The sequence below is a fragment of the Arthrobacter sorbitolis genome (genome assembly GCF_054510995.1).
In genome coordinates this window covers 56,364-113,250 of the sequence record NZ_JBTNDM010000008.1, presented here as the reverse complement: position 1 = coordinate 113,250, position 56,887 = coordinate 56,364, and the positions used below count along the sequence as shown (strand labels likewise).

Below are 56,887 nucleotides of genomic sequence, written 5' to 3'. Positions count from 1 at the left end.
TCCTGACCGGCGTCGTCGCCGGGACGGCGCCGGTGTTCCTCACCAGCTTCGTCTCCAGCCAGGGCCTGTTCCTCGCCAAGGTCTGCACCGCGGCCGTGGTCATCTCCCTTCCCGTCCTCATCGCCGGCTTCGCCGCCCAGGACAAGCTCGTCCAGGGCCTGTCACTCGGCGCCGTGAAGTAGAACCAACCTTCTCCGAAAGGATCCAGCCATGACTGCAACAGTCGAACACACAGCCGTCGAGGTCCCCACGACCATGCGCGCGTCCCTCCTCAAGAAGCAGGGCGACGTCGCCCTCGAAACCCTTGCGGTACCCACTGTCGATGAGGACCAGGTCCTCGTGCAGGTCGCCGCCGTCGGCGTCTGCGGCAGCGACGTCCACTACTACGAGCACGGCCGGATCGGCCCGTACGTCGTCGATCACCCCCTGATCCTCGGCCACGAACTCTCCGGACGCATCGTCGCCGTCGGCGCGAGCGTCGACCCGTCGCGGGTCGGCCAGCGGGTCGCCGTCGAACCCCAGCGCCCCTGCCGGATCTGCGACCAGTGCAAGCACGGCCGCTACAACCTCTGCCCGAGCATCGAGTTCTACGCCACCCCGCCGATCGACGGTGCGTTCACCGAATACGTCGCCATCCAAGCGGACTTCGCCTTCCCCATTCCCGACAGCGTCAGCGACGAAGCCGCGGCCCTCATCGAACCGCTCTCGGTGGGCATCTGGGCCTGCCAGCGCGCCGAGATCGGTCCGGGTAGCCGCGTCCTGATTGCCGGCGCCGGGCCCATCGGGATCATCGCCGCGCAGACCGCCCAGGCTTTCGGCGCCTCAGAGGTCTATATCAGCGATATCTCCCCCGATCGCCTCACGTTCGCACTGGAGCACGGGGCCACCCACGCACTCGACGCCCGCTCCGACAGTTCGGACGGGCTCGACGTCGATGCTTTCATCGACGCCTCTGGTGCGCCGCAGGCAGTCCGCTCCGGCATCCTCGCCGTTCGCCCGGCAGGACGGGTGATCCTCGTCGGCCTTGGCGCGGACGACGTCGAACTTCCCGTCTCCTTCATCCAGAACCGGGAGATCTGGCTCTCCGGCGTCTTCCGGTACGCCAACACGTGGCCGCTGGGGATCCAACTTGTCGCGGACGGAAAAGTGGACCTCGACGTGCTGGTCACCGGACGCTTCGGCCTGTCCGAGGCAGAAGCTGCCCTCCAGGCAGGCAAGCAGCCCGGCCAGCTCAAGGCCATTGTCTACCCCGGCCGCTGATGGAACGGAACCCGGAGGTGCCCCGCATCGTGGTCATCGGCGAATCCCTCGTCGACGTCGTCCACGATGACACCCGACGGGCCACGGACGAACATCCCGGCGGAAGCCCCATGAACGTGGCCGTGGGGACGACCCGACTCGGCATCCCCACCACCCTGATCACCGCGTTCGGTAACGACCGACACGGTCAGGCCATCGAGCGTCACCTCATGGCCAACGGGGTCGATGTAATCAACGCCGGGGGTGCGCGCACCAGCACCGCCAGTGCGCGCATCGGCACCGACGGGGCCGCTACCTACTCCTTCGACATCTCCTGGAACATCACCGAGTCGGTTGACGCTGCACGCTCCATGGCAGCAACGCACTTCCACACGGGCTCAATAGCAACTGGTTTGGCCCCTGGTTGCCACGACGTCCTGGACCTCCTCGAACAGGTCCGGAACACCAGCACCATCAGTTTCGACCCCAACTGCAGGCCCACCGTGACACCGGACCGCGATGAGGCACGTCAGGCGGTGGAACGTTTCGTGGCCCTCAGCGACATTGTGAAGGCCAGCGACGAGGACCTCACCTGGCTGTACCCGGGATCAGATCTGACGGAGGTGATGGATACGTGGTTGGCCCTTGGGGCCGCCCTCGTGGTCGTCACGCGTGGCGGGCAGGGGTCCCTGGCAGCCACCGCGTCAGTGCAGGTGAGTGAAGAAGCCACACCCGTTGATCTAGTCGACACCGTCGGGGCCGGAGACTCCTTCATGGCCGCGCTCCTAGCCGGATTACGGTGGTGCGGTGTGCTCGGGGCTGACGACCGAGCACGGATCGCAACCCTCGATCACGTAACCGTGCAGCAACTCCTGGCCTTCGCGGCGACAGCAGCAGCAATCACTTGCTCACGAGCCGGTGCCAACCCACCATTCCTGTCCGAGGTAGCAGCCGTCGAGGGCGTTCCGTGGACGTTGCTGGCATGACACCGACTGCAAAAGCTCCTTCTGCAGCCAAAGGCACCACAACTCCTGTGATGCGGGTCAGGAACACCGGGGAGCTCCAACGCCTGCTTCCCCAATCCAGTGCCGGCCGCACCTTGCTGGGCATCGTCGGTGCGCCCGGTGCGGGCAAGTCGACCGTCACAGCCGCACTTCAGGCGTTGAGTCCGAAGGCCTTCTCGCAGGTGCCCATGGATGGCTTCCATCTCGCTGATCAGGCGCTCATCCGACTCGGGCTGCTGGAGCGCAAGGGTGCGCCGGAGACGTTCGATGCTCACGGCTACGCGGCCCTCCTGTCCCGCCTCAGGGACAGGCCCGACCATGTCGTCTACGCACCAACCTTCGAGCGCCGGCTGGAGCAACCACTAGCCAATGCTTTGCCCATTGCGCCCTCAACATCCCTGCTGATTACAGAAGGCAATTACCTGCTCCTCGACGCACCCGGCTGGCGGGAGGCACGGCAACAACTCGACCAAGTCTGGTTTCTCGACGTCGATCCGGACGTTCGCCGTCGACGGCTCATTGACCGGCACATCCTGTTCGGTAAAGACCCCGCGGCCGCAGAGGAATGGGTGCGCCGCGTGGACGAGCCGAACGCCGAGCTTGTTGCCGCCTCCCGGCACCAGACGGACCGCATCCTCGACCTGTCCGATTGGCAGTTCACCTGATCCACCCAGCCACACCACTGGCCACAACCGACTACCACGCAAAGGCGCGCCATGACCCAGCTCTCAGCCGCAACACTGTCTTTCCTCCCTCCTCAACTGCCGGTGCCAACCTATGATCGCTCGGGGCTCAAGGTAGGCATCGTGCACTTCGGCGTCGGAGGGTTCCACCGCGCCCACCAGGCCATGTACCTGGATCGACTCATGTCCCAAGGACAGGCCCACGACTGGGCGATCCTCGGCGTCGGTGTCCTCCCCCACGACGTAGCCATGAAACAGGTGATGGACAGCCAGAACGGCCTCTACACGCTCGTCGAGAAAGCCGCTGACGGCACGCAGAACGCTCGCGTGATCGGCTCGATCGTCGACTACCTCTTCGCGCCCGAGGACCCGGAGGTCGTTATCGAAGCCATTGCAGCTCCCGGTGTCCGCATCGTTTCCATGACCATCACCGAGGGCGGCTACTGCATCGACCCCGTCACTGGAGAGGTTGACGCCGATCATCCAGCCCTGCGCGCCGACCTCGCCCCGGGCGCCGTACCAGCATCGGTCTTCGGCCTCGTCACCGAGGCCTTGGCGCGACGCCGCCGGCGCGGACTCCCCGGCCTGACCGTGATGTCGTGTGACAACATCCAGGGCAACGGCGACACGGCCCGTGCTGTCTTTACCGCCTTCGCGAAACGCCGCGACACGGACCTTGCTCAATGGGTTGCGGACAACGTCACCTTCCCGAACTCCATGGTGGATAGGATCACGCCCGCGACGACGGACCAGGACCGAGCCCAGGTTGTAAAAGAGTTCGGCGTCGAGGACGGCTGGCCCGTGGTGTGCGAGGACTTCGAACAGTGGGTCCTCGAGGACCACTTCGCGCAGGGCCGCCCCGCCTGGGAGGACGCCGGCGTGCAGCTCGTGGACGACGTCGAACCCTACGAGCTCATGAAGCTCCGGCTGCTCAACGCCAGCCACCAGGCACTCTGCTACCCCGGCTACCTCGCCGGATACCGGCTCGTCCACGACGTCTGCCAGGACCCCGCCTTCGCCCGCTACCTCCTCGCCTACATGGAGCAGGAGGCCACCCCGACCCTGCGGCCCGTGCCCGGCGTCGACCTCGACGGCTACCGGCGCCAGCTCATCTCGCGTTTCTCCAACGCGGCCGTCCGCGACACCGTCCCCCGCCTGTGTGCTGAGAGTTCCGACCGCATCCCGAAGTGGCTGGTCCCGGTCATCCGGGAGAACCTGGAGGCCGGACGAAGCGTCCGCTACGGGGCGGCGATCATCGCCACCTGGACCCGCTACGCCGAAGGCGTCGACGAGACCGGGACCCCCATCGACGTCGTCGACCGGCTCAAAGAGCAGGTGATGGAAGCAGCGGCACGCACACGGACAGATCCCCTCGCTTTCCTCCAACAACGTGACCTCTTCCTCGATCTGGCCGACCAGCCCGCGTTCGTCGATACCTACCTCGAAGCCCTCGGAACACTCCGCGGTCCCGGGGCTGCGGCGCTGGTATCCGCGATGGCATAACCATGAACCACGAACTGACACCCGCTGATCCCGATGGGACCGCGATGTGGAGTCTCATTCGAGCCTCACGAAAAATCGAGAGAGCCCTCGCTGATGTCCTCGCGGACTACGGACTGACGCCCGCTCAATTCAGTGTGCTCGCCCAACTCGACGGCGCCCTCTCCCTGACTCAAGCAGACCTTGCGCGCACTACCTTTGAGCGGCCCCAGAACATGGCGACGCTCCTAAGGGGACTGGAAGGCCGGCACCTTATTGCACGATCGCCTGCACGGGCCCAAGGTAATCGCCAACCGTTCGAACTGACGGACTGCGGCCAAGTGCTGCTCACTTCCGCGCGCCCGGCCGTCACCTCCGCCAATGATCCTCGCCGGTACGGCCTCTCATCCCTCGACGCAACCTTCCTCAATACGAACCTGCAATCGATCCTGACCAACGGATGATCCTGGACCGCACCAAGCAAGCTGACAGAAATGAGGTTATCGGCGATTCTGGACTCGGTAACACGATCCGTTGATCGCCTCGAATCACCTCTCTTGTAGCTAACTGCTGACGCCCGGCCGAGTGTTGGTTCCATGGCAGGGTCCGCATCGAACCTCGCCCGGTGTCGAAGGTGAGGCGGGCCCGGCTACGGGCCATTTGGTTCATACAGCAACGCTTGGCCGGGTCGCCATCTCCGAGGCTCGATGGAGGGCTTCCATCGTGCTGCGGGAGTCGGCGATGGCTTTGCCTGCGATGTCGAACGCGGTGCCGTGGTCGACAGATGTACGGATGACCTCCAATCCGACGGCGACATTCACACCGGCCTCGATGCCGAGCGCTTTCACGGGTCCGTGGACCTGGTCGTGGTACATCGCGACCACCAGATCGTAGTCGCCGCGCCCGGCGAGGAAGAAAAGGGTATCGGCCGGTAACGGACCTGTGACGTCGATGCCGTCAGCTGCGGCCGCCTGCACGCCGGGGAAAATTTTCTCAGCTTTCTCGCCCTGGCCGAGCAGGCCGTTCTCGCCCGCATGAGGGTTGATGGCGCAGACACCGGTCTTCGGCGCCGGTATGCCTGTCCTCCATCCAAGACAAGTCGTACCCGCAGGCCCTGCTTGTCGAAGCTTGAGGCGGTTTCGGCTGCGCCGGAAAGCTCATCGGCTTGCACCACGATGTGGGCCATGCCGCCTCCCTCAGCTCTAATGGGTGCGCTCTGCTTAGGAGCGTAGATGGACTTCATGGTCGCCTTGTTGCGCGTTTCACGCTATGGCACTTGCTCGAAACGCGCCGTGGAGAGAAAGCGGTGCGTTGGCGTTGGTTAGCATTACCTACAGCGCGACGAAAGATGCGAGACCCCGGACGAGTGTCGTTCGGGACGGAAGTCAGGGGCAGGAGGCGGGCTTTGCGGGCGCGATGACGGTGATGACAGCTGAATCGTCCTTGGCACCATGTCCCTGCGCCTGGCCCTGCAGGAACAGCTGCTCTGCCGCTGCGGCGAGGGGGGTGGGCAGTGACACCGCTCGAGCAGCCGACGTCACAATACCGAGATCCTTCACGAAGATGTCCAATCGGCTCAACACTTCCGCACCCTCGGAGTCCCATGCCTGCAGGATGCGGGGCCCGCGGTTTCCCAGCATGAAGGACGCCGCCGCGCCCGCCTGAAGCGCTACTATCGTCTTTTCGGGGTCAAGGCCCAGCGACTGCGCGAGTGCCAAAGCCTCGGCGGCAGCGGCGATGTGCACCCCGCACAGCAGCTGGTTAACGGTCTTCAGGGCCTGTCCGTCGCCCGGCTTGTCACCCACGACGGTCAGGGTGGAGGCCAACAAGTTCAGAACCGGGGCCGCCGTCGCCTGTGCCGTTGCGGACGCGCCGACGACGATCAGGAGGTCACCTTCGCCCGCCCGCACCGGGCCGCCGGAGAGGGGTGCGTCGACGAGATCCACGCCCTGCCCCGCGAGGCGCTCGGCGACATTCACCACCGCGTCGACACCGACCGTGCTCGTCATGATGACAACAGCTCCGTGCTTCAACGTCGGCGCGATGCCATCGGGGCCGAAGAGCGCGTCATTCAGCTGCTCGGCATTGCGGACGGCCAAGAGCACGGCGTCGGCGCCGTCCACCGCTGACTTTGCAGTGTCGAACGTGCGGATCCCGGCCTCCTCAGCGAGCCGGAGCCTCTCGGCCGCAATGTCGAAGCCATGCACGGTGAGTTGAGATGCGAGGCGCGTTGCCATGGGAAGCCCCATCGCTCCCAGCCCCAGGACGGCGGCAAGATACGGCTGGCTGGTCATCGTGTTTCCTCTGGGTGGGAGTTGGCAGAGTTCGAGGTGGCATGAGGCGGGGCGGACAGCGTGCGGACGACGTCGGTGAGTGATGTGTCCGTTCCGACGTTGCCGGCGAAGACAACATAGGGGATGCCGCGCGCAGGTCCATCCATGGGCTCCCAGAGTGAGACAATACCGGGCAGCATCGGACCCCGAACCATGGCTCGTCGGATCGAGAGTCCGTACACCGCGACATCGGAGGAGGTGATTCCGCCCTTCGCGATGACGAATCGCGGTGGCGAGGATTCGAGGATCCGCCGGACCACTTCGACGACGGCTGCGGAAACCTTGCGCGAGATTGCCAGGCTCTCCTCCCCGCTGGCCGCGGTGACGAGCGTCCGGCTGGTGTGGATCACGATGTTTCCGTGGGCAAGACTGTCGACGGCTCGTGCGACAACCGCCGCGAGGTGGTCCGCGCGCGTTGCTTCGCTGATGATTGCTTCGACCTCAATGACCTCCGTCGAAGCGTGAGGGAAAGCGTCAGTAAGGTCGTGCAGCTGCCGACTGGTTACGCCGACATGTGAGCCCACCACGATGAGTCCTCCGGTACCGCCGGACTCGCGGCCAGCGTAAATCTCCGAGGTCTGCAATGGAGGATGCGGTTCCTGTCCGATCGCTGCCCGGACGAACGGCGGGCCGACTCGAAAAAGCACCGTCGTACCGCGACGGTGCGCCAGGTGGCATCCAAGGGAGATCAGGCGGAGGTCGTCCTCCGTGACAGCATCGGCCACCACGGGCGTGCTGCCGGTGGCCGTCGAAAGCAGGTCCGCGATTTGCTCCGGGCCACCCCGAATGATGTCGAGGGTGAGAGCAAGGACATCACCGGCACCGATACGGCCGTCCGTCTTGGTGCTGACGTACTCGCGGAGATTCGAGGAAGGAAAACCGAACGTGGCATCACGGGCGAATTCCGTGGCGGAGACAGGTGTCAGCTCCCCCGCGGCGAGCATGTAGTGCTCGGAATCGATGGTGACGCGCCCCGCATCAGGAAAAGCGGGGACCAGGACGACGGCGTCGACCGGTCGTGCGGTGAAGTTCAGAATGGTTTCCGCCAGCACATCGGTTTCCAACGGAAAATGGCCGCGAAGCGTGGAATCACTCCTGGACACGAAGATAAGTTCGGTGTCCGACATCCGCGCAGCGGCGAGAGCGTTAGCCGCGATCTCCCGATTGCGGGCGGCAGCCCCGTCCGCAGGCAGGCTACGCGTATTGGTCAGGATGTAGAACGCGGGATGCCCCTGAGCCAAAGCCCAGGTGATGTCCTCGACCGTCCAGGACGTCAGCACTGGCAGGTCGGCGACGGACTGGGTGCCCGTGGGATCGTCGTCGAGGACGACGAAGACAGCATCAGGTAGATGCTTCTGCACATCCGGGGCAGCTACAGCCACGGAGCGCGGAAAGACTTCGAGTGCTTTGCTCAGTAGCATCAGGTGCTCCCCTGTTGTCAGATGTCTGATAAGTAATCATACGTACTTTAGTAGGTACCGCTCAAGGCAGGTCAGGCGGAAGAACCAAGTACCTACGAGCTCAGGGTTCCGCCGTTTACCCACGCGCCTTCATGACAGCGCGGACGGTCTCTATGTGGCATGCCCAATAGTTATGCACTCGTTCGTTGCGCCGGCGGAAGTCAAAGATCAGCAAGGAGCGCTGTAGTGAATGACTGAGATGCATTCGTCCATGTTCGGGTCAGGTCCAGGAGGTTCAGACCGTCCGAGGCGAGTATCGCCGCTTGTTCTTCCAGCACGGCGAAGACCAGGGCGCGGAGCTCGGTGTTGATATTGACCTTGCCTATGCCTTTCGTTGCGGCTCTGCGAAGATCGGCGCGTGGCAGCCCTGATGCGCCGTGGAGAACTAGGGGAACTGCCCCGGCAGCGGCATGAATCGCCTCAAGTACCTTCCACCGGATGTTTGGTTCGCCTGCGTAGTGTCCGTGAACGTTGCCTACTGACACAGCCAGCAGATCTGCTCCGCTGGCCTCAAGGAAGGATGCGATTTTACGAGAATCCGTGATTCCCGCATCGAGGGAGGGTCCTCCGTGTCCATGAGCTTTGTCTTCGTCACCCTGAAGCTGGCCAAGTTCCGCCTCAAGGACGATGCTGCCATCGACTAGGGTTCGGGCTTGCTGAACGAGCAGGGAATTCTCGTCATCGGGTAACGCGGAACCGTCCACGAGAACGCTATCTACGCCTGCTTCGGTGGCGCTCAGGATCAGATCCAAGTCCGACGCGTGATCGAGTTGAACACATACAGGCGTTTGAGCGTCGTTTGCGAGCACCCGGAGCGCGGCGATGAACCGTGTGCCCTGCACACCTGCCGCCGTCTTGGGCGGCACCAGGAGGATCACTGGTTGTCCACTGGCTTCGCTTCCTGCGACGACCCCCTGAGCTGTCATGAAATCGTAGACACTGATGGCGGCTACGAATCGTCCATGTGCGAGAGCCGTCTGGGTTATCTGGCGCAGATTGGCGCGCATGATCCTGCTTTCCTGCACGAGTGCTGAACGGTTCGACGGCAACGAAGGTAGCCGCGAGAACTGCCTTCCCTTCAGTCCACCAACGACCTGACAGAACGGGGTGTACCAGCGGCGAATTGCTGCGCCCGGGCAAACCGGAGCGGTTCGGCGGACAGTTGAGAGTGAAGTAGTTCTCGGCGTTGCGGAAGGGCTGGAGGTGCACTCCAGCCCTTCCGCGATGAGGACTACTTGGTGAGGGCCCTGCCCTCGGAGTCCAGGTAGTCGCGCCAGGACCGACTCGGCTTCCACCCCAGCATCTTCTGGGCTCGCGCGCTGGAGATACCTGAGGCATCCGCTCGGCTCAGGTCGCGCAACTCAATCTGATCGCCATAATGCTTGGAGAGGATCTCGGCGAAGTCGTGGCCGCCCACATTATCGGGGGAAGCGATGTAGAACACCTCGTGACCGGGCAGGTCGGATTCGGTCGCCAGTACGATGGCGTCGGCCAGGTCGTATGCGTCGATGTAGCTCCACAGGTTCGGGCTCAGGACTGAGCTGTCGCGGATCTGCGGGCCGAGGTTGACCTCGTAGTTGCCTTCGAACTGCACCCAGCTGGGGCGGATCGAGATGCACTCGATGTCCGATCGCCTGACGGCTGCGTCCATGAGCTGCTCTCCGAAGTGTTTGGACAGCGCATACGGGTCCTGCGGACGGAGGGGGTGCTCCTCGTCGACCGGCGCGTAGTCGGGAAGGAAGTCACACTCCGGGAAGAAGAATCCCGGGACGGTTTCGCTCGAGATGTACACGAAGCGTTTGACGCCGAAGCGGATGGCCGCTTCGAGGACGTTGAACGTTGCCATGAGGTTCGTCTGAAACACGACGTGAGGCGGGTTGCCGGTTGGCTCAGGGATCGCAGCAACGTGCACTACCGCGTCCGCTCCGCGGACTACCGCGTAGGCCTCGCCCGCGTCGGTGAGATCAGCCATCGTGTATTTCGGTGTACCTTCGGGCTTCCGTTCAAAACCAGGGCGCGTCAGGTCAGTCGTGAGTACTTCGTGCCCGGCGTCGATCATTGCCTGTGTTGCGGCGCGGCCGACTTTTCCGTGGGCGCCCGTGATGAGGACCTTCATGTTGTCTCCTTGGGTTGGTACACGTCGGCCGAGTCATCGGACGACGGGACATGGGGTGGTTGGTGTGCTGGTGGGTATTGCTGTGCCGGCCGCTAGCCGCGCTTTTTTCGCCACATATTGAGGGCGACGGCTGCGACGATGATGACTCCGCTGAATACCTGCTGCCAGTAGGGAGAGATGCCGAGCAGGATCAGTGCGTTCTGGATGAGCAGAAGGAGCGTCGTTCCGAGCGCGGTGCCCAGAATGCTGCCTACCCCTCCGAAGAGGCTTGCCCCACCGATTACTGCAGCGCCGATCGCGACAAGTTCGTATCCACTGCCGGCAGCGGGTTGGCCGACGCTCAACCGGGACGTTTCGAGGATTCCGGAGACGGCGGCCAACGTCGAGGCGATGATGAAGACGGTTACTTTGATGCGGCGGACGCGGATGCCTGACAGCTTCGCAGCTTCCTCGTTCGAACCCACGAAGTAGACGTGACGGCCGAACATGGTGCGGGAAAGGACGATGTGGGCGGCAATTGCGACGACTGCGGCGATGTAGATCGGGATGGGGATACCGAGCAACTGTCCTTGCCCGAGAAACAGGAAGCTTTCCGGGAAGCCGCTGATCGTTGAGCCGCTGGTGATGCCTAAGGCGAGGCCGCGAGCCACTGCAAGCATGCCAAGGGTCACGACAAATGAGGGCAGCCCGCCGAACGCATTGATGATTCCGTTGACGTACCCGACTGCGACCCCGGCGAGGAGCGCAAGGAGCACCGAGACTGCAGGGTTGAGGCCGATGGTCACCATGAATTGGCCGGTGAGTACGCTCACCAGTGCCACCACCGATCCGACGGAAAGGTCGATGCCGCCGATTAGGATGACGAAGGTCATTCCGACGCTGATGATCAGGCCCAATCCGATTTGCCGGCCGACGACCGTCAGGTTGCCCGGCGTGAAAAAGAATGGTGACAGGAATGAAAGAATGATGACGAGCAGAATTACGACGGCTGCAAGGGTGAACTCTCTTGCTCCGATGACCCTCATTGAATGGTGACGCACACGGTCCCCGAATGTTGCGGGGCTTGTCACCCCTGCAGCGCCGCCGCCAGCGGTTTGGGTGTTCACGGTATCTCCCTTGATGGTCATGACGCGTCTTCCTGTACTCCAGTGGCCATTGACATGACCTTCTTCTCATTTGCTTCGGATACGTTCAGTTCGCCAACTCCATGTCCTTCACGCATGACGACGATACGATCAGCGATTCCGAGGACTTCGGTCAGTTCGGAGGAGACGACGAGCACGGCGACGCCTCCCTGGGCGATGGACCGGATGAGCGCGTAGATTTCCGCTTTCGCGCCAACGTCGACACCACGGGTGGGTTCGTCGAGGATGAGGAGGCGGGGATGGCGGGCCAGCCAACGTGCCAGCACGACCTTTTGCTGGTTCCCACCACTTAGGGTGCCTGCCCCGACTTCGACGGCGGATTGTCGCAAGCCCAGTTTTGTCGCGTAGTCCTTAGCCATGCTTCGATCTCGGCTTTTGGACACCATGAACAGGCGGCTGATGCTTGCGAGCGAAGCGGACGACATGTTCTCGCGAACTGGAAGACCGAGGAAAAGGCCTTGTGCTTTACGGTCTTCGGGTACGAAACCGATGCCGGCAGCCATTGCTTCGCCCGGTGTGCGCAGGGCAAGAGGGCTCCCGTTGATGAGGATCTCTCCGCCCGAACGACGCCTGGCACCGAAGATGGTCATGGCCGCGTGGCTGCGACCAGCTCCGATCAGACCGGCGAGTGCGACGATTTCTCCTGGGTACACTGCAAAACTTACGTCGTGGAGCAGGCTCCCCGCGCTCAGGCCCCGCACTTCGAGTGTCGGAACGGTGGTTCGATCCACTGCAGTGGAACGCACTCCATATAGGTCATCGAGCTCCCTGCCGACCATCATGCGCACCACATCACCCGGAGCCGATGCTGCTGCGTCGAGCACGCCGACCACAGAGCCGTCGCGCATCACGGTGATTCGATCCGAGATTTCGAAGATTTCCCGCATGCGATGAGATACGTAGATGACGCTTACACCCTGGGCGCGAAGACGACGGACGAGGTTGAGGAGGGTGTCGACCTCCTCCTCGGTAAGTGAAGAGGTCGGCTCGTCCATCACCACCACTCGCGCTTCGATGAGGAGAGCTTTGGCAATTTCTACCATCTGCCGGTGGGCGATGTTGAGATCGCCGACGATTGTTCGGGGGGAGATGTTGGCGATACCGAGAATGGTTAGGAGCTCGGCGGAACCCCGGTCCATGGCACGGAAGTCGATGGTACCGAGACGGGTTTTCGGTTCACGCCCGACGTAGATGTTTTCGGCGACGCTCAGGTCGTTTGCGAGGTTGAGTTCCTGGTAGATGACGGCGATTCCGTGGCTCTGGGAGTCCCGGGGCGTCGCGATGTTGACGGTTTCGCCGGAGACGCGGATGGTTCCTTCATCTGCACGTACAGCACCTGCGAGTACCTTCAGAAGGGTGCTTTTGCCCGCGCCGTTCTCGCCGACGAGAGCCATCACCTCGCCCGGCTCGACAGATAGGGTCACGTCGCTCAGAGCGGTGACTCCGGGATATCTCTTGGTGATGCCGTGCATCGAGACGAGCGGGTGTTGCGCCATGACGGCTCCTCTTTAGGTGAATCGCCGTGGTGGGGGGGGGCCGTTGAGATGACAAGGCCCACCCGCTTCTATCCCCCGGCGATGCTAGTTATCCGGTCAGTGGTCGGTTTTGAGGAATTCCTCGAGCGTGTCAGGCGTGACGGTTTCGACACCCGTGTCGACAATGAAGCCCTCCTCGAGTTCGGAAGTTCCCTCGTCGAAGCTCTTGAGGATTTCCAGCGCCTGGGCCGTCATGCCGAATGGCTTCTGAGCGATGAGTGCGTCCACGCAGCCGCCCTCCATGCCCTCGACCCCCTGGGGCACCACGTCGAACCCGACGGCCTTGACGTCTCCACACTGGTTCCCCGATTTGAGGGCGCCTGCGATTCCCGGAAGATCCGATCCTCCGATGCCGATAAAGCCGGCAAGGTCGGGGTTCGCCTGCAGGATGGTCTCCGCACTGGTCTGGGCAGTGGCTACTGATTCACCCGACTCCTCGGTGGCGACCACTTCGATGTCCGGATACTGTTCGAGGGACTTTTTGACGCCCTCGAGGCGTTGGTTCAGGTTCACTGCGCTAAGGCTGCCGATGACGACCGCCACCTTCCCCTTTTCACCGATTGCCTTGGCCAAAGCCTCACCCGCCTGCTCGCCGGCGGCCACGTTGTCCGTGCCGATGTAGCCGAGCACATCGCTATCGGGCACGGGCCCGTCCCAGGCAATGACTGGGATACCAGCGGCCGTTGCCTTGGCGATGTTGTCACGCACGCTTGCAGGGTCGTTGGGCGAGATCGCGATTCCCGCTGGATTGGTCGCCAGGATCGAATCGAAGATCGCGACCTGCGCTGCCGCATCATCAGCGTCGGGTCCGAGGAACTGGGCTTCAACGCCGAGTTCTTCAGCCTTGGCCTCCATGCCTTCGCGTGCGTCAACCCAATAGGGGTTGTTCAGCGACTTGGGCAGGAAGACGAACGTACCCTGGTCGCCGGACGCGGCTTCAGCGCCACCCGCAGCATTACCACCAGAATCGCCGCCGTTGCCGCATGCCGTAAGGGTAAGAGCGGCCGTGGCGAAAAACGCAACTGCCATTGGAACTTTGCGCATTACTACTCCTTTGTAATCTGTGCTTATTGACATGCGTTGGATCGTAGGAAGGAAGAACATGAGGTGACGAAGGAGGAGCTAAGTCGTACTACTGCCGTGAGGCAACAGCTGGGAACGGCTGAGGAGGGAGATCTTCTGCACAGACTGCGTGCCGGTCGAGTGCACTGTCGTCAAGCATTACGACGCGCTCGGAGGATCGGACACTAGCGAGGCGCATTGCCCCGCGGGTGTCCTGAGACAGCCGTACTACCGGGGGTCTTCGCTCAAAGCGCTGGACGCTACGAGTGGTGCTCGACGGTTCATACGGAGAGCTCGTGTGCGCGATCGGCAAGATACTCGACACCCATCCGGGGGCTGGCAAGAACTACCAAACCCGTGGTTTCAGTCAGAGATTCAGCCAATCGGGACATCGAAGCCTGGGCGAGCACGATCATGTCCACCCTCTTCGCGAGGTCGACGGCCTGCGCGGTGATCATCGAATCGTGTTTGTCCCGGTCCCCCGCCATCAGGACGTCGAAAGCCCCCTCGCAGAGCCGTTGCTCGATCTGAATCTGACGGTTCAGGCCATCGGCCTTCGCCTGGATGAGATCCGAAGTAGGCCCAAGCGTCGTCGGTACTGTCGCAAGCACACCGATGCGAACTCCCTCCGACGCGGCGCGGAGGGCCATCGCATCATCAATCTTGATGACCGGGACACCAACGGCACGGGCGGCCACATCAAGAGCGGGTCCAAGCGATGAGCAAGCGGAGAAGATCAGGTCGGCGCCGGCAGCTTCAGCTGCCTGAGCAAGGTGCGTCATCCGTTCTTCGCTCTTCGTGGAGATCCCCTGCTCCCGCACGACCGTGGCCAGGACATCGGAATCCACGAAGTGCAGGATCTCCGCGTCAGGAATCAGTTCGGCAATCAGGTTGGTGATGACGGGTTCAACCGACACGAAAACGAAGCTCGTGTGGAGGATGGCGATTTTTTGCGGCACGATGTCTCCTTTGACATAAGATGCTTGACATCTGATGTCTTATTGTTCGCGACGGTTTCTACGCTGTCAAGAGGACATCAGACATCTTTTTTCGGCCCCTCAGAGAGAGAAAAATCGCCATGACTACGCCCACGATCACCCTCTGCGAAGGTGTTGGCACCACTCAAGTCGGCTTCCGGTGGAGATCCTGCCACCTTCGATTTTCCTCAGGGCTGACGACTCCCCCAGCTCCAACCGCCGTGCCGGGCTTTGTACTCTGAGGCGCTCAGAGCCCGGGATCGGGTGCGATCGCGATAGTCCTCACCGAAGCGCCAAGAGGTCTCGGCCTACGGGATTCGCAGACGCGGAATAGTCGCTCGAGCTAGGTGGTTCCGACGCACGTCCCTGGAGTGATGCCCTCGATCTTGGCGTAACGCTTGATCGGATTGTCTGACGTCATACACTTGACGAAGATACTTGCTGAGTGTCAGCAGCCCTCGATGGTTTTGAGCAGCAACTCGATCAGTTAGGACCGTGTGATGGCCCGTCAATCCCTAGTGAGTATGGTTTCCGACAACCTCCTGGACCGGATTATCGCCGGAGAGTTTCCTCCTGATGCGACGCTGCCCGGGGAATTGGAGCTGACCGCAGAGCATGAGGTCAGCCGTCTTACCGTCCGTGAAGCGGTGAAAACCCTCGAGGCTCAAAGCGTCGTTCGGATAGAGCGCGGACGGGGAACCTTCGTCAATCCGGTCAGCCGTTGGGAATCGATGGATATGGTCCTTCGTGCAGCCACGGAAGCGGGCGATAACGCAGACGCATCGATCCAGCTCATCGAGGTGCGCAGGATGCTCGAAACCGGCGCGGCTGAGCTTGCCGCTACCCACATCACTTCGAACGAGCTCGAAACCCTGCACCACCATCTGACGTCCATGCAGGAATCTCACGACACGGCCGATCTGCCCCGCTTCGTTGAAGCTGACCTGGCGTTTCACAACGTCATCCTGCATGCCTCCGGCAATGTCTTCCTCGCAGTGATGTTCGAGCCCCTCTCCCGGGTTATTGCAGCCCGACGAGAAGAGACATCTCGTGTGCCGCAAATTCAAGCCAATGCCATCCGCGAACACGCGGGGATCATCACCGCACTCGCTTCAGGTAGCGCCGAATCGGCCCGCCTTGCCATGGACAGCCACATGGAGCAGACGATGCGCGACCTCAAAACCTATGTGCTGAAGCGAGGCTAGTGGAGAAGGCCCGCTCAGGCACAAGGTGCATCCTGCCCCTGGCTGCTCGTGGGAGCAGCTACCGAGCGGTCGACCTCCTCGTCGCAAGGCCTCCACTGATCATTGCCCGAATCCTCGGCATGCATTCGCTCGATAGCCGTCCTGCAGCGCGAACGCTCTTCGACCTATCCCGCGGCGATCCATGGCTCGGCGACCAGGGCTTCGCTCTCGCAAGTCACGACGGTCGGCATGGATGGTGTCGCACGTCGCAGGCATGCTCGCGGTCAGGAAGCTAATAACCCGGTCAACCAGAAAGGCCCACATGAAGACGGAAACGCTCAAGGGATTGGACAAGCGCCTGTCGGTCGCGGTGCTCGGCACCATGACATTTGGTGACACAGCTGACGAAGCTGAATCAGCAGCAATGCTGGAGGCGGCACTGGACGCAGGATTACCACGGTTGATACCGCTAACGGGTATGCAGGCGGCGCCAGTGAAGAGATCCTCGGCCGGGTGCTGCGCACTCGGTTCGACGATGTCCTTCTTGCGACGAAAGCTGGAATCCCTCATCCCGACGCTGGCCAACACTCGCCACTGTCGTCCCCGGGACTACGAAGCTCCCTGGAAGGCAGCTTGCGCCGGCTCGGCACCGACCGTATCGACCTTTTTTACCTTCATCAACCGGATCGAGCTGTTTCGTTGTCTGAAACGCTGGGAACCGTGGCGGAACTTGTGGCTGAGGGAAAAATCAGGGCACTCGGTGTGTCGAATTACGCCTCGTGGCAGATCAGCGAGCTCAACATCGCTGCGGATCGCGCCGGAGCGCCCCGCCCTATCGTCGCGCAACAGCTCTACAACCTCATTGCGCGCCGCATCGACGAGGAATACACCGAGTTTGCCCACGTGACTGGTCTTCACACCATGGTGTACAACCCTCTGGGTGGCGGGTTGCTCACCGGTCGCCACAGCTTCGACTCCACCCCGGACAACGGCCGATTCAGCAGTTCCCGTCTCGCGGGAATGTACCGTCAACGCTACTGGGACCGGAGATTGTTCGATGCAGTCTCAGAACTGTCGAGCCTCGCGGACTCTGCCGAGATGAGCCTCGTAGAACTATCCTTCCGCTGGCTCCTCTCCCGGCCTGTCACCGGGTCCATCCTCTTGGGTGGCTCCAACCCGGCTCAACTTGCCGGCAACCTCAAGATACTCGAACGTGGACCACTGAGCCCGGACATCCTGGAGGCATGTGACACCGTCGGAACGGCACTCCGCGGACCAATGCCCAGCTACAACCGCTAATGGCGTCGGGGGCGACGATCTGCTCCACAGCCGTGGTTCCAGGGAGGTCCAGTTGGGCTCGTCCCCGACCGTCCGCGCTACCAAGGAGTGAGGACGTGAACTAAACTCAGGAATCCAGGTTGTTTGACAGTGATCCCGAATAATGGCCCCTCGATCTGACGGCGGTCATTCAATGAAACAAATTCATCGAAGGAAACCTAACGTGCCTGTCATCGCTATCATCGGAGCTGGCCCGGGGCTCGGACAGGCAGTCGCGCGAAGGTTCGGGCGCGAAGGCTTCGCCATAGCCCTCATCTCAAGAAATCAGTCGAAGCTTGACGTCATGGCCGCGGAACTCGAGGCGGGCGGGCTGACCGCGCGTGGCTACGCCGCGGACGTGTTGGTCCCGGCAGCGCTTGACGATGCCCTCGCCCGTGCCGCGGCAGAACTGGGGCCTATCACCACGTTGCAGTACAGCCCACTCCCCTCGCGTGAATATCTGAAGCCGGTACTCGACATGAGTCCTGAACTGGCGCTTGAAGCACTACAGTTCTCAGTTTTGGGGCTCATCCATGCGGTGCGCACGGTGCTACCAGCGATGCGCCAGGCAGGAGGCGGCAGCATCATCTTGATCAACGGTGGGACGTCGGTGAAGGCGCGCTCAGACTTTGCAGGCACATCGGTTGCGTTTCCGGCTGAGAGCGCCTACGGCGAAATGCTTCACGACGCACTCGAGGTTGAGGGCGTTCGTGTCGCGCAGCTCGTGATCCCCGGGGGCATTCCCAAGCTTCAGCTTGTCAATGGTATCGACGACGTCGCCGAGCGCATTTGGGGCCTCCACTCCGTGCCGGGCCCGTTTCGGACCATGCTCATTCCACTCGAGGACGGCAGAGAGTAGGGGCGCTGTCGACGTGCCACGCTACTCAGTTGATCTTAAGACCAAGAACCGCATTCAATCGGTCATTGCAACACCTGCGTTATGTGGGGCCGGCTTCTCCGAATGTGAGTCTTGTGCATCCGGGACGCCGAGTGTCTCGCGCTAATCAGTGGCGGCCGTCCTGGCCGCACAAGATGCACCACCTCCGACCGGTTCAGCGCCATGCCTGTTTATCACCGCCTTACCAGCGGCTTACCCATCTGTAGATGGGTGGAGCCCAGGGGGCACAGCTCGGAGCCGTCTACCTATGGCTAAACCGCCGGTCGGACACTTAATCCCGACGGCTGCGGACGTAATCGAGGGTTATCGGCGGTTGAAGAAGTGGTACGGGCAGCGCGATACCCCTCCACCAACAGCGCGTCAGCAGCGTCTGCTGTGACGATGCGCAGTCGAGGACGTGGTCTCGGGAAAGACGGAGCACTCTGCGTGCACGGCCAACCGGGACGCAGGCCGCTTTGCCGGCTTCTTGGAACCTCAGTGGACTGCCGCGCAGCAGCCTCTCGGGGAGAGGGCCTCGAAGGCGCCAGGAGGCGGGTGGCGACTCCGAACGCGGGCGTTCCGGCGGCCCTAGACCAGCCAGGGCATGCGACGCACGATCGGCAGGCGCTTCCAGGGCCTGCCGGCACCCCAGGTGTCTCCGGCGTGGAGCGCCGCGAGGAGGATCAGGGTCAGCGCGTAGACGATGTGGTAGTCCACGAGAGGGTTCGTCGAGGCGGCATTCGCTGCGAAGGGCCATTCCGCGAGATACATCATGACCATGAGGAAGCTGCCGACGACGGCGCTGACGCGCAGCCCGACACCGAGCATCACCGCGGCACCGACGCCGAGCATGCTCAGCTGGAAGAGGACGTCCGAGGCCGGACTGGCGATCGTCGTGAACAGGCCCTTGAGCGGACCGGTGACACCGTCGCTGAGCAGGAACCCCTGACTGGGGGTCCCGCCGGTTACCCAGGCCCGTGTGGCGGGGGTCGCGAACCCCAGCCCGAAGGTCTTGTCCAGGAAGGCCCACAGGAAGATGAACCCTGTAGCCAGTCGCAGGACGGCGAGGACGCGCCGGCTCCCACCGTTCGACGGTGCATCCGATCCTCGACCCCTTACTGTCCCCGCCGACCTGGCGGGGTCGGCGGGGTCGGCGGGGGCAGGAATGCCGTTCGGGGTGGCCGCTGCGGGCGCACGGCGGGAGAAGGGGGTTCTGGTCGTCATGGGGGATTCCCTCGAAGTAGTGATGGGTACCGGACTCGTCACCACCCTCGCGTGGCGCACCCATCACGATCAGAGGCGAAGGTCCCGTCCTTCGGGAACCGCTTACCTCCGCCGGCGCGTCGACCCGGCTGTCATGAAGCCGTGAGCAGTGGATCCACCGCTTCGAAATCGGCAAGCCAGAGGTCGGGTCCGAACACCTCGTAACGGATGTCCTGGGCAGGGATTCCGCGCAGGATCAGTGCGCTGCGCACCGCATGCATGAAGGGCAGCGGGCCGCACAGGTAGTACTCGGCACCTGCCGGCAGATCTATCGTGGCCACGTCCATGAACCCGCTGAACTGCTCACCCGGCACCGTGTCCGGCGTCCGGTCCTGACCTGTTGCGTCCGTGAGTTCCGGTGAGGTCATGAACCACGTGGTCAGTGTCGCGCCGAGCAGTTCGCCGAGGTCGGCGCGTACCTGGCGTTGAAGCGCGAAGGTGTCGGTCGAGGCATCGGCGTGCAGGAGCGTCACCGGGCGTGGGGAGGATGAGCGTGCGAGGTGCGAGATCATGCCGGCCATGGGTGTGATGCCGATGCCGGCGGTGGCGAACACGACCGGCCGGGTACCGGGCGTGAGCAGCACATCGCCGAAGGGCGCTGAGAGGACCACCTCGTCGCCGACCTCCGTGCTCGAGTGCAGGAGGTTCGACACTTCGCCGTCGGGGCTGGGTGAGCCGTGGAGGCGTTTGACGGAGAACCGGCGGTGCAAGCCGTCATCGGCCTGGGTGAGGCTGTATTGCCGGGGCTGGTGCACGCCGTCGGGCATGAGTGCCTTCAACGTCACGTACTGCCCGGGCAGGGACGGCCTGGCGACCCGTTCATCCGTGGCTGCCACGACGAACGTCACGACGTCGCCGGTCTCCTGGATCTTCTCGGTGACCCGCCAGGTGTCCCAGACCGTCTCAGGACTCAGGCCCGCGACGGCGTACATCGTGCGCTCCTGGTTCATGAGCATGTTGGCCATCAGCCAGTACACCTCGTCCCATGCCGAAGCGACCTCCGGCGTGACGGCGTCGCCGAGGACGTCGACGATCGCCCACATCAGATGGTCATGCACGACCTGGTACTGGTCGGCTTTCAAGCCCAGGGAGACATGCTTGTGGGAGATCCGCGACATCAGGTGATCGGGCAGCTCGCCGGGTCGGTTCACCAGGAGGCCGGCGAACGCTGCGACGGAACCGGCCAGGGCCTGCTGCTGCTGCCCGTCCGCCTGGTTCCCGCGGTTGAACAGGCCATCCAGCAACTCCGGCCTCTCCTGGAACATGTGCGCGTAGAAGCGCTTGGCGATCTCGTTGATGTTGTCGCCGACGACCGGCAGGGTCGCCTCGATCACGGGACGGGAAGTGTCGGACAGCATGATGAGTCCTTACGGTTGAAGTCTTGCGAAGGGAGAGCGAGCCCCGGAGATACGGGCCGCACACGGGACGCCGAATCCCGAGGAGGGCTTCGACGTGATGGTGCGGACGGCGCAGCGCTCCCTGCCTGGACCGCGAGCATGCTGCGCGCGCCTGGGCAGGGACGGCTAGTTGCGCCATCCTCCCCGTGCCGTGGGGAACTACGGGCGGAATCCCGGAGGTGGTTCATGCGTACGGTCGGACGACGCTGGAACGCGCCGACGACCGAAACGTCTCGACAGGACCTAGTGCCCTAGCCCCTCACGTAGCACCTTCATAGTGTCATGGCATGAACCCCGAACCCGCACCTACGAGGATCCTTCCGGCACACGAATGCTGGGCACTCCTGCGTACTGCACCGGTCGGACGGCTCGCCCTCTGCCAGGCAGGGCGGCCGGAGATCTTTCCCATCAACTTCGCCGTCGACCATGGGACCGTCGTGTACAGGACCGCCGAAGGAACGAAATCCCATGCCGCCGAACACGCCCCTGCGGCGCTCGAAGCGGACGGCTCGTACACCGACAGCGGCACGGGCGAGGACATGGTGTGGAGCGTCGTCGTGAAAGGGGACGCCGCGACCATCGCGGTGACCACCGAGCTCCTGGCTACCGTGCAACTGCCTCTTCACCCGTGGGAGAGCGGCCGTAAGGACCGATTCATGCGACTGGTCCCCGAGACCATCAGCGGACGAGCCTTCGCGCGGACCAGCCCGGAGGCAGCTCCCGACCCGGAAGCAACAGTCCCGTCGCCTGGCTGACCCCACCCCCGACGAGGGATCCTGTCGGGCAATCCCGTCCTGCGCCTCCATCGGGTCGGATGTATGCGGACCGTGTCCGGATCGGCGTGCACCCCTGGATCCGACGGCGAAAGGAGACCCCGGCCGAAGCGGGGCCTCCTTCGAGAGCTGTAGCGCCTATCCGCGGCCGCCGATGATCCCGAGATCCAGCGCCTTAGTGACGCCGTCGGCTTCCGCCTGGGTGAGACCGCCGTCTGCCACTGCCGCGTCGAGCTTCGCCTGGACAGCCGCGGATCGTTCGGCCTGTTCCTCGGCGTTGAGCTCGTCGACCGCCGATTGCACAGCGGCCTCCTCCACGCCGAGGGTGCCCGCCAGCGAGGTGATGACGGCACTCTCCAGCGCCTCGCGGTCGGGCTTCTCCCCCTCGGTGACCCCGACGCTGTCCCGCGCGGCGTCCTGGGCGGTCTCGAGCGCATCGCTCACCGCGGCTTCATCGAGTCCGAGTGCGGTTGCGAGGCCCGCAGCATCGATGCCGCCCCGATTCCCGTGCCCGCCCCTGCCCCCGCCGGTGCCTGCGTCGGTGGTATCGGTGGTGTCGGTGGCATCGGCCGTTGCGGACGATGTGGCCGTCGGGACCGGGGTGGTGGTCGCTGCGGAAGCCATTCCGGTAGCGCCGAGGCTGAGTCCGAGGGCGACGGTCGCTGCGCCGGCCCCGAGTGCGATTTTTCTGGCATTGAACATGGTGTGTGGTCCTCGCTCTGCCGCTGTGCGGCCTGGGTGATCGTTCTCGGTGTCGTCCAGGTTGGTGGACTGCTCCAACTCTGTGACGGCACTGTAGGTGGGTGCTGTTGTGAACCTGTCGCCCGGCTGTGAGCGCCTCGAACGAGGTCCAGGACGCTCCACGGTGTGATGGTTGACACACCCGAGACCGGTCCCTATCCTGAATTGAAACGCTTCAATAAGGGGCGCACACTTTCAAGGAGGAAAACGTGGCCACTCTGCGTACGAAGAACCGGATGCTGCTGCTGGGCGCGAGCCTCGGCACCGCGTCGCTCATCCTGACCGGCTGTGGAGCGGGAAGTTCAGGGGGTGGTGAAGGAGAGTCCGAGGCCGGCGAGTTCTCCTTCCTGACCAACGTCGAGAACACGACAATCCCCACCGAACTGGAGACGTTGGCTTCTAACCAGTGCAAGACCGCGGCGGATGCCATGCCGCTCAAGGTGGACACCGTGCCGCAGACCAACCTCGATCAGCAGCTCCAGTTGCTTGCCGGGCAGGGCGCCCTCCCCGTCCAGTTCGCGGCCGGCAACGCCCCCGCCCTGACCAAGGAACTCGCCAGCTCGGGCAACGTGCTCGACCTCGAGGCAACCCTGACGGACCTCGGTGTCATCGATCAGATCGAACCGGCGGCAATCGACACGATCAAGGCGCTGTACGGAGGATTCAACGTCCTGCCGTACCAGTACAACGTCGAGGGTGTCTGGTACAACAAGCAGCTGTTCGCCGAGAACAACATCGAGGTCCCGCAGTCCTGGGACGACTTCGTCGCCGCCTCCGAATCCCTCAAGCAGAGCGGCGTCACTCCCCTGTCCGCGTCGGGTGAGCAGGGCTGGCCCCTGACCCGCCTCATCAGCGGCTACCTCTTCAGCGATCTCGGCAAGGACGCCCTGCAGAAGGTCGCCGACGGAGAGGCGAAGCTGACGGATCCCGAGTACGTCGAGGCCGCGTCCCAGGTGGCCTCTCTCGGCGAGAAGGGCTACTTCGGCGAAGGCGTGGGCTCGATCGACTACGACACCGCCATCAACCAGTTCCTCACCGGCGAGGCCGGCATGCTCTACATGGGCAGCTGGGTCCTCGCGAACTTCAACGACGAGGCAGCGAACCAGATCGGCCTCGACAACATCGGCTTCATGCCGTTCCCGAAGGTCGAGGGCGGCTCGGGGGTCGACAACCAGTACGCAGCGAACGTCGGCCTGCCCATGGCCATCTCCCAGAAGGCCTACAACGAGGGAACCGGGGAATGGCTGAAATGCATCTCCGAGAACTACGGCAGTTCCGCGCTGGGGAACCAGGGATCCATCTCAGGTTTCAAGGTGAACGAGAAAGTGGACGTCGATCCCCTCACGCAGACCGTCCAGCAGACCATCTCCTCGACGAGCGAGAGCGTCCTCTGGTTCGAGGCCCTCTTCGACACCCAGGCCACCACTGCGAGCCAGACCAACGCCGCGCCGCTCGTGACCGGGAGCATGAGCCCCGAGCAGTTCATGGAAACGGTCCAGTCCGCTCTCAAGTAGGGACCCATCGTGCCGGGGAGGAAGAACAACTCCCTCCCCGGCGCCTCCCACCGATACCCTCGCCGCGTCGGACGCGGCAGTCAGATGCAGACGAAGGACCACCATGCAGTCAGTACTGGGCGACAAGAAAGCCCTCGCGATCCTCCTCGGCCCGGCACTGCTGGTGTACACCCTGGTGATGCTCGTGCCCATCATCTGGTCGATGGGCTACACCTTCTTCTCCGGCAATGCCATCTCGGGATTCACGTTCGTCGGCACGGACAACCTCGCCCGCCTCTTCACGGACCCCGAGGTCCGCACAGCTCTCTCCTTCACCATCCGGTACGCCGTCGTGATCACGGTGGGCCAGATCCTGATGGGCTACCTGCTGTCGCTGATGTACGTGTTCATCCTCAAGAAGTCCTCGAACGTCATCCGCACGCTCGTGTTCTTCCCGGTCGTCCTGCCGACGGTAGCGGTCGCCCTCCTCTTCCAGAAGATGTTCGAGATCGCTCCGCAGAACGGGCTCGTCAACAGCCTGCTCAACGGCGTGGGCGTCGAATCGGTCGACTGGTTCGGCAACGCCTCCAGCGCCTTCTGGGTCATCGTCCTCATGGACATCTGGCGGTCCATGGGCTTTTACGCCGTCCTGCTCTACGCCGGCCTCGTGGACATCCCGGAGGACATGCTCGAATCCGCGCGGCTCGACGGCGCCACGGGTTGGCGGCTCATCAAGAACATCGTCCTCCCGCTGTCCCTGCCCGTCCTGCTGTCCTCGATCATCTTCAGCATCAACGGAACCCTGAAGGTCTTCGACTCCATCGTCGCCCTGACCAACGGCGGCCCCGGGTCCTCGACCACCCCGCTGACGCTCTACATGTTCCGCACGTCCTTCACCTTCGGGGACTACGGATACGGCAGTTCGATCGCCCTGCTGCTGACCCTGCTGTGCCTGATCGTGACCATTTTCATCTTCCGGTCCTCGCGCCGCGACCTCACCAAGGACTGACGCCATGAGCACACAGGTACCCGCCGGCAAGGCGCCCCTCGAGGCGATGCAGCGCCAGGAGCCGCGCCGCGCACGCTCCCGTGCCGGCAGGCGCTGGGCGAAGCTCCCCGTCCATCTGCTGATCGCCCTCCTGCTCGTCGTCGAGCTCTACCCGCTGCTCTGGCTGGTGCTCGGTTCCTTCAAGACCCAGCAGGAATTCCTCAACGACCCCGTGTGGTCCCTGCCAGGGTCGCTCAACTTCGACAACTACATCGAGGCCTGGACGACCGGCAACATCGCGGTCTTCGTGGCGAACTCGCTGATGGCCACCCTTCCCTCGCTGGCACTGATCATCGTCCTCGGTGTCGCTGCCGGCTTCGCGCTCGAGGTCATGGTGTGGAAGGGGCGCAACGGCGTCCTGCTGATCTTCCTGACCGGCATCATGGTGCCCGGTCAGATGATCCTGCTCCCCCTCTTCTCCGCCTATTTCAAGACGGGCCTGACCGGGACGCTCTGGCCGCTGATCATCACGTATACCGCTACCGGTCTTCCGCTGACGGTGTTCATGATGGCCACCTACTTCCGCGCGGTGCCGCGTGAGGTCTTCGAAGCCTCCACCCTCGACGGCGCCAGCATCATCCGGTCGTTCATCTCCGTCGGTTTCCCGATGGTCCGCAACGCCGTCTTCACCGTGGCGCTGGTGCAGTTCTTCTTCATCTGGAACGACCTCCTGATCGCGCTGACGTTCGCGAACAACAGCGACCTCAGCACCATCCAGGTGGGCCTGCTGAACTTCACCGGCCAGTTCGGCGCCGTGCAGTACGGCCCCCTGTTCGCGGCCATCTGCATCAACGTCTTCGGGACCCTCGCGATCTACCTCTTCCTCAACCAGCGCGTCATGAAGGGCCTCGCAGCCGGCTCCGTCAAGGGCTGACGCCCACCCTCCGCCCCACCCCACTGCACCTCTTCCGCCACATCGCGGCGAATCACCACCGAAGGAAGTCCATGCCTGTCACCATCATTCCTGTCTCGTTCGAGCACCATCGCGAACCCCTGGGGATCGGTGAGCGGCGGCCGCGGCTGAGCTGGAAGACGACGGCGGAACCGGGTTGGGTGCAGGAACGGTACGAGGTCGAAGTGACCTCGGACTCCGGCGAAGGCGCGTCCCTCGTCGTCATCTCCCCCGACTCGGTCCTGGTGCCGTGGCCCGCAGGGGACCTCGCATCACGGACGGCCGTGACCGTCCGTGTCCGCGTCTGGGGTGGGGATGACGTCGTCCCGAGCGAGTGGAGCCCCGCTGCCACCGTCGAGACCGGCCTCCTCGGACCCTCCGACTGGGTGGCGCAGGCCATCGCCCCGGCCTGGGCCGAGGACCCGGATGCCTTTCGCCGCCCTCCCCTCCTCCGACACGGCTTCCACCTCGGCGGATCGGTACGTGAAGCGAGGCTCTACGTCACGGCGCACGGGCTCTACGAGATGGAGATCAACGGCCGACGGATCGGCAACGACGCGCTGACTCCCGGCTGGACCGTCTACGGGCAGCGCCTGCGGTACTTCACCTACGACGTCACCGACGCTCTCGCCGAGGGCGAGAACGCGATCGGAGCCTGGCTGGCCGACGGCTGGTACCGGGGACGGCTCGGCTTCCACGGGGGTTACCCCAATCTCTACGGCTCCGAGATCGCCCTGCTCGCTCAGCTGCACGTCACCCTCGACGACGGATCCACCACGGTCATCGGCACCGACGGGACCTGGCGCGCCGGCTTCGGGCCCGTCATCACCACCGGCCTCTACGAGGGGGAGGTCTACGACGCACGGGAGGAAGCGCCGGGATGGTCGACGCCCGGGTTCGACGACGCCTCCTGGTCCACGGTGCGGGTCGTCCCGCGTGACCCTGCAACCCTGGTCGCTCCCGACGGTCCGCCCGTCCGCTGCACGGAGCGACTGGCACCCGCAGGAATCATCACCTCCCCATCGGGGAAGACGATCATCGATTTCGGACAGAACCTCGTGGGCCGGCTTCGGCTCCGCCTGGCAGGCCTGACTGCGGGGCAGGAGGTCCGGCTGCGTCACGCCGAGGTCCTCGAACACGGCGAACTGGGCACACGCCCGCTCCGCGGGGCCGCGGCAACCGACGTCTACATCGCCGCCGGCACCGAGACCGTGGAGTGGGAACCGCGCTTCACCCTCCACGGCTTCCGCTACGCGGAGGTCACGGGCCTCGCCGCGGGTGATCCGATGACCGACATCTCGGCGCTCGTCTACCACACGGACATGGAGCGGACCGGCTGGTTCGACTGCTCGAACGAGGACGTCAACCAGCTTCACGAGAACGTGCGCTGGAGCATGCGCGGGAACTTCGTCGACATCCCCACGGACTGCCCGCAGCGTGACGAGCGGCTAGGCTGGACCGGCGACCTGCAGGTCTTCGCGCCGACCGCCACCTTCCTCTACGACTGCTCCGGGATGCTCGGTTCCTGGCTCAAGGACGTCGCCGCCGAGCAGCTCGACGACGGCACCGTGCCCTGGTACGTGCCCGTCATCCCCGGGGGTGAGGAATGGACCCCGATCCAGCCCGGCGCCGTCTGGGGGGACGTCGCCGTCCTGACGCCCTGGACCCTCTACCAGCGCTTCGGTGACACCGGCGTACTCGCGGCGCAGTACACCAGTGCCAAGGGCTGGGTCGACCTGATGGCGGATCGTGCGGGGGAATCGTACCTCTGGAACACGGGCATGCAGCTCGGCGACTGGCTCGATCCCGCAGCGCCGCCGCATGACCCGGCCGACGCGACCACCGATCGCTACCTCGTCTCGACGGCGTACTTCGCGTGGTCCACGCAGCACCTCGCCGAGATGGCGAGCGTCCTCGGCCACTCGGCGGACGAGCTCCACTACCGCGAGCTGGCCCGGAAGGTCCGTGATGCCTTCGCCCGCGAGTTCATCTCCCCTTCGGGTCGCGTCGTGAGCGATGCCCAGACGGCGTACGCGCTCGTGCTCGCCTTCGATCTCGCCCCCACGGAGGATCAGAGGCGACGCGGAGGGGAGCGACTCGCCGAACTGGTGCGACAGGCGGGCAACCGGATCGCCACCGGCTTCGCGGGAACCCCGCTCGTGACGGATGCGCTCACCGACGTCGGCGAGATCGAGACCGCGTACGACCTGCTGCTGGAGAAGGAGTGCCCGTCCTGGCTCTACGCCGTGGGGCAGGGCGCGACGACCATCTGGGAGCGTTGGGACAGCATGCTGCCCGATGGCTCGATCAACCCCGGCAACATGACCTCCTTCAATCACTATGCACTCGGCGCCGTCGCCGACTGGATGCACCGCGTCGTGGCCGGCATGACCCCTACGGCTCCGGGCTACCGGACGATCCTGTTCCGCCCTCGTCCCGGCGGCGGGATCACCTCCGCGAGCGCCCGGCACGAGACACCCTACGGAACGGCCACTGTCTCCTGGGCCCTGGAAGCCGAAGGGCTGACCGTCACGGTCCGGGTTCCGACAGGATGCACGGCCGTCGTCGACCTGCCCCAGCGGGCCCCGGTATCGGTCGGTTCCGGCACCCACACCTTCACTCCGGTGACGGCAACCTCCTAGCGTTTCGCCTAGCATGAAAGGAACTTTCCCCGCTGCCTCCCGATGCGAAGCAGCATCGAGCTCCGATCCCTGATGGAGGCGCAGTGACAGCCGTCAGCACACCCGGCGACAAGGCAGGGGTCGCCCCCAGCATGAACGACGTCGCCCGCGTTGCCGGTGTCTCGCTCGGGACGGTCTCCCATGTGCTGAACAAGCCGCAGATCGTCTCGGCGAAGACCATCGCCCGGGTAACGGCCGCCATCGACGAGCTCGGGTTCGTGCGCAACGACGCGGCGCGCTCACTCGCTGCGGGGAGGAGCAACACGGTGGGGCTGATCCTGACCGACGTCGGGAACTCACTCTTCGTGGACATCGCCCGCGGCGCGGAAGGCGCAGCCACTGCGGCGGGACGGTCGCTCCTCCTGGCCAACAGTGACGTCAGTTTCGAGAAGCAGGAGTCCTACCTCGACATCTTCGACGAGGCACGCGTCGCCGGGATCATCCTCGCCCCCCTCGACGCCGCGCTCGACGGCGTGGATCGGGTACGACGCCACGGCCGCAACATCGTCCTGGTCAACTACGCCGGGGATCGCCTCGATTGCTGCAGCGTCGTCGCCGACGAGGAACACGGCGGGTACCTCGCGGCAACGCACCTGATGGACCTCGGCCGTACACGGCTCCTCTTCGCCGGTGGCCCGGAGGATCTCCATGCTGTCAGGGCACGCCGGGAGGGGGCCCAGCGTGCGGTGAGAGAACGACACGGCGATGCAACCCTGGACGTCGTCAGCAGCCACAACCTGAACAGCTCGAGCGGGCGCTCCATCGCCCGACGGCTGCTCGACGACGCAACCCTCCCCGACGGCATCCTCGCCCCGGCCGACCAGCTCGCTGCGGGCCTCATCCATGAGCTGACCACTGCAGGAGTGGACGTCCCGCGGGAGGTAGCGGTCATCGGTTACGACAACAACCAGTTCGCCTCCGAAGCTGCCATCCCGATGTCAACGATCAGCCAGTCCGGCCATGAGATGGGTGCCGAGGCCCTGCGTCTGCTCATCGACGAGATCGAGAACCCCGCAACCCACCAGCACCGCCGCATCGTACTCAAGCCGACGGTCATCCCGCGCAAAAGCACCAGCTGACACGGTCGGCGCGCTTCGTCGGAGCGCCTGGTCGTCGTCAGCTTCTGGGACGCTGCGGGCTCGGGTTCAGTGGTGACCTGCTGCCGTCGTGCCGAACATCAGGGTCCGGCGTTGGACGTCGTAGTACACGGTCTCCGCAGACGACAGCAGGTCCTGGAGGTTGTCGGCGTCATCGGCGTCGATGGTCAGGACTTCCTCCCACGCCCCCTGGTCCAGGACCAGTTGCAGGGTCCACGAGCCGGGCTGGCCCGGGTCGCCGGCGATCCAGCTGAACTGGTAGTGGCTGAGCTGACGGACCTTGATGCTGTCATCGGTAACGGGCTGATTCAGGTTCTGTGCCATGGTGGTTCCTTCCTTGCACAACCCACCAGGGGTGGGCGCTGTGGCCGGTTCGGACAGGTACCGGGGAAGCCCGTTCGCGGTGCTGAGGAGAAGTCGGCCTCACCCGGATGGTCCCAAAGTAATGCCGGCACAAGCGCCGGTAAACGACCGCTACCGGCGTCCGAAGGCCTTGACGCAGGACCGGCGGGGAGTGCCCGGCGGCCCGACATCGGGTTACGGGGACTGTCGTTCCGTTGCTCTGGTCAATGGCCTGTGTTGGTGGAAGGCTGGGGGCTTCTGGACGATATAGGGGCGAAGTGACGTGATGAAGCGCGAGGATGCACAATCGTCAGGAACACGTGCCCCGGTGCAGATGGGGTCGAACGAGGACCCAGGCATGGGTGGGTTGGCTGCCCGGCTGGGCGGGTTGGCACGTTCCCTGCGTGCTCAGTCCAGTGTCGAGGACACTCTGACAGAGGCTGTCCAAACCGCGTTGACGCTCATCCCCCGGGCATCGGAGGCATCGATCAGCATGGTGCGGGCAAGGCGGCGCGTCGAATCACGGGCCGCGTCGGGCGCCTTGCCGCGTATCGTCGACGAGATTCAGACCAGAACGGGACAGGGTCCCTGCATGGACGCAGCGTTCCGGAAGCGGATCGTGCGCGTCCCGGATATCAGCCACGAGTCGAGGTGGCCGAAGTTCGCGGGCAGAGCCTGGGACGCGGGTGCGCGCAGTATGCTCGCGATCCCGCTGTTCGTCGACGGCGACAACCTCGGGGCCCTGAACCTTTATGGGTCGGAGACCGGCGATTTCAGCGCTGAGCACGAACAGATCGGTGTGCTGGTAGCCACCCACGCCGCGGTCGCGCTGGCGGACGCGAAGGAGATCCGGGACCTCAACGATGCTCTGGTGAGCCGGGACCTGATCGGTCAGGCCAAAGGCATCCTGATGGAACGCCACAAACTCTCTGCCCAGCAGGCGTTCGTGGTCCTGACCACCGCCAGTACGACCACGAACAGCAAACTCGTCGACATCGCCGCTGAACTCACCCTTACCGGGAACCTCACTTCACCCATCACCCCTGAAGATCGGCAATCAGCAGGCGCTTGAGCGCACTCTTCACGGGAAGAACGTGGTTCACGAGGACAGCTCGGCATCACGCATACCGACTCCGCGCCCGCCGGTAAAGGGGACACCTTTCATCTCCACCGCGTCGCCGGCATTCCGGCGCTCCACTACGTGGTGGTCGCCAACTACTCACCCTTACTCACCCCAGGCCTCCTCGCTGACGAGAAGCTGCAGGTCCTATGCGAGGAACCAGTCACCCGGTCCGCTCGAGATCCGGGGATGACATCGAGGGCCGGTCCTCAGGGGAGGCAGAATCAGGACCCGGTGAAGCCGCGCGCGGTTTTCTGGGGCGGAACGGGTCGAGGTCGACGGTGAGGCTCAGGGCATGCGGAACAGGGTCCGCGCACACGAGGTCGTGCATCACGGCCAGCCACCGCATGGCCACGGCTTCCTCCGTGAAGTACTCGCCCGGATACACCGCATGCAGATAGGGAGCCGCGAGAATCTCATCCATCGCGCCCCGACCCAGCATCGCCGCGGCGAGGACATTCCGGGACGACGACAACGCGTAGCGGGCTTCGGCGGTGATATCCGAGATGTTGTCGACCACGAGCAGGACGACGTACTGGCGATGGTCCGTCACCTCGAAGCTGCGCCTCAGGATCATGAGCGCGTCCACCTTCGAGATGGAGACGCTCCTCTTCGCGCGGACGGAGACAGCGCAGCGCTCGAAGCGGACGATCTCGAAGCGGTCGTCGAAAGTGTAGGCGTTGATCACGGGTCTTCCTGGGTCGGATGGGCGCAGCACTGCCTGGGCAGCGTGGGTGTACCAACTCGACGCATCAGCATCGTGAGACCAGCCGGAAAACTCAACTCTCCATTCTAGGGACAAGCGGCCCTACGGAGTGCCTCATCAGGTACCCCGCGTAGTGTGGGGAGTGTCGTTTAGGTAAAGCGGTGTACAACTTCTCAATGCCGCGTCCCGGGATCTCCGAGCGTTGCTGCATCATGAACGCCGATCTCCTGACTTGGAGAATCACCATGAACGACCCTTCCCCGTCTTCCTTCGCACCCGAGAACCCGGTTCAGGGCCTCCCGGTGACCGCCCACAGCAGTCCTGTTCCCGGATCGCCTGAACACACGGCGATCTTCCTGCAGGACCTGGTTCTGGACGGCCAGGACGTGGATCACTTCCTCCACAACCTTGCACGAGTCGCCGCCGAGCATATGTCCCGACCGGACCATGAGGTGTTCTGCGGGGTGACACTGCTGCGCCCGCGACAGGCAGAGACTCTGGCCAGTAGCAGCCCGGCCGCGTTGAAGCTCGACGAGATCCAGTACGCGTACGGCGACGGGCCCTGCCTCACGGCCGCCCGCACCCACGAACTCGTCCACGTCCGCGACACGCAGACGGATGGCCGTTGGCCCCAGTACTTCACGGCGATCGCCTACCAGGGCATGCGGTCGATCATCGGCGTCCCCATCCCGCTCGAAGGTGAGGCCGACTGCGCGCTGAACCTCTACTCCACCACTATCGACGGCTTCCCACCCGAGGCGATCGAAGCAGCCGAGGCCCTGGCCCGGGAGGCCTCGCGATCCCTGCGCCTGGCCGTGCGCATCGCCCAGCTCTCGGACAAGGCCGAGAACTTGAGCGCCGCGCTGGAATCACGGACCGTCATCGACCTCGCGGCAGGAATTGTCATGGGACAGAACAAGTGCAGTCAGGCGGACGCCATTGCGATCCTCAAGACCGCCTCCAGCCACCGGCAGATCAAGCTGCGTGCACTGGCCACCGAGATGGTGGCCAACGTCACCGAAGAGGTCCCGGACACCCACTTCGACTGACAGGCCGATCCGCCTCCCGGAAAGTACGGGTCGGAGCGGATTCGACCGCCGTCCGGCTCGCCGCCGGACGCTTGCCCTCCCAGGAGCGGCACCCATGCTGCCACCGGGGCCGAGGTCGATGCGTATGAGCGGTACGGCGGGTGTCCTTCAGATGCCGGGGTCGGGGGGGGGGGGGGGTGCGCCGGGGTCAGGGGGTGAGGTCGGCGATGATGTCGGCGGCGGGCCCGGTGCGGGTGTCGCGGTAGCCGGTGCCGGCCCAGAGGTGCAGGGCCTGCAGGTCGTTGTTCTTCGCGGCCGCCGCACGCAGGGGCGCGGTGATGTAGTGGATCTGCGGGTAGCCGTGCCCGGGGCGGTCGTGGTCGTCCATGAACCTGTTGCGCAGGCCCCGGGCGGGCCTGCCGGTGAAGGCCCGGGTCACTTTGGTCTCGGTGAACGACGGATCCTGCAGGGCGGCGCGGTGGGCGGGATTCGTTCCTGCCTCGTCGGCCAGCAGCAGGGCGGTCCCGATCTGGGCGGCGGCGGCTCCGGTGTCGAGGATCGCCCGGACCTGCTCGCGGGTGCCGAGGCCGCCTCCGGCGATGAGGGGCAGGTCGACGATGTTTCGGATGGCCGTGATCAGCTCGGTGAGCGGTTCCGTGCCGGGTTCCGCGGCGGGGTCGAACGTGGCCCGGTGGCCGCCGGCGTCGGGGCCCTGCACGATGAGGATCCGGGCGCCGCGGTCAGCGGCAATCCGCGCTTCGCCCGTGGTGGTGACGGTGACGGCGGTGTGGATGCCGAGTGTGTTCAGTTCGTGCAGGACGCCGGCGTCGGGGCAGTCGAAGGTGAAGGACACCACCTCGGGTGTCAGGTCCCGGATGACGTCGAGCTTGGCCTGGAGGGCGTCGTCGTCCCACTTGTGGGTGCCGACCTCGATGCCGTACCGGTCGGCGTCGTACTTCAGTTCCTGCCGGTAGGCCTCGAGCTCGTCCTCGTCGATGTCGTTGGCGGACACGACGAAGAGATTCACCCCGATCGGGCCCTGGGTGAGGGCCCGGGTGGCGGTGATCTGGTCGGCGAGCTGATGAGGGGTCTTGTACCCGCCGGCGAGGAATCCCATCCCGCCCGCGTTCGTGACGGCAGCGACGAGGGCGGGGGTGGAGGGACCTCCGGCCATCGGCGCCCCCACGATCGGCCGGACAAGCCCGAACGGCAGGGGTGAGGAATTCGGTCGGTTCACGGGCTGCCTCTCTGAAGCACCGGAGCCTGCCCGCCCTCTTCATGCAGAAGGGATGACAGGGTCGGTGGTGATGGGTCCGTCTCCCACTGTAGGGACGGTGCCCGGTCAGCGGTATTGCCGATGGTGCATGGTTCATGTCGAGCACACATAGATCCCCGGGCACCTCGAGAGACAGTGGACCTACGGTGCGAGGCTTCGCCGGGACGCGTCGAAAAGGGTTCGGGCGAGGCTTTCCGGGACATGGTCGGCGATGCTGAGCCAGACAGTGACCGGTGGTGCACCGATGAGGGGGACGAAGACGATGCCGGGGTGGGTACTTCTGGTGCGGGCGATCTCGGGGACGACTCCGATGCCACGGTCGGCGGCAACCGTTTCGATCCACTCGTCGTAGTTCTGCGTCTCGACGACATCCGGTGTCGTACCCGGCCAGAGGTCGGGGGTCGTCGTCCCATTGACGGTGTTGATCACCAGTGGCCGGTTCGGTACGTCCTGCCAGGGGATGGGTGTGCCGACCGCCAGGGGTGAGCGGATGGAGCAGACGAGGACGCGGGATTCCTCGAAGAGCTTGATCGCCCGAGTTTTCCTGAGAAGTTCCTTCAGCACCGGTGCACGGAGGACGGCTGCGTCGACGTCGCCGCGGAGGAGGGGCTGAGCCGGTGCGTCGACCCGGGTGAAGGACACCTCGATCCCGGCACTCTCCTGCAGGTGCCGGGCCATGTCCTGCGCCCACGGAGTAGGAAGGAGCCAGCTGAACCCGAGGGTGATCGTGGTATTCCCCCGGGCAGCGGCCACCGCCCGGTCGAGGCTCAGCAGTGTGGACGTGGCATGGTCCAGGAAGAGGGCTCCGGGGTCGGTGAGCTCGAAGCTCTTCGAGGTCCGCCGGATCAGCTGGACGCCGAGGACGGACTCGAGTTGCTGCACCGTCCGGGAGAGGGCGGGCTGCGTGATGCGCAGCCTCAGCGCGGCGTAGGTGAAGGACTCCTCCTCGGCCACCGCGACGAAAGCCCTCAGGTGCCGCACTTCCACATCCATGCTTCCCAAGCATAGACACCCGGTTCAAGGCATTTTTCAGGGCCAGATGCCGGCGCCTACGGTGATGGGCAAGGGCAGTCCCGAACGGAACGAAGGCCTGCCGAACGAGGAGAAGGTCGAGCCGGACAGTGCGCACCAGCCTCAGCATCCCGCGAATCGCGGTGATGGCCGCCGCCGGTTTCGCGGTCGCGATGGGCCTGGGCCGGTTCGCGTTCACACCGATCCTGCCCCTGATGATCGATCAGGCCCACCTGTCCTCCGCGACGGGAGCACACCTGGCGACCGCGAACTACCTCGGCTACCTCGTCGGGCCGGTCCTCACCCTGATCCTGCCCCGACTGGTGTCCTCCCGCCTCCTGTACCGTGCGAGCCTCGTGGTGATCGTGGTCTCCCTGCTCGGGATGAGCCTGACAACCAGCGAACCCCTCTGGTTGATCCTGCGGTTCCTGGCTGGCGTGGCGTCCGCCCTGATGTTCGTTCTGATCGCCAGCAGCGCCGCCTACCACTGCCGAGCCGCGGCCCGGCACGTCGTCGGCTGGATCTACGGAGGCATCGGCGTCGGGATCGCCCTGTCCGGGCTGCTGATCCTCGCCCTCGGTACAGGCGGCAGTTGGCAGCACGCCTGGTGGGTCGTAGCCCTGGCCTCCCTGATCCTCACCGCACCGGCGTGGTTCCTGCCTCTCCACCCCGCAACCCCACGGAAGACGGCCCCCGTCAGCGGGGAGCAGGCGCTGTCACAGGGGCGAGAACGGCGTAGGTCACGCGGTCGGCTGGTCCCGGGGTTCAGTCCGCTGGTCGTCAGCTACTTCCTCGAGGGCGTCGGGTACATCATCGCCGGCACCTTCCTCGTCACGGCCGTCGCGGCCGGCTCGCCCGGCTGGGTCGGCAACAGCACCTGGATCCTCGTCGGTCTGGCCGCCGCCCCGTCCTCGGCCCTGTACGGTGCACTGTCCCACCGCGTCTCCGCACCCACCCTGCTCGCGTCCGCCCTGGCACTGCAGGCAGTCGGCATGGCATTGCCTGCTATACTTCCGGGCGCCCTGCCGGCGCTGATCGCCGGCGCCTGCTTCGGGGCGACGTTCCAGGGCATCACGACCCTGGCGATGACCATCGGAGCCACCAGCGGCGTCCCGCACGCCGTGTCGATCCTCACCATCGTGTTCAGCATCGGCCAGGTCGCGGGCCCCCTCCTCGCCGCACCGCTTCTGACCAGCGGCTACTCGGCCGCTTTGCTCCTCGGCGCAGCCGTCGTCGCCTGCGCCGCGGCTACCGCCGTCCTGACCCGTCTCAGGACACCAGCCGCACATCCACCATCGACGCCCTGAATCCCACCGACTGACTCCCACCCCCCACTCGACGGGCGCCTGCCTGTCGTCGAAGGAGCTCTTCTTCCATGCTGTCCGATACCTCCAGACCCGTCATCGAGGCGACCCTCCCCGTCGTGGGAGCCTCCATCCAGGACATCGCCCGCCGGTTCTACGAGCACATGTTCGCCGCACAGCCGGAACTGCTCGACGGGGTGTTCAACCGCGGCAACCAGGCGCAGGGACGCCAGCAGCAGGCCCTCGCCGGGGCCGTCGCGGAGTTCGCCGACTTCCTCATCCACACCCCGGACCAGCTCCCTGATCACCTGCTGCGACGCATCTCGCACAAACACGCGTCCCTCGGCCTCCGCCCGGAACAGTACGACGTCGTCCACGAGCACCTGATGTGGGCGATCGTCGACGTCCTCGGCGCCGCCGTCAGCCCAGAGGTCGCAGCGGCGTGGGACGAGGTGTACTGGCTCATGGCCAACGCCCTCATCAATCAGGAACGCACCCTCTACGCCGCGGCCGGCGTCACCCCGGACACGGTCTGGGCTCCCTGGCGGGTCGTCGAACGGATCCAGGAGACACCGGAGGTCGTCACGTTCGTCGTCGCTCGGGTCGATGACCGGGCTCCCCATCAGGAGGCGGCGCCGTCGTTGCCGGGACAGTACGTCACCCTGCAGGCGCTCCTGCCCGACGGCACGCATCAGCCCCGCCAGTACAGCCTCACCCGCGCCGATGACGGGGACCGTCGCCAGTTCTCCGTCAAACGGGTTCATCACGCCACCAGCCCCGACGGCGAGGTCTCCAATCACCTGCACGACACCGCCCAGATCGGTGACGAGCTGGTCCTGTCCGAGCCCTTCGGCGACGTCGTCCTCACCGACTCGAACCGGCCGGTCGTGCTCATCAGTGCCGGCATCGGTGTAACCCCCATCGCCGGAATGCTCTCCCACCTCGCCCATACCGGATCCACCCGGCAGGTCACCGTGCTGCACGCCGCCCGGAACCCTGAGCTCTTCGCGCTCCGGCTGCAGATCCACGCCAACCTCGAACAGCTACCGCAGGCCAGCCTGACCACCTGGTACACCGAACACGACCCCGAACGCCCGGAGACGACCGCCGAGCGGACCGGACCCATGGATTTCACGGGCGTCGACCTGCCGACAGGGGCTCGGTACCACCTCTGCGGGCCCCTGCCCTTCATGCAGAAGATCCGCTCCACCCTCATCGCCGCCGGCATCCCGGCACGCGAGATCCAGTACGAAGTCTTCGGACCCGATCTCTGGCTTGCGGCTCCCGTGTAAGGGGCCCACCGCAGGATCCACGCACGTCCTGCTCGACGCCGTCCTGATGTGAGCCCCGTCGGTCGGGCCCGGAGGCTGCGGAGCGCGGGGCGGGGGCAGGAGTCGGACTGAAGCAACGAACGATCCCGACTCCTGCCCGAGAGGCTTGAGTGTCAGCCGGCTTCTTGACCAACTGCTAAGCCTACTGACTAGTTGACCATGGAGGGGTAGGGGAAGGTCAAGGGTACGGGCGGGATGATTCGGTTCCACCGGCAGAAGTTCAGGTGACATCATGGCGACCCGACGCACGGCCCCGGCACGAGGCTACGACTCGTCGGTGCCCTCGCCGAGGACCTCGCCGATGTACTGGATCGTGAGGACCGGGGAGTCCATCTCGTCGGTGCCTGCGACCAAAGCCACATACAGGAGTTGGCCGTCGAAGCCGGTGGCGACGTAGTCCAAGCTTTTCCAGGTCGGGTGTTCCGCGGCTCCGTGCCAGGCGGGGTGCAGCAGCAGGTCCTCCCATTCGGAGTCGGACGGCAGACCGTCGAGGCCGAGGCCGGCGACGACGGTGTGCTCGACGGCGACAGGACAGAGGAAGTACCGGTTGGAGGCGTAGGGGCTGACGTCGATCAGGGCGCCTTCGGCCAAGGCCTTCTGCCGGGACGGGCCCGGATGCCTCTCCGGGACCTCGTGGGCGATCTGATGCTCGAGCAGGTCGACCTGCTCCGTGCTCGGCATCCCCTCCGGGTACAGGTAGGAGTTCACACGGGACGCCGGGTTGTAGGGCACGAACCAGGCGGGCGCCCCAGGATCGACGCCGTCCGGTACCGGCCGATAGGCCTCCTCCAGCACGCCGGTGTCCTCGAGCAGGCCGACCATGATCCGGTCGAGGTTCACCGCTCCAAGGCCCGCGCCGTACTCGGTGTCGGCGTTCCGGACACCCTTCTTCGCGAAGCAGTAGGCGGCGAGCTCGTGCGCGAAGGTGCGCGGCTCCTCCCAGCCGAGCTCGAAGTCCGAGGCCACCTCGGCGACGACGACGGCGAAGCGCTGCAGGAAATCGGAGGTGTAGTGGCGTCGGTATGCCGGCGGCAGGCCGTCGACGATCCGCGCCCCGGCCGAGGTGATGTAGGCCTGCGCGTCTCCGCCGGCTGCCTCCAGGGTGCGGAGGGCGAAGATGTCCTCGAAGATCCCGGCCAGGACGATCGGGATGGACTGCCGCAACGCCCCGCGCAGGAGCTGCGCGATCACCAGCGCCCGCAGCCGGGCCTCGGGCGACTCGTAGTTCGCCGCCGGGAGCTCGCCGTCCTCGTCGAGCTGCATGCGCCCGATGCATGCGCCCTGCAGCTCGGGACCTCCGAAATAACCGAACAGCGTCAGATGGACGCCTTCGAGCTTCCGGCCCTCGTTGATCAGCTCGATCTGCCCGGGCGTCAGGTCATGCGGGTCGATCTCCGGTGCCACGGCACTCCTTGGTCGAAGGTGGCGCCAGACTAGCAGCGGCTCCCTTCCTGGCGGGCGCATTCTTCCGGTCGGGACCTACTGGTAGGTCACCAGCCATGGTTTCGGCTCGATGAGCGAGTACGTCTGTGCGGGCGTCAGCATCGGCTTGTCCTCGTCGTAGAAGTTCTTCCAGGACGGCCAGATCCCGCGTGGCATCACGCCCTGAAGGGCTCCCCAGGTCTCGAGCTTCTCCCCCGGCGTGCCGTGTCCGTCGGCGTGCAGGGTCATGGAGAGTTCGCTCCGGGAGACGTCGAGGTCCTCCCGCCCGCTGATCATGTCCACCCGGAACTGGTGGACCATGAAGAGCTTCTGCGGCAGTGCCCTGTCCCGCGTCAGGTCGGCGAGCCAGGTCGATGTCGCATTGATCTCCGCCGCACCGACGGTACCGATCTGCTCGAGAGGCACCTGATCGGGGGCGAGTCTCCACTCGGGGTCCAGAGCGAGGCCCACCGAAGGGCGTGCCAGGAGGTCCTCGTAGCGGCGCACCTGGGAGAGGAAGTCGGTGCGGCCGGACTGGAAGTCGAGGATGACATAGACGCCCGCTTCATCGGCCGCCTCGATCCAGGGTTCGAGCACGTCGATGGGCGTCTCGTTCGAGTAGTCGCCGTCGGGCCCGGGGTCGCTGCTCGCGACGCTTGCGATGAGGTCGAGCGCGGGCACCACGGGTTCGTCGCTGAAGGGCTGGTACTGGGCTGCGAGCTCCCGAGCCCTCGCCATGGTCGCCTCGATGCCCTGCTCGCCCAATGCTCCGAGAGAGGGGCCACTCGGATGACCGTAGAGGGCGACCATCCGCCGCCCGGGGAAGACGGTCTGCCCGCCTCCGGGTAGCTCGACGCCCGTCGCCGCGACATCGACGCGGGCGGCGAACTGGCCGGCAGGACCGAATCCGTCGCCCACCGCCAGAACGGGGGCCTGCGCATGGGCGTGGACTGCCTGGACGGCCGTCGGCGTCGAGCGCGGATCGCCGTCCGGAAGGACCTGCACCTCGGCGCCGGCGGCTCGGGCCGTGGCCAGGGATGCGGGCGCCGACGTGGCAGTCGCCAGCACCAATGCGGGCGACGGCTGCTCCGGGGCGCGGAACTCCGGGAGGACGTCCGTCGTCGCGGGGCCGGTCAGGTCCCCGGGTGGGCCCGACGACGGCGCGGCCGGTGATTCCGGCTGTGTCACGCCCAGCACCTGAAGGGCTTCGCTCTCGAGTGCGCCGACCGACGCTGCGATCGCGTGGGGTTCGACCTCGACCGCCGTCGCCGGCAGTCGCAGCGCCGAGGAGAAGTCCGCGACCGTCGTCGGACCCGCGAGCATCTCGCGCTCCCCGCGGAGCACCGGCCAGTCGGCGGCGGGATCGCCGTAGCCGACCACTGTCTCCACGCCGAGCCGGTCCAGTTCGGCCGTCACCTCGGCGAGCCCCGCACCCTCGGGCCCGAGGACCAGGAGGGGGACGTGCAGTCCGGCCGCAGCGCTCGCGGCGGGTCCCAGCCCGGCGTCGGTGCGGGCATAGCCCTCATCGTCGTGACGCGCGAACACGACGGCTACCGGGCTCCGTTCGAACAGGGCACGGCTCATCGCAACCGACGTCTCGCTCCTGGATCCCGCGAGCACCTCCCGCTGTCCGGCAGCGAGGTCCGACAGAAGGACCGCCGGCGCCTCCTCCGTCGCGGCCGGCTGCTCGGGATCTCCTGCGGTGCAACCCGCCACTGCGAGGACACCCGCGAGCGCGAGGGCAGGCAGCCGGCCGGCCGTACGACGGCGCACGAGCGCCCGCTTTCCCGAATAATCCACCAGTCGACCTTACGCCCCCCTCACCGGTCGCCTCGGGAGCAGGGTGATCGGGGTGGGCACGCCTCACGCTTGGACCACCGGCTCACACGGAGACGGCCGGAGGCTAGTGCAGGTGGCTTCCGCCATTGATATCGATCGTCGTCCCGGTGAGGTAGGCCGCATCGTCGGACGAGAGGAACGTGATGACGGCGGCGACTTCCTCGGTCGTCGCGGTGCGGCCGAGGGGGATGTCCCTCGCGAGTGCGGCTTCCTGCTCGTCGGTGCTGCCGACCCTGATGTTCGTGTCGACGGCGCCGGGCGTCACGGCGTTGACCGTCACTCCGCTGTCGCCGAGTTCCCGGGCCAATGCCTTCGTGAAGCCCAGGATGGCCGCCTTGGCGGCGGAATAGGGGACCTTCCCGAAAACGCCGCCTCCCCGCTGGGCGGAGACGGACGACATGTTGATGATCCGCCCCCACTTGTTCTCCAGCATCCCGGGCAGGAAGGCCTTCGTGACGAGATACGTGCCCGTCGCGTTGACGGCCATCACCTTGTTCCACAGGTCCAGGGTGGTCTCGAGGAACGGGACGGGCGAGGTGATACCGGCGATGTTGGCGAGAGCGCCGACCGGAGGCAGGAATCCCGCGGAAACCTGCTCGGCGACGGCTCGTTCCGCGCGGCTCACCGAGTCCTCGTCAGCGACGTCGATGGCGTGCCCGAAGGCCGGCACCCCGTACTCACCGCCGACCCCTGCCGCCGTGGCAGCCGACCTGTCGCCGTCGAGATCGAGGATGACGATCGCCCAGCCCTGTCCGGCGTATCGGCGGGCTGTCGTGATGCCGATGCCCTTCTTGGACGTCGCTCCGGTGATGACGGCGGTGCGCTGTGTGACAGGCATGATGCTCCTTCGAATCTGCGGCGGGTGCGGAACCGATCCGCGGTCTGTGTCTTCTGCGAACGCTTTGTCGACTGTTGACAGCAAAGTGTGCACTGGATCACACTAGCTGAAGCAGTCTGTTGACTGTCAACAGTAAAGTCCCCCATCGAGTAAGGAATCCCATGAGCAATGAAGCTCTCCAGATGCGAGGCCACGTCCATGGGACGAAGGACGCTCGCAAGGTAGCTGTCGGGTCGGGTGTCGGAGCAGTCATCGAGACCTACGACTTCATCGGTTTCGGCACGGCTGCGGCGCTGCACTTCGGACCGGCCTTCTTCCCGGGTGCAGACCCGGTCACGGCGACCCTGGCTTCGTTCGCAACCCTGGGTGTCGGTTTCGCGGCTCGACCGCTGGGCGGCATCATCGGCGGTCACCTCGGGGACAAGGTGGGCCGCAAACCCGTGCTCGTCGCCTCGCTGATCATCATGGGGCTCGCGACCTTCGCCATCGGGCTCCTGCCCACGTACGCCACCGTGGGCATCCTCGCCCCCATCCTCCTGGTGATCGTGCGCATCATCCAGGGGCTGGCCTTCGGCGCGGAATGGGGCGGCGCCATCCTCATGAGCTACGAGCACGCGCCATGGAAGTCGAAGGGGAAGTACACCGGCATCGTGCAGGCCGGATTCCCCGTCGGACTCCTCCTGGCGAACCTGGTGTTCCTCGCCAGCGCCAACCTGATCGGCGACTGGGCCTGGCGCATTCCGTTCCTGGCCAGCATCGTGCTGGTCATCGTCGGGCTGATCATCCGATCGAAGGTCCCCGAGTCCCCGGTCTTCGAGGACGTGAAGGACCACGGCGAGATCGTCAAGAATCCCATCGTGCAGGTCATCCGCCAGGACTGGCGCAGCATCGTCCGCGGCATCTGCCTCCGCGTTGCCGAGACGGCCGGGTACGCCGTCGCGGTCACCTACATGATCTCCTACCTCAACACCACGGAGCTCGCCACCCGGACGGAGACCCTGACCTCCCTCTGCGTCGCGTCCGGCATCGGCATCTTCGCCACGATGGCATGGGCCCGCCTGACGGATCGGGTGGGACGGCGTCCTGTCTACATCTGGTCCTGCGCCTTCGCCGTCCTCTTCGGCATCCCCATGTTCCTGCTCGCCAACACGGGCCTGTTCATCTGCGTGATGATCACCATCGTCATCTCCTACGCCGTCTGCCAGAACTCGCTGGCCGGCGCGCAGGGAGCCTGGTTCCCCGAGCTGTTCCAGGCCAAGACCCGCGCCTCCGGTGCCTCCCTGTCCTACCAGATCTCCGCCATGGTCTCCGGGTTCACCCCGTTCATCACCACCCTGCTGTACAGCCAGCTCGGCTGGCTCGGCCCTGCCCTCCTGTTCTCCACATACGCCCTGATCGGTCTCATAGCGGCACTCATGACCCGCGAGACCTGGGGCCCGACGGAACGCCGGCTCGCCGCTGCGGCGGCCGAAGCCACCCCGCTCCCCCAGCACGTCTAATTCGACCCTCCCGAGAAGGAGTCAGCCATGACCCTCACACCAGCAACGACGGTCGCGCCGTCACCCGACTTCACCGCCCGGGTGGCGGACGTCGAGGAATCCGCCTATCGAGCCCGCCACTACGCCCTGGACATGGGCGAGGTGCAGGGCCAGGGATACGTCGGCCAGGCTCTCGGATCCGCGGACATCTTCGCGGCGGTGTACCGCGACCAACTGCGCTTCCGCCCGGAGGACCCCCACTGGGCTGCACGGGACCGCTTCCTGCTGTCCACCGGCCACTACGCGATCGGCCACTACGCGGCCCTGGCCGAAGCCGGCATCGTCCCCGTCACCGAGCTCGACACCTACGGTTCGGACGACTCGCGGCTCCCAATGTCCGGCATGGCGTCCTATACGCCCGGCATGGAGATCTCGGGCGGCTCGCTCGGACATGGCCTGACGGTTGCGGTGGGCATGGCGCTGGGGATGCGGCTGCAGGGCTCCTCGGCCCGCATCTTCAACTTCCTGTCGGACGGCGAACTCGACGAGGGATCGACCTGGGAGGCGGCGATGGGATCGCATCACCACCGGCTGGGCAACCTCACCGCCCTGGTCGACATGAACGCCCTCCAGGCCGACGGTGCCACCGAGACCGTGCTCGGCATCGAACCGGCCGAGGAGAAGTGGGCGTCCTTCGGCTGGTACACGCAGCGGGTCGACGGCAACAGCGCCCAGGCCCTCCTGACCGCACTGGACAACATCACCGACCGTACCGGCGCCACCGGTGAACCGTCGGTCATCCTGTGCGACACGAAGGTCGGCAAGGGCGTACCCCTTCTGGAACAGAGGGAGAAGGCGCACTTCATGCGCATCGAGGAACACGAATGGCAGATCTGCCGGGACCAGTTGACCGCAGGACACGAAGGAAAGGCTTCAGCATGAGCACCACCAGCGAGGCGCCGGACACCACGACGGCCACGAAACCGAAGTTGAAGACCTCGGCGATGATCGCGTCCTTCGCCGATCCCGGCCAGAAGACCGCTCCGGCACCCTTCGGTCATGCACTCGTGAAAGCAGCCGAAACGGACCCGCGCATCGTCGGGCTGACGGCGGACCTCGGCAAGTACACCGACATGCACATCTTCGCGAAGGCCTTCCCTGACAGGTTCTTCCAGATGGGCATGGCCGAACAGCTCCTCCTCGGAGCGGCCGCCGGGATGGCCGAGACAGGGCTCGTCCCCTTCGCCTCGACCTACGCCGTCTTCGCCGCCCGTCGCGCCTACGACTTCCTGTGCCTGGACATCGCGGAGCCCAACCTCAACGTCAACGTCATCGGGGGCCTGCCGGGTCTGACCACCGGGTACGGGCCCAGCCACCAGGCCACCGAGGACATGGCGATCTTCCGCGGCATGCCCAACCTGACCATCATCGATCCGTGCGACTCGGTCGACATCGAGCAGGCCGTACCCCAGCTGGCAGCCTCCCCCAGACCGAGCTACCTGCGCCTGCTGAGGGGCCACGTGCCCACGGTGCTCGACGAGTACGACTACACGTTCGAACTCGGCAAGGCCAAGCAACTCCGCCCGGGCACCGACGTCCTGTTCATCTCGAGCGGACTGATGACCATGAGGGCGCTGCAGGCAGCCGGACAACTCGCCGCCCACCACGTCGACGTCGCGGTGGTCCACTCACCGACGATCAAGCCCTTCGACACGGCGACGATCCTCGGTGAACTCGCGCCGGATCGGCTCGTCATCACTCTCGAAAACCACACGGAGGTCGGCGGCCTCTTCGAGGCAGTGGCCGGTGTCGCAGTACGACACGGCAGCGGGCGGCGCATCATCCCGATCGCCCTCCCGGATCGGTTCCTCGACGCAGGCGCCCTGCCGACCCTGCACGAGAAGTACGGGCTGTCCACCGGCCGCATCGTGCAGAAAGTCCTGTCCGAGCTGTCCTGATGGTCGGACGGCCCATGCGTGGTCGGGTTCCGTAAGATCGATGCTGTCGACAATCCACTGTCGACATTGCGACGAAGGACACGAATCGACATGACGGCACCACCATCGTCACTGCTGGGCGGGCTGGAGAAGACCAATCTGCGCCAGCAGGCCCTCGCCGCACTTCGCCGCGCCATCACCACCGGCGAACTGGCTCCCGGCGTGCACCTCGTCGAGACCGACCTGTCGGACCGACTGCAGATCAGCCGTGGCACGCTCCGGGAAGCCATGCGACAGCTTCAGCAGGAAGGCCTCATCGCGGCGGGAGCCAGGGGCCGGCTCGCTGTGCGACACCTCGACACGGCCGATGTCCGGGACATCTTCGAAGTGCGGTCCGCGCTCGAATCGCTCGCTGCCCGCACGCTGGCGGGCCGGGACGACCGGGACACGGCGGTCAGGGAACTCGAGCAGCACATCCGGCTCATGGAGGAAGCAAGCGAGGGAACCCTTGATGAGCGGATCCAGGCGGACCTGGACTTCCATCACGCCCTCTGCACGCTGACCGGGAACAGGACGCTGGTGCACTCCTGGAAGTCGCTCGAAGGATCCATCCGGATGAGCATCATGTACGCAGGCGTCGACCAGGCGATGAGCAACATGAGCGCCGACCGGCATGCGGGCATCGTCGAGGCCATCAAGACCGGGAACACGGCGCACGCCATCCACGCCGTCGAAGAGCACATGGATGAGACGACGCGAAGCCTCATCGGGAACGGCCCCTAGCTCCCAGCTGCGCGGACACGACGTCGCAGGACGCCACCCGGTCGGCGTCCTGCTCATCGCGCGCGACGTGTCGGTCCGCGACCCTGACGGGACCCGGCCATACTCTGTGGTCTGCGCAACGGGGCGGAACGCGATCGGCTGGCCCTGGGCGCACTGCACGGCGCACAGCGCACCGCCAGAAGAATTCGTCGAGCGCGTCGGGTTCCCGGGAGTAGTAGGGATGAGAAATGAAGGTCGCCGTGGTCGGTGGAGGATCCACCTACACTCCGGAACTGGTCGACGGCTTCGCCCGGCTCCGCCGCCTCCTGCCCATCGAGGAACTCTGGCTCGTGGACCCGGATGCGTCGAGGCTCGATCTCGTCGCGGGGCTCTCCCGCCGGATCTTCTCGAAGGCCGGACACACCGGCAGGATCATGACGACCCGGAGCATCGAGGAGGGCGTCAGCGACGCGGACGTCGTCCTCCTGCAGTTGCGGGTCGGCGGACAGGCGGCGCGGCAGGGGGACGAGACGTTCCCGCTCGAGGCCTGCTGTGTCGGGCAGGAGACCACTGGTCCCGGCGGTCTCGCGAAGGCGCTCAGAACCGTACCCGTGGTTCTCGGGATCGCCGAGGTGATCCGTGAACGTGCCAGGCCGGACGCCTGGATCATCGACTTCACCAACCCCGTGGGGATCGTGACCCGTGCACTCCTGCAGGCGGGGCATCGGGCCGTCGGGCTCTGCAACGTCGCCATCGGATTCCAGCGCAGGTTCGCCGCCCTGCTCGACGTGGAGCACCACGACGTCTCGCTCCTGCACGTCGGGCTGAACCACTTGACCTGGGAACTCGGGGTCGGCCTGAGGACCGGCGGAACCTCGCTCGACGTCCTGCCGCGCCTTCTCGATCACCACCTCGAGGAGATAGCGCAGGAGGTGCAGCTTCCGGCGTCACTGATCTCCCTGCAGCGGGCGGTCCCCTCCTACTACCTGCGATACTTCTACGCCCACGACCAGGTCCTGCGTGAACAGCGCACACAACCGACCCGGGCGGAGGCGGTCATGGAGGTCGAGAGGGCGCTCCTGGAGAAGTATGCGGACCCCGCGCTGGACGTGAAACCCGCAGAACTGTCGCTCAGGGGAGGTGCCTACTACTCGGAGGCGGCAGTCGACCTGATGGCGTCCCTGACCTCCGACCGGGGGGACACCCAGGTCGTCAATGTGCTCAATGAAGGCACCCTGCCGTTCCTTCCCGACGATCACGTCATCGAGGTTCCCGCCGTCATCGGGTCCGCCGGCATCACGGTACCCGCGGTCGGTGCACTGCCGGACGAGATGATCGGGCTCATCAGCCACGTGGCGTCCTACGAGCGTCTCGCCCTGGAGGCCGCACTGCATGGCGGTCGGAACCGGGTCGTGAAGGCGATGCTCGCCCATCCCCTCGTCGGCCAGCACGACAAGGCCGAGAAGCTCACGGATCTCCTGCTGGCCGCCAACGGCAAGCACCTGGCCTGGGCGACATGAGCCGGTCAGGATCAGGACCCGGACCGGGATCCGGACCAGTGTCCGGCCAACGGCACGGCAGCAGCGGAGGCCCTGTCGTACTGGCCATCGACGGAGGCGGTTCCAAGACCGACATCGTCGCCGTGACCCTCGAGGGCAGGGTCCTCTTCCGGTCCCGCGGCGGCGGGTCCAATCCCCAGATTCTCGGCCTCGACCGATCCTTGGCGACCGTCCGTGGCCTGGCAGCCGACGCTCTGGCCGCCGTCGACGGACGACCCCTCCTGCAGACGAGTCTCTACCTCTCCGGCATGGACCTGCCCGCCGAGATCGAGGACTTCACGTCCGCCATCTCGGGTGAGGCCTGGGCCACCGGTGTGGACGGGCGGCAACCGGTGGTCGAGAACGACCTCCTCGCCCTGCTCCGTGCCGGCACCGACCACCCGGATGCTGTCGCCGTCGTCTGCGGGACCGGGATCAACGCCATCGGGGTGCGTGCGGACGGCAGGACCGCGAGGTTCCCCGCCCTGGGCATGATCTCCGGGGACTGGGGCGGCGGGGGGCACCTCGGCGCCTGGGCACTCTGGCACGCGGCGCGATCCGAGGACGGACGCGGGGAGAAGACACTCCTGCAGGACCTGATCCCCAGGAGCTACGACGTCGCCACGGTCATGGACGTCATCGAGGACCTCCACTTCGAACGGGTACCCGCCCGGTCGGTCATCGACCTCGCGCCGGTACTCTTCGAGGCGTCGGCCCTGGGAGACCCGGTCGCCACGTCGGTCGTCGACCGTCAGGCGGAGGAGATCGTCGTCATGGCGGTCACCGCGCTCCGTCGGCTCGACCTCCTCGAAGCGGCGGTCCCCGTGGTCCTCGGAGGAAGTGTCCTGGCTGCCGACCACAGCCGCCTCATGTCCCGGATCGGGACGATGCTGAAGGAAGCGGCACCCGACGCATGGACACGCCTCGTCACCGCTCCCCCGATCCTGGGGGCAGCATTGCTGGCGTTGGAGACGGCCGGTGCCGACGATGCGGCACTGGAACTCGCGCGGGTGGAGATCGAGTCGCCCGTCCCGGAGCCCGGTCGAGGACGACCTACGCCGGGTCGATCAGCTGCTGCAGAAGGGCTCCGTACCGGCGGATGACGACGTCCTCGCCGTCCGCGAGCAGCTGCTCGTCCCCCACGACCCACAGCGCATACATGAGCCCGCCGACGAGGGCTGCCGCCAGCCGGGCACGGAGGTTCGCGTCCGGACCGGTCAGGCGGCTCTCCAGTGGCGCGACGAAGGTCGTCTCGTGGAGGTGCCGCAGCTGCTCGCCGACGGCTCCGGTGTCACTCGCGCGCAGGAGCGTGAGGTAGAGGGGACGCAGGTGCCCGTCCTCCTCGAGGACGTACCGGACGAAGCGCTCACCCAGGTTGTCCGGATCTCCTTCGAGCAGGGGCTGGTAGTCGGGCATCGACGGCAAGGCCTGGAGGAACAGCGCCTCCTTCGTGCCGAAGTAATGGATGGGGAGTGCGCCGTCCACGCCGGCGGCGGACGCCACCGATCTCACCGATGCACCTGCGTAGCCCTTCTCGAGGAAGAGGGCGCGTGCGGCATCCAGGATCGCCGCCCGCGTCTCGGCCCTGCCCTCGATCATGCTCCAACCCTAACTCCAGGCTGCGCGGTGCCGCCGGGGATCCGTTGGACCCGCTGGCCTCCAGCCTTCAAGGGTCTGGTTATTCAACGCTGTTGAATGTAGCCTGCTGGAACGACCACCTCTCCCGGCGGACCAGCAGAAGGACCAGCAATGACGCAGACACCTGTCACCCTGACCGCTTCCAGCACGATCGAGCAGTGGCTGGGCCACCCCGAGGGAGGGCCGGTCCTGCGGGGCTTCCTGGTGCAGGCCGGTACCGACGAAGCCGCTCTCGGTCCGGCCCGGTCCATGCCTCTGCAGCAGCTCGTGGCCCTGAGTCAGGGCGCCCTGCCGCAGAGCGCGGTCGACGGGCTGGTGAGGCAGGTCAACGGAGGCGTGATCCCCGAGGCCGATCCCTCGGTCTGGCAGGAACGCGTCGTTCCGGGCCGCTTCGAGGGACGCACCGTGATCGTCACGGGAGCGGGATCCGGCATCGGCCGTGCCACGGCATCGCGGGTAGCCCGCGAGGGCGGGCGCGTCCTCGCCGTCGACATCGCCGCGGACCGCCTCGACGATCTCGCCGCAACGCTCGAGGGTCACCAGGTGGTCCCCGTCGCGGCCGACCTCACGGACACGGAGGCAGTGGCGCGGATCGTCGCCGCCGCCGACGGCCGTATCGACGCCCTCGCCAACGTGGCAGGCATCAACGACGACTTCAGCCCGCTGCACGAGGTCTCCGACGCGATGTGGTCGCGCGTCTTCGCGGTCAACGTCGAGGCTCTCGTGCGCCTCTCCCGGGCGGTCCTGCCCGTCATGCTCGATGCCGGCCGCGGGTCGATCGTCAATGTCGCCTCCGAGGCAGGCCTGCGCGGCTCCGCATCGGGCGTCGCCTACACGGCGTCGAAGCACGCCGTCGTGGGCATCACCCGCAGCGCCGCCTTCATGTACGCGAAGGAGGGCCTGCGTATCAACGCCGTCGCACCGGGTGGCGTCGCCACCGGCATCCCGATGCAGGCCACGCCCTCGGCGTACGGCTCCTCCCGCCTCGAGGGCGCCCGCGTCAACATCCCCAGCATCGCCGACCCCGCCCACCTCGCGGCGACGATCTCGTTCCTGCTCAGCGACGACGGCGTGAACATCAACGGCGCCATCCTGCCCTCCGACGGCGGCTGGTCCGCCGTCTGATCGGACGGAGGGCGGACGGAACCCGTGCCGGCTGCCTGCATACGGCGCTGTCCCACGACGGGAAAGGTGAAGGAATGACGACGATCGACCTGCGGACGAGGCTTCTGGGGCGGCTCATCGGCCTGGCGTCCGTGACGAGGCGGTCCGAGGCACAGATCCTCGCCGACCAGCGGCGGGTGATCAGCCACAACCCGCTGACCGATCTCCTGCTCGGCGGGCCGGCCAGAGGCGTACGGCGACGGGACACCACCGCCGCCGGGGCGGACGGGGTCATCCGGGTGCGCACCTACCACCCGCCGACACCGACGCAGAGCGGGGCTCACCCACTGGTCGTGTTCATCCACGGCGGAGGCTGGACCTCCGGGACCCTGGACACGTACGACTGGTTCGCGAGCAGCATCGCCCGCGACGCACGCGCCGTCGTCGCGTCCCTGGACTACCGGCTGGCACCCCGCCACCGGTGGCCGGCCGCAGCGGAGGACGCGTATGCGGCGACCGTCGACCTGATCGGCCGCGGGTCGGAGCTCGGGGCCGACACGTCCCGGGTCGCCGTCGTGGGCGACAGCGCGGGAGGGAACCTGGCCGCCGTCGTCGCCCTCATGGCACGGGACCGATCCGGCCCCGCCATCGCATTCCAGGGGCTGGTGTACCCGGCGACGGACATGACCATGGGGAGCCCGTCGATCGAGGAGAACGCGGACGCCCCGATCCTCACGAAGGCGGACATGCTGGCCTTCCGCGGGCACTACCTCGAGGACCAGGACCCGCGACACCCGTATGCGTCCCCCCTGCTGGCCGATGACCTGAGCGGACTGCCGCCGGCCCTGGTGCAGGTGGCGGAACACGACCCGCTCCGGGACGACGGCCTCCGCTACGCTGCCGCCCTGCAGGACGCAGGGTCCGCCGTGCGCACGACGACCTACTTCGGGATGCCCCACGGCTTCATGGCGTTCCCCAGGATCAGCAGGGCCGTCCCGCAGGCTCTCGGCGAGCTGTGCCAGGAGCTGCGCCGCGCCCTGGCCTAACTGCAGCCCGAAGGTGTGCGAGGCAGGAGTCGCGGCCGGGCATACCTCGCCATCGAGCCCGCTCACAGCGCGCTCACAGCCTGGACCGGAACTGTCGAAAGAATCGGCAGCTGTACTCGTTCCATGACTACTCACCCTTCTTCCACCCGTCGGTTCCGGGTGCGCTTCGCCTCGTCCATCGCCGCCCTCACGCTCGCGGGCTCGATGGCCGCGTGCAGCACGACGGCGGATCCGTCCGCCATGGGCACGGGCGCCACCTCATCAGCCACGGTCGAAGCCACGACCGATGCCACGACGTCGTCGAGCGCCACGGCGTCCGGGACCAGTACCGCCGACAGCACCTCGACGGACGCCTCGACGGACGGTGCGGGGACCACGGCCGGAACGATCACCGAGACGGCAGTAGCGGCGGACGCTTTCCTCGCGACGCTGACCGCGGAGCAGCAGGAGCAGGTGCTCTACTCCTACGACGACGCGACGAAGACCACGTCGTGGTCCAACTTCCCCGTGACGTTCGTCGAACGGGCGGGCCTGAACCTGACCGACCTCACCGAGGAGCAGCAGACCGCAGCATCGGCGGTCCTGGAGTCCCTGCTCAGCGACGAGGCCTACGCGGAAGTCACCGCCATCATGGACGGCGACCAGTACCTCCTCGAGAACAGCACGAGCACGGAGTCTTCCCTCGGCCAGTACTACATCGCGTTCTTCGGGGACCCCTCGGACACCGACGCATGGGAGGTCCAGTTCGGCGGCCACCACCTCGGCATCAACGCCACCCTCGACGGCAGCACGGACGGCACCGCGGACGCCATCACCTTCGCCCCCACCCACCTCGGCTCCCAGCCCGCCGTCTACACCGCCGCGGACGGTACCGAGGTCCAGCCCCTGGCAGGCATGTACGAGACCGCCTTCGCCTTCTACGACAGCCTCGATGCCGGACAGCAGGCCGCCCTCTACCAGGGGACGGAGGTCTCGAACCTCACCTGCGCACCGGGCGGCACCTGCGACTACCCGACCGGGACCGGGATCCTCGGATCAGACCTGACGGACGAGCAGAAGCAGCTGCTGCTCGACGTCATCGCGAACTGGATGGGCCTCGCGGACGAGGAGACCACCGCCGATGCCCTCGCGGAGATCGAGGCCACCCTCGACGAGACGTACATCAACTGGTCCGGCGCCACCGACTACGACATGACGCAGGGCGACGGCATCTACTTCCAGATCTCCGGACCCGGCGTCTACATCGAGTTCGCCAACCAGCAAGGGTCCGCCGGTGCCGACGTCACCGGTGTCGTCACCGGCGGCTGGGGACACATCCACACCATCTACCGCGACCCCACCGACGACTACGCCGGCAGCGCCGCCCAGGCAGAAGCCGCCGGCATGGGCGGTGGGATGGGAGCCCCCGGCGGGACACCACCGAACGGCTGAGCGACTCACGCGAGGTCTTCGGGGCGTGTGCGCAGTTTCCGGGCGATCACGGCGAGGGCCCTCTGGTCGTCCTCGTCCAGCGGGTCGAGGACGCACTGCCGCACCGACCGCACATGGGCCGGCGCAGCCGCCACGACGACGTCGAAGCCGGCGGGGGTCAGGCCCACGAGGGTGTAGCGCCCGTCCGACGGATCAGGGGAACGCCTCACCCAGCCTCGCTGTTCGAAGCGCTTCACCACGTTCGACAGGCGGGAGAGCGATCCGTTGGCGAGGTAGGCGAGCTCACTCATCCTGATCTCGTGATCGGGTGACTCGGAGATGTGGCTGAGGGTCAGGTAGTCGAAGAGCGTCAGGCCCGCTTCCTGCTGCAGCGGTGACTCCAACCGCCCCGGCATCAGAAGCACCAGTGACACCAGGCCGGTCCAGGCTTCCTTCTCGTCGGGCGACAGCCACTGGACGGGACCCGCAGCAGCGTCGGGAGGGAGCGGACCGGGGGAGGAAGCCATCACGTCATCCTATCGAGGTCCGAATGACTTCACGCGTGAAGTCAATCTGCTACGCTGACTTCACGCGTGAACTCACGGTCCGCCGGGGACCATGACGAGCCATCTCCCGACAAGGACCCCCATGCCCGTAACGCTGATCAACCCCGATGACCACGTCGCCGTCCCGCTGTACCACCACGTCGCCGTCGCGACGGGAAGCAGGCAGGTCCACATCGCGGGGCAGGTGGCCTGGGACCACGAAGGGCACCTCGTCGCGCCCGGAGACCTCACCGGCCAGGTGGTGCAGGTCTACCGCAACGTGGCGAAGGCACTCACCGCCGCGGGGGCGACCTTCGACGACGTCGTCCGCTTCACCTGGTATGCCGCCGGGTGGAAGAGGGACATGTACGACGCCTTCAACGCCGGAGTCGAGCAGGCCCGGACGGAGTTCCGCATCCCTACGGCACCGGCCGCACTCATCGGCGTCGAGATCCTCTTCGAGCCCGGCATCCTCGTGGAGGCCGAGGTCACGGCCGTCATCGCGTGAGGCGGCCCCGACCACCCAGGCCATCCCGCGGGAACCCCATGGCGGAGAGGCCGTGAGTACGCTCGTCGTCACGGCACACCCGGACCCTGATCCCCTCACCCACCACACGGCCCGGCGCCTCCGTGAACCGCTCGGGGAGCAAGCACCTGAGGTTGCCCACCTCGCCCAGGAGGGCTTCGACCCGCGCTTCACCCTCGAGGACCGTCAGCTGTATCGCGGGCATCCTTCCTGGCCGCGACGGGCCAGGTGGCCGACGCGATCCGGGACGGCGCATCGGGCCGGGCGGAGCGGATCGCGCCCCCCTCACCGGATCAGCCGTAGGGCCACCGGGCCCTTCGCCGTCGACGGATCGACGACGGCGCCGCGCTGCACCATCTCGGCCAGGCCACGGTTGACGAGCCGCCGGGCGGCACTGCGGGCTGGTTCACCGAGATCCGCGCCGTCGACGCCGAGGGCCGCCGCGGCGTCCGCCGGATCGACCGTCGCCCGGCGGGACGCTTCCTCCAGCCGTGCCAGGAGCCACTCCTCGAGCTCGGCGTCGATCGGCCTCACCTTCCGCGCCCGGCAGGAGTCGCTGCAGTAGACGATGGCGTCCCAGTTCCGTTCCCACTTCTTCCGCCACTCGATGCGGCGACCGCAGGAGCGGCACGCCTTCGGCTCGCGCCGCGCCGGGCCGCTCACATGCGGCCGAACATGGCGCGGAGAACGGCGAAGATCCCGTAGCAGATGAGACCCACGGCGATGATCGTCAGGACGTACACGCCCAGCGGGTGGTGCTGGAGGGCCTTCAGGCTGCCGTCCAGTCCGGTGGATTCCTGCGGGTTGCGATGCAGGCCCGCGAGGACGAACAGGCCGCCGACGAGGAGCAGCGCCAGTCCCTTGGCGACGTGCCCGACGACCCCGAACACCTCGATCACGCGCCCCCTCGCTGTGTCCTCGAACGTCCGGAGTTCCGGCCGGAACCCGCGGCGGAGTCCCTTGACGACGAAGTGCAGGCCGATGCCGAGGACGACCGCCGCGGTGACGAACACGAGGAGGACGCCGACGCCCGTTCCCAGGAGGGTCCGCGTGAAATCCACGGTCGACTCGGAGGAATCGGGTCCGTCCCCGAGGGCGAAACGCGCGAAGGTCCCTGCCATGGATCCGTAGATGACGGCGAGCGCGCCGGACGAGATGTGCTTGCCGATGCGCTTGCCGGTGAGCAGGTGCCGTGCACGCAGGGTCGCCTCGCTCAGCTGCCACAGGGCCAGGCCGGCACAGCCCAACGCGCAGATCCACAGGACGGGGCCGAGGTGCCCTTCGGCCACTTCCTCCAGGGCCCCGGTCGGCTCGGCCTCGCCGTTCCCACCGAAGGCGAGCCGCAGCGCGATGAACCCGATGAGGACGTGCACCACGGCGAGCGCCGCGAAGCCGAGACGCGCGGTGACATCCAGTGCGCGGGTGTCGGTCGCCTGCTCGACGGCATCAGCGGCCCGTCCGGCCAATCCCTGCTCCGCGCTGCTGTCCGTGCTGCTGTCCGTGCTCACCCGTTCTCCCGGCGTCGTGCGGAGCCCTCGCGCAGGCAAGGGCTCCCTGGTGGTTCCTCCAGCATAGGAGCAGAGGCGGTGCCCCTGATCCGTGCCGGGAGTGCCGCGCGGTACCGAACCGTTGCCGTTCCGGTGCGAACGTGACGTCCGAAAGCCTTGAGGCGGAGGTCCCGACACGGCAGACTGGACTCGCCAGTCCCACCCGGCACGTCAGCGCACACCATGGTCTCACCATTCCTCCAAGGTCGGTTCTACAGCGCTGCCTCGACGACCAGGAGCACCCATGACCAACGACGACGTCGTGATCGAAGGCGGTTCGCTGCGCCTCGCCCAGGAACGGGACCTCATCACCCTCCTGGAGGCGGTGGAGATCAGCACCGACCTCCCCCGCGCCGCGGCCGAGGCCACCGAGATCCGCATCGTCGCCGAAGACCTCGGCCGGCTCGACGTCGCGTTCTGGGCGGAAGTGACGGGGCTCGACGCGCTGGCCCGCACCGAGGGTGCCCCCGGCGCACGGGCCCGCGGCCAGGAGATCCTCGACTGGGCGCGGGATCAGGGCGATGGGCGGCTGGCCAGCCGCTGCCACGCCCTGATCGCCATGATGGACCTCCTCGCGGGCCACTCCGGATCCGGGGCCGAGCAGGCCACGATCGCCGTCTCGCTGCTGGACGGCGCCGAGCTGCCGCGCCTCCGGGCGAAGCTCCTGACGCGCCAGGCCCTCGGCCTCCTGGGCGCGGGCCTCCTGCAGCACGGCTTCGACGTGTCCCGCCAGGCGCTCACGCTGGCCGACCAGCTGGCCGATCACGAGCTCCTCGCCCAGCTGGCCTCCAATGCCTTCCATGCCGCGCTGGACGAGGCCATGCCCGACGAGGCGCGCTTCTGGATGCGGCGGCTCGAAGCCGCGATCGTCGCGTCCCCCGACCTGGAGCCCGAGCTGGGGGACGTCCTCGCCCGCGGCCACCTCGCCGACAACCGTCCCTGGGACGCGCTCGACGTGCTGGAGAGGTCCGGGGAGTGCGATGCCGCGAACTCGCAGCCCGAGACGCGGGCCATCCGGATGCTGCTCCTCGCGACGGCGCACCACGGAGTCGGTGATCTGGCCGCAGCGCGCGCCGCGCTCGACAGTGCGGACCGCATCACCGCGCGTCATGCGCTCGAGGAGGTCGCCTCCCTGATCCTCGAGGAGCGCGCTGCCGTCGCGGCGTCCGGCGCCGACTTCCGCCTCGCCTACGAACTCCACCGGCAGTTCCACCAGGCGGCGCGGGCGCGATGGATCGAGGCCCGCCGATCGCAGGTGGACCACCTCTTCGCGGAGCAGAACGTCACCGAGGCACTCGCCCGGGCCGAGCAGGCGGAAGCCGCCGTCGCGGTCGACCCGCTGA

52 protein-coding genes and 1 pseudogene (2 of these 53 only partly in view) are annotated in these 56,887 nt (G+C 66.2%); 30 read left to right on the top strand and 23 right to left on the bottom strand.

The features are described from left to right. The 6 genes in view from ACX80K_RS13860 to ACX80K_RS13835 are tightly spaced (at most 51 nt apart) and all read left to right on the top strand, a layout consistent with a single transcriptional unit that may run on beyond the window. Window positions 1–182, top strand: the final stretch of a protein-coding gene (locus tag ACX80K_RS13860; protein WP_459272474.1) for a carbohydrate ABC transporter permease. It extends 721 nt beyond the left edge of the window; 182 of the gene's 903 nt are visible here — the last part of the coding sequence; the start codon falls outside the window, past its left edge; the stop codon is at window positions 180–182. Between the two features lie 28 nt (window positions 183–210). Further along, complete coding sequence (locus tag ACX80K_RS13855) at window positions 211–1,260, top strand: NAD(P)-dependent alcohol dehydrogenase (RefSeq protein ID WP_459272473.1); 1,050 nt, start codon at window positions 211–213, stop codon at window positions 1,258–1,260. Beyond that, window positions 1,260–2,225, top strand: a complete 966-nt coding sequence (locus tag ACX80K_RS13850; protein ID WP_459272472.1) for a carbohydrate kinase family protein — start codon at window positions 1,260–1,262, stop codon at window positions 2,223–2,225. Before ACX80K_RS13855 ends, ACX80K_RS13850 begins: the two co-directional genes overlap by 1 nt. After that, window positions 2,222–2,908 (top strand): nucleoside/nucleotide kinase family protein, encoded by a 687-nt coding sequence (locus ACX80K_RS13845; protein WP_459272471.1) that lies wholly within the window; start codon window positions 2,222–2,224, stop codon window positions 2,906–2,908. Before ACX80K_RS13850 ends, ACX80K_RS13845 begins: the two co-directional genes overlap by 4 nt. 51 nt (window positions 2,909–2,959) lie before the next feature. Further along, complete coding sequence (locus ACX80K_RS13840) at window positions 2,960–4,429, top strand: mannitol dehydrogenase family protein (protein ID WP_459272470.1); 1,470 nt, start codon at window positions 2,960–2,962, stop codon at window positions 4,427–4,429. 2 nt (window positions 4,430–4,431) lie between these two features. Further along, window positions 4,432–4,869 (top strand): MarR family winged helix-turn-helix transcriptional regulator, encoded by a 438-nt coding sequence (locus tag ACX80K_RS13835; RefSeq protein WP_459272469.1) that lies wholly within the window; start codon window positions 4,432–4,434, stop codon window positions 4,867–4,869. Between the two features lie 201 nt (window positions 4,870–5,070). Here ACX80K_RS13835 and ACX80K_RS13830 read toward each other — a convergent pair. From ACX80K_RS13830 to ACX80K_RS13790, 9 genes and pseudogenes are all read right to left on the bottom strand, one after another. Beyond that, a pseudogene (locus ACX80K_RS13830) lies at window positions 5,071–5,490 on the bottom strand (4-hydroxythreonine-4-phosphate dehydrogenase PdxA); the annotation flags it as partial. Window positions 5,491–5,790: 300 nt separating this feature from the next. Beyond that, on the bottom strand, window positions 5,791–6,699 hold the full coding sequence (locus tag ACX80K_RS13825; RefSeq protein ID WP_459272468.1) for an NAD(P)-dependent oxidoreductase: 909 nt from the start codon (window positions 6,697–6,699) through the stop codon (window positions 5,791–5,793). Next, window positions 6,696–8,162 carry a four-carbon acid sugar kinase family protein gene (locus tag ACX80K_RS13820; protein WP_459272498.1) on the bottom strand — a complete coding sequence of 489 codons (1,467 nt, stop codon included), beginning with the start codon at window positions 8,160–8,162 and terminating at the stop codon, window positions 6,696–6,698. The genes ACX80K_RS13825 and ACX80K_RS13820 overlap by 4 nt, the downstream gene beginning before the upstream one ends. 197 nt (window positions 8,163–8,359) lie before the next feature. Beyond that, the gene (locus tag ACX80K_RS13815; protein WP_459272467.1) at window positions 8,360–9,205 is read right to left on the bottom strand and encodes a class II fructose-bisphosphate aldolase; all 846 of its coding nucleotides are present in this window, start codon (window positions 9,203–9,205) and stop codon (window positions 8,360–8,362) included. A 224-nt stretch (window positions 9,206–9,429) separates the two neighbouring features. Next, a complete protein-coding gene (locus ACX80K_RS13810; protein ID WP_459272466.1) occupies window positions 9,430–10,314 on the bottom strand; it encodes an NAD-dependent epimerase/dehydratase family protein in 885 nt (294 codons plus the stop codon). A 92-nt stretch (window positions 10,315–10,406) separates the two neighbouring features. Beyond that, window positions 10,407–11,441 (bottom strand): ABC transporter permease, encoded by a 1,035-nt coding sequence (locus ACX80K_RS13805; protein ID WP_459272465.1) that lies wholly within the window; start codon window positions 11,439–11,441, stop codon window positions 10,407–10,409. Then, window positions 11,438–12,955 (bottom strand): sugar ABC transporter ATP-binding protein, encoded by a 1,518-nt coding sequence (locus ACX80K_RS13800; RefSeq protein WP_459272464.1) that lies wholly within the window; start codon window positions 12,953–12,955, stop codon window positions 11,438–11,440. The genes ACX80K_RS13805 and ACX80K_RS13800 overlap by 4 nt, the downstream gene beginning before the upstream one ends. Before the next feature lie 96 nt (window positions 12,956–13,051). Then, window positions 13,052–14,038: a sugar-binding protein gene (locus ACX80K_RS13795; protein ID WP_459272463.1), complete on the bottom strand. Its 987-nt coding sequence runs from the start codon at window positions 14,036–14,038 to the stop codon at window positions 13,052–13,054. A 299-nt stretch (window positions 14,039–14,337) separates the two neighbouring features. After that, window positions 14,338–15,015, bottom strand: a complete 678-nt coding sequence (locus ACX80K_RS13790) for an aspartate/glutamate racemase family protein (protein WP_459272462.1) — start codon at window positions 15,013–15,015, stop codon at window positions 14,338–14,340. Window positions 15,016–15,533: 518 nt separating this feature from the next. On the opposite strand from ACX80K_RS13790, the gene ACX80K_RS13785 reads away from it, so the two are divergent. The 3 genes from ACX80K_RS13785 to ACX80K_RS13775 all read left to right on the top strand — a co-directional run bounded on the left by ACX80K_RS13785 (window position 15,534) and on the right by ACX80K_RS13775 (window position 18,393). Beyond that, window positions 15,534–16,238 (top strand): FadR/GntR family transcriptional regulator, encoded by a 705-nt coding sequence (locus ACX80K_RS13785; RefSeq protein ID WP_459272461.1) that lies wholly within the window; start codon window positions 15,534–15,536, stop codon window positions 16,236–16,238. A gap of 393 nt (window positions 16,239–16,631) precedes the next feature. Further along, on the top strand, window positions 16,632–17,516 hold the full coding sequence (locus ACX80K_RS13780; RefSeq protein ID WP_459272497.1) for an aldo/keto reductase: 885 nt from the start codon (window positions 16,632–16,634) through the stop codon (window positions 17,514–17,516). A 202-nt stretch (window positions 17,517–17,718) separates the two neighbouring features. Next, the gene (locus ACX80K_RS13775) at window positions 17,719–18,393 is read left to right on the top strand and encodes an SDR family NAD(P)-dependent oxidoreductase (protein WP_459272460.1); all 675 of its coding nucleotides are present in this window, start codon (window positions 17,719–17,721) and stop codon (window positions 18,391–18,393) included. 606 nt (window positions 18,394–18,999) lie between these two features. Here the strand turns inward: ACX80K_RS13775 and ACX80K_RS13770 are convergent. Further along, window positions 19,000–19,635 (bottom strand): DoxX family protein, encoded by a 636-nt coding sequence (locus ACX80K_RS13770; protein WP_459272459.1) that lies wholly within the window; start codon window positions 19,633–19,635, stop codon window positions 19,000–19,002. Window positions 19,636–19,766: 131 nt separating this feature from the next. Beyond that, window positions 19,767–21,032: a globin domain-containing protein gene (locus tag ACX80K_RS13765; RefSeq protein WP_459272458.1), complete on the bottom strand. Its 1,266-nt coding sequence runs from the start codon at window positions 21,030–21,032 to the stop codon at window positions 19,767–19,769. A gap of 326 nt (window positions 21,033–21,358) precedes the next feature. Between ACX80K_RS13765 and ACX80K_RS13760 the strand changes: the two genes are divergently transcribed. Further along, complete coding sequence (locus ACX80K_RS13760; protein ID WP_459272457.1) at window positions 21,359–21,826, top strand: pyridoxamine 5'-phosphate oxidase family protein; 468 nt, start codon at window positions 21,359–21,361, stop codon at window positions 21,824–21,826. 156 nt (window positions 21,827–21,982) lie between these two features. Here ACX80K_RS13760 and ACX80K_RS13755 read toward each other — a convergent pair whose 3' ends face one another. Next, window positions 21,983–22,546: a hypothetical protein gene (locus ACX80K_RS13755; RefSeq protein WP_459272456.1), complete on the bottom strand. Its 564-nt coding sequence runs from the start codon at window positions 22,544–22,546 to the stop codon at window positions 21,983–21,985. A 248-nt stretch (window positions 22,547–22,794) separates the two neighbouring features. Between ACX80K_RS13755 and ACX80K_RS13750 the strand changes: the two genes are divergently transcribed. The 5 genes from ACX80K_RS13750 to ACX80K_RS13730 all read left to right on the top strand — a co-directional run bounded on the left by ACX80K_RS13750 (window position 22,795) and on the right by ACX80K_RS13730 (window position 29,778). Beyond that, window positions 22,795–24,099: an ABC transporter substrate-binding protein gene (locus ACX80K_RS13750; RefSeq protein ID WP_459272455.1), complete on the top strand. Its 1,305-nt coding sequence runs from the start codon at window positions 22,795–22,797 to the stop codon at window positions 24,097–24,099. Between the two features lie 103 nt (window positions 24,100–24,202). Beyond that, window positions 24,203–25,087: a carbohydrate ABC transporter permease gene (locus ACX80K_RS13745; protein ID WP_459272454.1), complete on the top strand. Its 885-nt coding sequence runs from the start codon at window positions 24,203–24,205 to the stop codon at window positions 25,085–25,087. Window positions 25,088–25,091: 4 nt separating this feature from the next. Then, complete coding sequence (locus ACX80K_RS13740; RefSeq protein WP_459272453.1) at window positions 25,092–26,000, top strand: carbohydrate ABC transporter permease; 909 nt, start codon at window positions 25,092–25,094, stop codon at window positions 25,998–26,000. A gap of 71 nt (window positions 26,001–26,071) precedes the next feature. Beyond that, window positions 26,072–28,660 carry a family 78 glycoside hydrolase catalytic domain gene (locus tag ACX80K_RS13735; protein ID WP_459272452.1) on the top strand — a complete coding sequence of 863 codons (2,589 nt, stop codon included), beginning with the start codon at window positions 26,072–26,074 and terminating at the stop codon, window positions 28,658–28,660. A gap of 83 nt (window positions 28,661–28,743) precedes the next feature. After that, entirely contained in the window at window positions 28,744–29,778 is a 1,035-nt protein-coding gene (locus tag ACX80K_RS13730) for a LacI family DNA-binding transcriptional regulator (protein WP_459272450.1), read from the top strand. A gap of 66 nt (window positions 29,779–29,844) precedes the next feature. Here ACX80K_RS13730 and ACX80K_RS13725 read toward each other — a convergent pair whose 3' ends face one another. Further along, window positions 29,845–30,120 carry a hypothetical protein gene (locus ACX80K_RS13725; protein ID WP_459272449.1) on the bottom strand — a complete coding sequence of 92 codons (276 nt, stop codon included), beginning with the start codon at window positions 30,118–30,120 and terminating at the stop codon, window positions 29,845–29,847. A 304-nt stretch (window positions 30,121–30,424) separates the two neighbouring features. Here ACX80K_RS13725 and ACX80K_RS13720 point away from each other — a divergent pair, with 304 nt between their 5' ends. After that, window positions 30,425–31,210: a GAF and ANTAR domain-containing protein gene (locus tag ACX80K_RS13720; protein ID WP_459272448.1), complete on the top strand. Its 786-nt coding sequence runs from the start codon at window positions 30,425–30,427 to the stop codon at window positions 31,208–31,210. A gap of 211 nt (window positions 31,211–31,421) precedes the next feature. On the opposite strand, the gene ACX80K_RS13715 is transcribed toward ACX80K_RS13720, so the two are convergent. Next, window positions 31,422–31,946 carry a DUF7793 family protein gene (locus tag ACX80K_RS13715; protein ID WP_459272447.1) on the bottom strand — a complete coding sequence of 175 codons (525 nt, stop codon included), beginning with the start codon at window positions 31,944–31,946 and terminating at the stop codon, window positions 31,422–31,424. 230 nt (window positions 31,947–32,176) lie between these two features. Between ACX80K_RS13715 and ACX80K_RS13710 the strand changes: the two genes are divergently transcribed. Further along, window positions 32,177–33,013, top strand: a complete 837-nt coding sequence (locus ACX80K_RS13710) for a GAF and ANTAR domain-containing protein (protein WP_459272446.1) — start codon at window positions 32,177–32,179, stop codon at window positions 33,011–33,013. A 187-nt stretch (window positions 33,014–33,200) separates the two neighbouring features. On the opposite strand, the gene ACX80K_RS13705 is transcribed toward ACX80K_RS13710, so the two are convergent. Both ACX80K_RS13705 and ACX80K_RS13700 read right to left on the bottom strand, forming a co-directional pair. Then, the gene (locus tag ACX80K_RS13705; protein ID WP_459272445.1) at window positions 33,201–34,229 is read right to left on the bottom strand and encodes a nitronate monooxygenase; all 1,029 of its coding nucleotides are present in this window, start codon (window positions 34,227–34,229) and stop codon (window positions 33,201–33,203) included. A gap of 180 nt (window positions 34,230–34,409) precedes the next feature. Then, a complete protein-coding gene (locus ACX80K_RS13700) occupies window positions 34,410–35,261 on the bottom strand; it encodes a LysR family transcriptional regulator (protein WP_459272444.1) in 852 nt (283 codons plus the stop codon). A gap of 128 nt (window positions 35,262–35,389) precedes the next feature. Here ACX80K_RS13700 and ACX80K_RS13695 point away from each other — a divergent pair, with 128 nt between their 5' ends. Together ACX80K_RS13695 and ACX80K_RS13690 are read left to right on the top strand one after the other, a co-directional pair. After that, entirely contained in the window at window positions 35,390–36,586 is a 1,197-nt protein-coding gene (locus ACX80K_RS13695; RefSeq protein WP_459272443.1) for a YbfB/YjiJ family MFS transporter, read from the top strand. A 68-nt stretch (window positions 36,587–36,654) separates the two neighbouring features. After that, the gene (locus ACX80K_RS13690) at window positions 36,655–37,875 is read left to right on the top strand and encodes a globin domain-containing protein (RefSeq protein WP_459272442.1); all 1,221 of its coding nucleotides are present in this window, start codon (window positions 36,655–36,657) and stop codon (window positions 37,873–37,875) included. Between the two features lie 303 nt (window positions 37,876–38,178). Here ACX80K_RS13690 and ACX80K_RS13685 read toward each other — a convergent pair whose 3' ends face one another. From ACX80K_RS13685 to ACX80K_RS13675, 3 genes are all read right to left on the bottom strand, one after another. Then, window positions 38,179–39,318: a hypothetical protein gene (locus ACX80K_RS13685; RefSeq protein WP_459272441.1), complete on the bottom strand. Its 1,140-nt coding sequence runs from the start codon at window positions 39,316–39,318 to the stop codon at window positions 38,179–38,181. 75 nt (window positions 39,319–39,393) lie between these two features. After that, the gene (locus ACX80K_RS13680; RefSeq protein WP_459272440.1) at window positions 39,394–41,136 is read right to left on the bottom strand and encodes a serine/threonine-protein kinase; all 1,743 of its coding nucleotides are present in this window, start codon (window positions 41,134–41,136) and stop codon (window positions 39,394–39,396) included. A gap of 103 nt (window positions 41,137–41,239) precedes the next feature. Beyond that, window positions 41,240–42,013 carry an SDR family NAD(P)-dependent oxidoreductase gene (locus tag ACX80K_RS13675; RefSeq protein ID WP_459272439.1) on the bottom strand — a complete coding sequence of 258 codons (774 nt, stop codon included), beginning with the start codon at window positions 42,011–42,013 and terminating at the stop codon, window positions 41,240–41,242. Between the two features lie 161 nt (window positions 42,014–42,174). On the opposite strand from ACX80K_RS13675, the gene ACX80K_RS13670 reads away from it, so the two are divergent. From ACX80K_RS13670 to ACX80K_RS13645, 6 genes are all read left to right on the top strand, one after another. Next, a complete protein-coding gene (locus ACX80K_RS13670; RefSeq protein WP_459272438.1) occupies window positions 42,175–43,512 on the top strand; it encodes an MFS transporter in 1,338 nt (445 codons plus the stop codon). Window positions 43,513–43,539: 27 nt separating this feature from the next. Next, window positions 43,540–44,433 carry a transketolase gene (locus ACX80K_RS13665; protein WP_459272437.1) on the top strand — a complete coding sequence of 298 codons (894 nt, stop codon included), beginning with the start codon at window positions 43,540–43,542 and terminating at the stop codon, window positions 44,431–44,433. Further along, window positions 44,430–45,449, top strand: a complete 1,020-nt coding sequence (locus ACX80K_RS13660) for a transketolase family protein (protein ID WP_459272436.1) — start codon at window positions 44,430–44,432, stop codon at window positions 45,447–45,449. The genes ACX80K_RS13665 and ACX80K_RS13660 overlap by 4 nt, the downstream gene beginning before the upstream one ends. Before the next feature lie 90 nt (window positions 45,450–45,539). Further along, the gene (locus tag ACX80K_RS13655) at window positions 45,540–46,211 is read left to right on the top strand and encodes a GntR family transcriptional regulator (protein ID WP_459272435.1); all 672 of its coding nucleotides are present in this window, start codon (window positions 45,540–45,542) and stop codon (window positions 46,209–46,211) included. Between the two features lie 227 nt (window positions 46,212–46,438). Beyond that, window positions 46,439–47,710, top strand: coding sequence for a 6-phospho-beta-glucosidase (locus ACX80K_RS13650; RefSeq protein ID WP_459272434.1), 1,272 nt, complete (start codon window positions 46,439–46,441; stop codon window positions 47,708–47,710). A 38-nt stretch (window positions 47,711–47,748) separates the two neighbouring features. Then, entirely contained in the window at window positions 47,749–48,831 is a 1,083-nt protein-coding gene (locus ACX80K_RS13645; RefSeq protein ID WP_459272433.1) for an N-acetylglucosamine kinase, read from the top strand. Here the strand turns inward: ACX80K_RS13645 and ACX80K_RS13640 are convergent. After that, entirely contained in the window at window positions 48,782–49,327 is a 546-nt protein-coding gene (locus ACX80K_RS13640) for a TetR/AcrR family transcriptional regulator (RefSeq protein ID WP_459272432.1), read from the bottom strand. The genes ACX80K_RS13645 and ACX80K_RS13640 overlap by 50 nt on opposite strands. A 150-nt stretch (window positions 49,328–49,477) precedes the next feature. Between ACX80K_RS13640 and ACX80K_RS13635 the strand changes: the two genes are divergently transcribed. From ACX80K_RS13635 to ACX80K_RS13625, 3 genes are all read left to right on the top strand, one after another. Continuing rightward, a complete protein-coding gene (locus ACX80K_RS13635; RefSeq protein WP_459272431.1) occupies window positions 49,478–50,491 on the top strand; it encodes an SDR family NAD(P)-dependent oxidoreductase in 1,014 nt (337 codons plus the stop codon). A 74-nt stretch (window positions 50,492–50,565) separates the two neighbouring features. Beyond that, entirely contained in the window at window positions 50,566–51,516 is a 951-nt protein-coding gene (locus tag ACX80K_RS13630; RefSeq protein ID WP_459272430.1) for an alpha/beta hydrolase, read from the top strand. A 123-nt stretch (window positions 51,517–51,639) separates the two neighbouring features. Further along, the gene (locus ACX80K_RS13625) at window positions 51,640–52,947 is read left to right on the top strand and encodes a DUF3500 domain-containing protein (protein ID WP_459272429.1); all 1,308 of its coding nucleotides are present in this window, start codon (window positions 51,640–51,642) and stop codon (window positions 52,945–52,947) included. A gap of 5 nt (window positions 52,948–52,952) precedes the next feature. On the opposite strand, the gene ACX80K_RS13620 is transcribed toward ACX80K_RS13625, so the two are convergent. Then, window positions 52,953–53,453: a MarR family winged helix-turn-helix transcriptional regulator gene (locus ACX80K_RS13620; protein ID WP_459272428.1), complete on the bottom strand. Its 501-nt coding sequence runs from the start codon at window positions 53,451–53,453 to the stop codon at window positions 52,953–52,955. Window positions 53,454–53,574: 121 nt separating this feature from the next. Between ACX80K_RS13620 and ACX80K_RS13615 the strand changes: the two genes are divergently transcribed. After that, the gene (locus tag ACX80K_RS13615; protein ID WP_459272427.1) at window positions 53,575–53,979 is read left to right on the top strand and encodes a RidA family protein; all 405 of its coding nucleotides are present in this window, start codon (window positions 53,575–53,577) and stop codon (window positions 53,977–53,979) included. A 303-nt stretch (window positions 53,980–54,282) separates the two neighbouring features. Here the strand turns inward: ACX80K_RS13615 and ACX80K_RS13610 are convergent, their stop codons facing one another. Both ACX80K_RS13610 and ACX80K_RS13605 read right to left on the bottom strand, forming a co-directional pair. After that, window positions 54,283–54,660, bottom strand: a complete 378-nt coding sequence (locus tag ACX80K_RS13610) for a DUF2256 domain-containing protein (protein ID WP_459272426.1) — start codon at window positions 54,658–54,660, stop codon at window positions 54,283–54,285. Then, window positions 54,657–55,505 (bottom strand): DUF1206 domain-containing protein, encoded by an 849-nt coding sequence (locus ACX80K_RS13605; protein WP_459272425.1) that lies wholly within the window; start codon window positions 55,503–55,505, stop codon window positions 54,657–54,659. Before ACX80K_RS13605 ends, ACX80K_RS13610 begins: the two co-directional genes overlap by 4 nt. A gap of 283 nt (window positions 55,506–55,788) precedes the next feature. Between ACX80K_RS13605 and ACX80K_RS13600 the strand changes: the two genes are divergently transcribed. Beyond that, on the top strand, window positions 55,789–56,887 hold the 5' portion of the coding sequence (locus tag ACX80K_RS13600; RefSeq protein ID WP_459272424.1) for a GGDEF domain-containing protein. 464 nt of this gene lie beyond the right edge of the window; 1,099 of the gene's 1,563 nt are visible here — the first part of the coding sequence; its start codon is at window positions 55,789–55,791; its stop codon lies beyond the right edge, outside the window.

What these genes read in the sequence shown, in the direction of transcription:
- ACX80K_RS13855 (WP_459272473.1), top strand. Translation starts at nt 211, where the DNA reads ATGACTGCAACAGTCGAACACACAGCCGTCGAGGTCCCCACGACCATG.
- ACX80K_RS13850 (WP_459272472.1), top strand. Translation starts at nt 1,260, where the DNA reads ATGGAACGGAACCCGGAGGTGCCCCGCATCGTGGTCATCGGCGAATCC.
- ACX80K_RS13845 (WP_459272471.1), top strand. Translation starts at nt 2,222, where the DNA reads ATGACACCGACTGCAAAAGCTCCTTCTGCAGCCAAAGGCACCACAACT.
- ACX80K_RS13840 (WP_459272470.1), top strand. Translation starts at nt 2,960, where the DNA reads ATGACCCAGCTCTCAGCCGCAACACTGTCTTTCCTCCCTCCTCAACTG.
- ACX80K_RS13835 (WP_459272469.1), top strand. Translation starts at nt 4,432, where the DNA reads ATGAACCACGAACTGACACCCGCTGATCCCGATGGGACCGCGATGTGG.
- ACX80K_RS13825 (WP_459272468.1), bottom strand. Translation starts at nt 6,699, where the DNA reads ATGACCAGCCAGCCGTATCTTGCCGCCGTCCTGGGGCTGGGAGCGATG.
- ACX80K_RS13815 (WP_459272467.1), bottom strand. Translation starts at nt 9,205, where the DNA reads ATGCGCGCCAATCTGCGCCAGATAACCCAGACGGCTCTCGCACATGGA.
- ACX80K_RS13810 (WP_459272466.1), bottom strand. Translation starts at nt 10,314, where the DNA reads ATGAAGGTCCTCATCACGGGCGCCCACGGAAAAGTCGGCCGCGCCGCA.
- ACX80K_RS13805 (WP_459272465.1), bottom strand. Translation starts at nt 11,441, where the DNA reads ATGACCATCAAGGGAGATACCGTGAACACCCAAACCGCTGGCGGCGGC.
- ACX80K_RS13800 (WP_459272464.1), bottom strand. Translation starts at nt 12,955, where the DNA reads ATGGCGCAACACCCGCTCGTCTCGATGCACGGCATCACCAAGAGATAT.
- ACX80K_RS13795 (WP_459272463.1), bottom strand. Translation starts at nt 14,038, where the DNA reads ATGCGCAAAGTTCCAATGGCAGTTGCGTTTTTCGCCACGGCCGCTCTT.
- ACX80K_RS13785 (WP_459272461.1), top strand. Translation starts at nt 15,534, where the DNA reads ATGGCCCGTCAATCCCTAGTGAGTATGGTTTCCGACAACCTCCTGGAC.
- ACX80K_RS13770 (WP_459272459.1), bottom strand. Translation starts at nt 19,635, where the DNA reads ATGACGACCAGAACCCCCTTCTCCCGCCGTGCGCCCGCAGCGGCCACC.
- ACX80K_RS13765 (WP_459272458.1), bottom strand. Translation starts at nt 21,032, where the DNA reads ATGCTGTCCGACACTTCCCGTCCCGTGATCGAGGCGACCCTGCCGGTC.
- ACX80K_RS13760 (WP_459272457.1), top strand. Translation starts at nt 21,359, where the DNA reads ATGAACCCCGAACCCGCACCTACGAGGATCCTTCCGGCACACGAATGC.
- ACX80K_RS13755 (WP_459272456.1), bottom strand. Translation starts at nt 22,546, where the DNA reads ATGTTCAATGCCAGAAAAATCGCACTCGGGGCCGGCGCAGCGACCGTC.
- ACX80K_RS13745 (WP_459272454.1), top strand. Translation starts at nt 24,203, where the DNA reads ATGCAGTCAGTACTGGGCGACAAGAAAGCCCTCGCGATCCTCCTCGGC.
- ACX80K_RS13740 (WP_459272453.1), top strand. Translation starts at nt 25,092, where the DNA reads ATGAGCACACAGGTACCCGCCGGCAAGGCGCCCCTCGAGGCGATGCAG.
- ACX80K_RS13735 (WP_459272452.1), top strand. Translation starts at nt 26,072, where the DNA reads ATGCCTGTCACCATCATTCCTGTCTCGTTCGAGCACCATCGCGAACCC.
- ACX80K_RS13725 (WP_459272449.1), bottom strand. Translation starts at nt 30,120, where the DNA reads ATGGCACAGAACCTGAATCAGCCCGTTACCGATGACAGCATCAAGGTC.
- ACX80K_RS13720 (WP_459272448.1), top strand. Translation starts at nt 30,425, where the DNA reads ATGAAGCGCGAGGATGCACAATCGTCAGGAACACGTGCCCCGGTGCAG.
- ACX80K_RS13710 (WP_459272446.1), top strand. Translation starts at nt 32,177, where the DNA reads ATGAACGCCGATCTCCTGACTTGGAGAATCACCATGAACGACCCTTCC.
- ACX80K_RS13700 (WP_459272444.1), bottom strand. Translation starts at nt 35,261, where the DNA reads ATGGATGTGGAAGTGCGGCACCTGAGGGCTTTCGTCGCGGTGGCCGAG.
- ACX80K_RS13690 (WP_459272442.1), top strand. Translation starts at nt 36,655, where the DNA reads ATGCTGTCCGATACCTCCAGACCCGTCATCGAGGCGACCCTCCCCGTC.
- ACX80K_RS13675 (WP_459272439.1), bottom strand. Translation starts at nt 42,013, where the DNA reads ATGCCTGTCACACAGCGCACCGCCGTCATCACCGGAGCGACGTCCAAG.
- ACX80K_RS13670 (WP_459272438.1), top strand. Translation starts at nt 42,175, where the DNA reads ATGAGCAATGAAGCTCTCCAGATGCGAGGCCACGTCCATGGGACGAAG.
- ACX80K_RS13665 (WP_459272437.1), top strand. Translation starts at nt 43,540, where the DNA reads ATGACCCTCACACCAGCAACGACGGTCGCGCCGTCACCCGACTTCACC.
- ACX80K_RS13660 (WP_459272436.1), top strand. Translation starts at nt 44,430, where the DNA reads ATGAGCACCACCAGCGAGGCGCCGGACACCACGACGGCCACGAAACCG.
- ACX80K_RS13655 (WP_459272435.1), top strand. Translation starts at nt 45,540, where the DNA reads ATGACGGCACCACCATCGTCACTGCTGGGCGGGCTGGAGAAGACCAAT.
- ACX80K_RS13650 (WP_459272434.1), top strand. Translation starts at nt 46,439, where the DNA reads ATGAAGGTCGCCGTGGTCGGTGGAGGATCCACCTACACTCCGGAACTG.
- ACX80K_RS13640 (WP_459272432.1), bottom strand. Translation starts at nt 49,327, where the DNA reads ATGATCGAGGGCAGGGCCGAGACGCGGGCGGCGATCCTGGATGCCGCA.
- ACX80K_RS13635 (WP_459272431.1), top strand. Translation starts at nt 49,478, where the DNA reads ATGACGCAGACACCTGTCACCCTGACCGCTTCCAGCACGATCGAGCAG.
- ACX80K_RS13630 (WP_459272430.1), top strand. Translation starts at nt 50,566, where the DNA reads ATGACGACGATCGACCTGCGGACGAGGCTTCTGGGGCGGCTCATCGGC.
- ACX80K_RS13625 (WP_459272429.1), top strand. Translation starts at nt 51,640, where the DNA reads ATGACTACTCACCCTTCTTCCACCCGTCGGTTCCGGGTGCGCTTCGCC.
- ACX80K_RS13620 (WP_459272428.1), bottom strand. Translation starts at nt 53,453, where the DNA reads ATGGCTTCCTCCCCCGGTCCGCTCCCTCCCGACGCTGCTGCGGGTCCC.
- ACX80K_RS13615 (WP_459272427.1), top strand. Translation starts at nt 53,575, where the DNA reads ATGCCCGTAACGCTGATCAACCCCGATGACCACGTCGCCGTCCCGCTG.